Source organism: Modestobacter sp. URMC 112 (genome assembly GCF_053502575.1).
In genome coordinates this window covers 1760005-1814371 of sequence record NZ_CP199957.1, presented here as the reverse complement: position 1 = coordinate 1814371, position 54367 = coordinate 1760005, and the positions used below count along the sequence as shown (strand labels likewise).

The 54367-nt window shown below is 75.9% G+C and carries 60 protein-coding genes (1 of these 60 cut by a window edge); 25 read left to right on the top strand and 35 right to left on the bottom strand.

Annotated elements, in window-relative coordinates:
* Positions 1-74: 74 nt before the first annotated feature.
* Positions 75-1262 (bottom strand): cyclase family protein, encoded by a 1188-nt coding sequence (locus ACWIX6_RS08570; protein ID WP_448616420.1) that lies wholly within the window; start codon positions 1260-1262, stop codon positions 75-77.
* 255 nt (positions 1263-1517) lie between these two features.
* Positions 1518-1904, bottom strand: a complete 387-nt coding sequence (locus ACWIX6_RS08565; RefSeq protein ID WP_448616419.1) for a VOC family protein — start codon at positions 1902-1904, stop codon at positions 1518-1520.
* A 26-nt stretch (positions 1905-1930) separates the two neighbouring features.
* Between ACWIX6_RS08565 and ACWIX6_RS08560 the strand changes: the two genes are divergently transcribed.
* A complete protein-coding gene (locus tag ACWIX6_RS08560) occupies positions 1931-2113 on the top strand; it encodes a hypothetical protein (RefSeq protein WP_448616418.1) in 183 nt (60 codons plus the stop codon).
* Positions 2068-2802, top strand: a complete 735-nt coding sequence (locus ACWIX6_RS08555; RefSeq protein ID WP_448616417.1) for a helix-turn-helix domain-containing protein — start codon at positions 2068-2070, stop codon at positions 2800-2802. Before ACWIX6_RS08560 ends, ACWIX6_RS08555 begins: the two co-directional genes overlap by 46 nt.
* 36 nt (positions 2803-2838) lie before the next feature.
* On the opposite strand, the gene ACWIX6_RS08550 is transcribed toward ACWIX6_RS08555, so the two are convergent.
* Together ACWIX6_RS08550 and ACWIX6_RS08545 are read right to left on the bottom strand one after the other, a co-directional pair.
* Positions 2839-3042, bottom strand: coding sequence for a zinc-ribbon domain-containing protein (locus ACWIX6_RS08550; protein WP_448616416.1), 204 nt, complete (start codon positions 3040-3042; stop codon positions 2839-2841).
* Positions 3043-3123: 81 nt separating this feature from the next.
* Positions 3124-4077, bottom strand: a complete 954-nt coding sequence (locus ACWIX6_RS08545; protein ID WP_448616415.1) for an NAD(P)/FAD-dependent oxidoreductase — start codon at positions 4075-4077, stop codon at positions 3124-3126.
* Positions 4078-4157: 80 nt separating this feature from the next.
* Here ACWIX6_RS08545 and ACWIX6_RS08540 point away from each other — a divergent pair, with 80 nt between their 5' ends.
* Positions 4158-4754, top strand: coding sequence for a helix-turn-helix domain-containing protein (locus ACWIX6_RS08540; RefSeq protein ID WP_448616414.1), 597 nt, complete (start codon positions 4158-4160; stop codon positions 4752-4754).
* Here ACWIX6_RS08540 and ACWIX6_RS08535 read toward each other — a convergent pair.
* From ACWIX6_RS08535 to ACWIX6_RS08525, 3 genes are all read right to left on the bottom strand, one after another.
* Positions 4681-5796: a glycosyltransferase family 4 protein gene (locus tag ACWIX6_RS08535; protein ID WP_448616413.1), complete on the bottom strand. Its 1116-nt coding sequence runs from the start codon at positions 5794-5796 to the stop codon at positions 4681-4683. The two genes, ACWIX6_RS08540 and ACWIX6_RS08535, sit on opposite strands and share 74 nt — an antisense overlap.
* Positions 5793-6863 carry a glycosyltransferase family 9 protein gene (locus ACWIX6_RS08530; RefSeq protein WP_448616412.1) on the bottom strand — a complete coding sequence of 357 codons (1071 nt, stop codon included), beginning with the start codon at positions 6861-6863 and terminating at the stop codon, positions 5793-5795. The genes ACWIX6_RS08535 and ACWIX6_RS08530 overlap by 4 nt, the downstream gene beginning before the upstream one ends.
* Positions 6864-6949: 86 nt before the next feature.
* A complete protein-coding gene (locus tag ACWIX6_RS08525; RefSeq protein WP_448616411.1) occupies positions 6950-8083 on the bottom strand; it encodes a hypothetical protein in 1134 nt (377 codons plus the stop codon).
* Between the two features lie 289 nt (positions 8084-8372).
* On the opposite strand from ACWIX6_RS08525, the gene ACWIX6_RS08520 reads away from it, so the two are divergent.
* Positions 8373-9569 (top strand): glycosyltransferase family 4 protein, encoded by a 1197-nt coding sequence (locus ACWIX6_RS08520; protein WP_448616410.1) that lies wholly within the window; start codon positions 8373-8375, stop codon positions 9567-9569.
* Positions 9566-11374: a glycosyltransferase gene (locus ACWIX6_RS08515; protein WP_448616409.1), complete on the top strand. Its 1809-nt coding sequence runs from the start codon at positions 9566-9568 to the stop codon at positions 11372-11374. The genes ACWIX6_RS08520 and ACWIX6_RS08515 overlap by 4 nt, the downstream gene beginning before the upstream one ends.
* 4 nt (positions 11375-11378) lie before the next feature.
* Here ACWIX6_RS08515 and ACWIX6_RS08510 read toward each other — a convergent pair whose 3' ends face one another.
* The 3 genes from ACWIX6_RS08510 to ACWIX6_RS08500 are packed head-to-tail and all read right to left on the bottom strand — an operon-like array spanning position 11379 to position 14672.
* Entirely contained in the window at positions 11379-12590 is a 1212-nt protein-coding gene (locus ACWIX6_RS08510; protein ID WP_448616408.1) for a glycosyltransferase, read from the bottom strand.
* Position 12591: 1 nt separating this feature from the next.
* On the bottom strand, positions 12592-13704 hold the full coding sequence (locus ACWIX6_RS08505; RefSeq protein WP_448616407.1) for a zinc-dependent alcohol dehydrogenase: 1113 nt from the start codon (positions 13702-13704) through the stop codon (positions 12592-12594).
* On the bottom strand, positions 13701-14672 hold the full coding sequence (locus ACWIX6_RS08500; RefSeq protein ID WP_448616406.1) for a Gfo/Idh/MocA family protein: 972 nt from the start codon (positions 14670-14672) through the stop codon (positions 13701-13703). Before ACWIX6_RS08500 ends, ACWIX6_RS08505 begins: the two co-directional genes overlap by 4 nt.
* A gap of 75 nt (positions 14673-14747) precedes the next feature.
* On the opposite strand from ACWIX6_RS08500, the gene ACWIX6_RS08495 reads away from it, so the two are divergent.
* The 5 genes from ACWIX6_RS08495 to ACWIX6_RS08475 all read left to right on the top strand — a co-directional run bounded on the left by ACWIX6_RS08495 (position 14748) and on the right by ACWIX6_RS08475 (position 16919).
* Positions 14748-15320 carry an SRPBCC family protein gene (locus ACWIX6_RS08495; RefSeq protein ID WP_448616405.1) on the top strand — a complete coding sequence of 191 codons (573 nt, stop codon included), beginning with the start codon at positions 14748-14750 and terminating at the stop codon, positions 15318-15320.
* Positions 15317-15589: a YciI family protein gene (locus tag ACWIX6_RS08490; protein WP_448616404.1), complete on the top strand. Its 273-nt coding sequence runs from the start codon at positions 15317-15319 to the stop codon at positions 15587-15589. The genes ACWIX6_RS08495 and ACWIX6_RS08490 overlap by 4 nt, the downstream gene beginning before the upstream one ends.
* A gap of 129 nt (positions 15590-15718) precedes the next feature.
* Positions 15719-16084 (top strand): hypothetical protein, encoded by a 366-nt coding sequence (locus ACWIX6_RS08485; RefSeq protein ID WP_448616403.1) that lies wholly within the window; start codon positions 15719-15721, stop codon positions 16082-16084.
* Between the two features lie 80 nt (positions 16085-16164).
* A complete protein-coding gene (locus tag ACWIX6_RS08480) occupies positions 16165-16542 on the top strand; it encodes a hypothetical protein (protein WP_448616402.1) in 378 nt (125 codons plus the stop codon).
* Positions 16543-16715: 173 nt separating this feature from the next.
* On the top strand, positions 16716-16919 hold the full coding sequence (locus ACWIX6_RS08475) for a cold-shock protein (RefSeq protein WP_073420333.1): 204 nt from the start codon (positions 16716-16718) through the stop codon (positions 16917-16919).
* 105 nt (positions 16920-17024) lie between these two features.
* On the opposite strand, the gene ACWIX6_RS08470 is transcribed toward ACWIX6_RS08475, so the two are convergent.
* Entirely contained in the window at positions 17025-17483 is a 459-nt protein-coding gene (locus ACWIX6_RS08470; protein ID WP_448616401.1) for a hypothetical protein, read from the bottom strand.
* Positions 17484-17676: 193 nt separating this feature from the next.
* Between ACWIX6_RS08470 and msrB the strand changes: the two genes are divergently transcribed.
* Complete coding sequence (gene msrB / locus ACWIX6_RS08465) at positions 17677-18096, top strand: peptide-methionine (R)-S-oxide reductase MsrB (protein ID WP_448616400.1); 420 nt, start codon at positions 17677-17679, stop codon at positions 18094-18096.
* Positions 18097-18294: 198 nt separating this feature from the next.
* Here the strand turns inward: msrB and ACWIX6_RS08460 are convergent, their stop codons facing one another.
* On the bottom strand, positions 18295-18945 hold the full coding sequence (locus tag ACWIX6_RS08460) for a hypothetical protein (RefSeq protein WP_448616399.1): 651 nt from the start codon (positions 18943-18945) through the stop codon (positions 18295-18297).
* Between the two features lie 177 nt (positions 18946-19122).
* Between ACWIX6_RS08460 and ACWIX6_RS08455 the strand changes: the two genes are divergently transcribed.
* Together ACWIX6_RS08455 and ACWIX6_RS08450 are read left to right on the top strand one after the other, a co-directional pair.
* Complete coding sequence (locus tag ACWIX6_RS08455) at positions 19123-21258, top strand: histidine kinase (protein ID WP_448616398.1); 2136 nt, start codon at positions 19123-19125, stop codon at positions 21256-21258.
* Positions 21251-21916: a response regulator gene (locus tag ACWIX6_RS08450; protein ID WP_448616397.1), complete on the top strand. Its 666-nt coding sequence runs from the start codon at positions 21251-21253 to the stop codon at positions 21914-21916. The genes ACWIX6_RS08455 and ACWIX6_RS08450 overlap by 8 nt, the downstream gene beginning before the upstream one ends.
* A 341-nt stretch (positions 21917-22257) precedes the next feature.
* Here ACWIX6_RS08450 and hemQ read toward each other — a convergent pair whose 3' ends face one another.
* The 4 genes from hemQ to hemE are packed head-to-tail and all read right to left on the bottom strand — an operon-like array spanning position 22258 to position 26328.
* Positions 22258-22977 (bottom strand): hydrogen peroxide-dependent heme synthase, encoded by a 720-nt coding sequence (gene hemQ, locus ACWIX6_RS08445; protein WP_448616396.1) that lies wholly within the window; start codon positions 22975-22977, stop codon positions 22258-22260.
* Complete coding sequence (locus ACWIX6_RS08440; protein ID WP_448616395.1) at positions 22974-23909, bottom strand: DMT family transporter; 936 nt, start codon at positions 23907-23909, stop codon at positions 22974-22976. Before ACWIX6_RS08440 ends, hemQ begins: the two co-directional genes overlap by 4 nt.
* Positions 23906-25282 carry a protoporphyrinogen oxidase gene (gene hemG / locus ACWIX6_RS08435; protein WP_448616394.1) on the bottom strand — a complete coding sequence of 459 codons (1377 nt, stop codon included), beginning with the start codon at positions 25280-25282 and terminating at the stop codon, positions 23906-23908. The genes ACWIX6_RS08440 and hemG overlap by 4 nt, the downstream gene beginning before the upstream one ends.
* Positions 25279-26328 carry a uroporphyrinogen decarboxylase gene (gene hemE / locus ACWIX6_RS08430; protein WP_448616393.1) on the bottom strand — a complete coding sequence of 350 codons (1050 nt, stop codon included), beginning with the start codon at positions 26326-26328 and terminating at the stop codon, positions 25279-25281. Before hemE ends, hemG begins: the two co-directional genes overlap by 4 nt.
* Positions 26329-26415: 87 nt before the next feature.
* Between hemE and ACWIX6_RS08425 the strand changes: the two genes are divergently transcribed.
* Positions 26416-27030, top strand: a complete 615-nt coding sequence (locus ACWIX6_RS08425) for a DUF3000 domain-containing protein (protein WP_448616392.1) — start codon at positions 26416-26418, stop codon at positions 27028-27030.
* Positions 27031-27177: 147 nt separating this feature from the next.
* Positions 27178-28464, top strand: a complete 1287-nt coding sequence (locus tag ACWIX6_RS08420) for an HRDC domain-containing protein (protein WP_448616985.1) — start codon at positions 27178-27180, stop codon at positions 28462-28464.
* A 5-nt stretch (positions 28465-28469) separates the two neighbouring features.
* Here the strand turns inward: ACWIX6_RS08420 and ACWIX6_RS08415 are convergent, their stop codons facing one another.
* The 3 genes from ACWIX6_RS08415 to ACWIX6_RS08405 all read right to left on the bottom strand — a co-directional run bounded on the left by ACWIX6_RS08415 (position 28470) and on the right by ACWIX6_RS08405 (position 31057).
* Positions 28470-29885 (bottom strand): FAD-binding oxidoreductase, encoded by a 1416-nt coding sequence (locus ACWIX6_RS08415; RefSeq protein WP_448616391.1) that lies wholly within the window; start codon positions 29883-29885, stop codon positions 28470-28472.
* Positions 29886-30201: 316 nt separating this feature from the next.
* Positions 30202-30741: an SRPBCC domain-containing protein gene (locus ACWIX6_RS08410; RefSeq protein ID WP_448616390.1), complete on the bottom strand. Its 540-nt coding sequence runs from the start codon at positions 30739-30741 to the stop codon at positions 30202-30204.
* On the bottom strand, positions 30728-31057 hold the full coding sequence (locus ACWIX6_RS08405) for an ArsR/SmtB family transcription factor (RefSeq protein WP_448616389.1): 330 nt from the start codon (positions 31055-31057) through the stop codon (positions 30728-30730). The genes ACWIX6_RS08410 and ACWIX6_RS08405 overlap by 14 nt, the downstream gene beginning before the upstream one ends.
* A gap of 158 nt (positions 31058-31215) precedes the next feature.
* On the opposite strand from ACWIX6_RS08405, the gene ACWIX6_RS08400 reads away from it, so the two are divergent.
* Positions 31216-31803 (top strand): DinB family protein, encoded by a 588-nt coding sequence (locus ACWIX6_RS08400; protein ID WP_448616388.1) that lies wholly within the window; start codon positions 31216-31218, stop codon positions 31801-31803.
* Positions 31804-31904: 101 nt separating this feature from the next.
* Here ACWIX6_RS08400 and ACWIX6_RS08395 read toward each other — a convergent pair whose 3' ends face one another.
* From ACWIX6_RS08395 to ACWIX6_RS08375, 5 genes are all read right to left on the bottom strand, one after another.
* Positions 31905-32183 (bottom strand): thiamine-binding protein, encoded by a 279-nt coding sequence (locus ACWIX6_RS08395; RefSeq protein ID WP_448616387.1) that lies wholly within the window; start codon positions 32181-32183, stop codon positions 31905-31907.
* Between the two features lie 25 nt (positions 32184-32208).
* Positions 32209-34164: a 1-deoxy-D-xylulose-5-phosphate synthase gene (gene dxs / locus ACWIX6_RS08390; RefSeq protein WP_448616386.1), complete on the bottom strand. Its 1956-nt coding sequence runs from the start codon at positions 34162-34164 to the stop codon at positions 32209-32211.
* Between the two features lie 111 nt (positions 34165-34275).
* The gene (locus ACWIX6_RS08385; protein WP_448616385.1) at positions 34276-34941 is read right to left on the bottom strand and encodes a pyridoxamine 5'-phosphate oxidase family protein; all 666 of its coding nucleotides are present in this window, start codon (positions 34939-34941) and stop codon (positions 34276-34278) included.
* Between the two features lie 48 nt (positions 34942-34989).
* Positions 34990-35358: a hypothetical protein gene (locus ACWIX6_RS08380; RefSeq protein WP_448616384.1), complete on the bottom strand. Its 369-nt coding sequence runs from the start codon at positions 35356-35358 to the stop codon at positions 34990-34992.
* 34 nt (positions 35359-35392) lie between these two features.
* Complete coding sequence (locus ACWIX6_RS08375; RefSeq protein ID WP_448616383.1) at positions 35393-35908, bottom strand: N-acetyltransferase family protein; 516 nt, start codon at positions 35906-35908, stop codon at positions 35393-35395.
* Between the two features lie 64 nt (positions 35909-35972).
* Between ACWIX6_RS08375 and ACWIX6_RS08370 the strand changes: the two genes are divergently transcribed.
* From ACWIX6_RS08370 to ACWIX6_RS08360, 3 genes are read left to right on the top strand one after another with little or no spacing between them, the layout of a single operon-like run.
* Entirely contained in the window at positions 35973-38072 is a 2100-nt protein-coding gene (locus ACWIX6_RS08370; RefSeq protein WP_448616382.1) for a TRAP transporter permease, read from the top strand.
* Complete coding sequence (locus ACWIX6_RS08365) at positions 38072-39097, top strand: TAXI family TRAP transporter solute-binding subunit (protein WP_448616381.1); 1026 nt, start codon at positions 38072-38074, stop codon at positions 39095-39097. Before ACWIX6_RS08370 ends, ACWIX6_RS08365 begins: the two co-directional genes overlap by 1 nt.
* A gap of 4 nt (positions 39098-39101) precedes the next feature.
* Entirely contained in the window at positions 39102-39992 is an 891-nt protein-coding gene (locus tag ACWIX6_RS08360; RefSeq protein WP_448616380.1) for a dihydrodipicolinate synthase family protein, read from the top strand.
* A 13-nt stretch (positions 39993-40005) separates the two neighbouring features.
* On the opposite strand, the gene ACWIX6_RS08355 is transcribed toward ACWIX6_RS08360, so the two are convergent.
* Entirely contained in the window at positions 40006-40230 is a 225-nt protein-coding gene (locus tag ACWIX6_RS08355; protein WP_448616379.1) for a hypothetical protein, read from the bottom strand.
* A gap of 169 nt (positions 40231-40399) precedes the next feature.
* On the opposite strand from ACWIX6_RS08355, the gene ACWIX6_RS08350 reads away from it, so the two are divergent.
* Positions 40400-40528: a hypothetical protein gene (locus tag ACWIX6_RS08350; RefSeq protein WP_448616378.1), complete on the top strand. Its 129-nt coding sequence runs from the start codon at positions 40400-40402 to the stop codon at positions 40526-40528.
* A 13-nt stretch (positions 40529-40541) separates the two neighbouring features.
* Here the strand turns inward: ACWIX6_RS08350 and ACWIX6_RS08345 are convergent, their stop codons facing one another.
* Positions 40542-41807, bottom strand: coding sequence for a class I SAM-dependent RNA methyltransferase (locus ACWIX6_RS08345; RefSeq protein WP_448616984.1), 1266 nt, complete (start codon positions 41805-41807; stop codon positions 40542-40544).
* Positions 41808-41943: 136 nt separating this feature from the next.
* Positions 41944-43983, bottom strand: coding sequence for an APC family permease (locus tag ACWIX6_RS08340; RefSeq protein ID WP_448616377.1), 2040 nt, complete (start codon positions 43981-43983; stop codon positions 41944-41946).
* A 164-nt stretch (positions 43984-44147) separates the two neighbouring features.
* Here ACWIX6_RS08340 and ACWIX6_RS08335 point away from each other — a divergent pair, with 164 nt between their 5' ends.
* The gene (locus ACWIX6_RS08335; RefSeq protein WP_448616376.1) at positions 44148-44816 is read left to right on the top strand and encodes a potassium channel family protein; all 669 of its coding nucleotides are present in this window, start codon (positions 44148-44150) and stop codon (positions 44814-44816) included.
* Positions 44816-45481 (top strand): potassium channel family protein, encoded by a 666-nt coding sequence (locus ACWIX6_RS08330; protein WP_448616375.1) that lies wholly within the window; start codon positions 44816-44818, stop codon positions 45479-45481. Before ACWIX6_RS08335 ends, ACWIX6_RS08330 begins: the two co-directional genes overlap by 1 nt.
* On the opposite strand, the gene ACWIX6_RS08325 is transcribed toward ACWIX6_RS08330, so the two are convergent.
* From ACWIX6_RS08325 to ACWIX6_RS08295, 7 genes are all read right to left on the bottom strand, one after another.
* Positions 45478-46251, bottom strand: a complete 774-nt coding sequence (locus tag ACWIX6_RS08325) for a DUF3159 domain-containing protein (RefSeq protein ID WP_448616374.1) — start codon at positions 46249-46251, stop codon at positions 45478-45480. The genes ACWIX6_RS08330 and ACWIX6_RS08325 overlap by 4 nt on opposite strands.
* A 42-nt stretch (positions 46252-46293) precedes the next feature.
* The gene (locus tag ACWIX6_RS08320) at positions 46294-46671 is read right to left on the bottom strand and encodes an OB-fold nucleic acid binding domain-containing protein (RefSeq protein ID WP_448616373.1); all 378 of its coding nucleotides are present in this window, start codon (positions 46669-46671) and stop codon (positions 46294-46296) included.
* The gene (locus tag ACWIX6_RS08315; protein WP_448616372.1) at positions 46668-47474 is read right to left on the bottom strand and encodes an alpha/beta hydrolase family protein; all 807 of its coding nucleotides are present in this window, start codon (positions 47472-47474) and stop codon (positions 46668-46670) included. The genes ACWIX6_RS08320 and ACWIX6_RS08315 overlap by 4 nt, the downstream gene beginning before the upstream one ends.
* Positions 47471-48238, bottom strand: a complete 768-nt coding sequence (locus tag ACWIX6_RS08310; protein ID WP_448616371.1) for a DUF3710 domain-containing protein — start codon at positions 48236-48238, stop codon at positions 47471-47473. Before ACWIX6_RS08310 ends, ACWIX6_RS08315 begins: the two co-directional genes overlap by 4 nt.
* A 1-nt stretch (position 48239) precedes the next feature.
* Positions 48240-48821, bottom strand: a complete 582-nt coding sequence (gene dut / locus ACWIX6_RS08305; protein ID WP_448616370.1) for a dUTP diphosphatase — start codon at positions 48819-48821, stop codon at positions 48240-48242.
* A 10-nt stretch (positions 48822-48831) separates the two neighbouring features.
* Positions 48832-49671, bottom strand: coding sequence for a hypothetical protein (locus ACWIX6_RS08300; protein ID WP_448616369.1), 840 nt, complete (start codon positions 49669-49671; stop codon positions 48832-48834).
* Between the two features lie 440 nt (positions 49672-50111).
* Positions 50112-50414, bottom strand: coding sequence for a DUF4193 domain-containing protein (locus ACWIX6_RS08295; protein ID WP_179653302.1), 303 nt, complete (start codon positions 50412-50414; stop codon positions 50112-50114).
* Positions 50415-50736: 322 nt separating this feature from the next.
* Here ACWIX6_RS08295 and ACWIX6_RS08290 point away from each other — a divergent pair, with 322 nt between their 5' ends.
* Both ACWIX6_RS08290 and ACWIX6_RS08285 read left to right on the top strand, forming a co-directional pair.
* On the top strand, positions 50737-51780 hold the full coding sequence (locus tag ACWIX6_RS08290) for a phosphotransferase family protein (protein ID WP_448616368.1): 1044 nt from the start codon (positions 50737-50739) through the stop codon (positions 51778-51780).
* A gap of 120 nt (positions 51781-51900) precedes the next feature.
* Positions 51901-52440 (top strand): LytR C-terminal domain-containing protein, encoded by a 540-nt coding sequence (locus ACWIX6_RS08285; RefSeq protein ID WP_448616367.1) that lies wholly within the window; start codon positions 51901-51903, stop codon positions 52438-52440.
* Positions 52441-52755: 315 nt separating this feature from the next.
* Here the strand turns inward: ACWIX6_RS08285 and ACWIX6_RS08280 are convergent, their stop codons facing one another.
* The gene (locus tag ACWIX6_RS08280; RefSeq protein ID WP_448616366.1) at positions 52756-53610 is read right to left on the bottom strand and encodes an inositol monophosphatase family protein; all 855 of its coding nucleotides are present in this window, start codon (positions 53608-53610) and stop codon (positions 52756-52758) included.
* A gap of 59 nt (positions 53611-53669) precedes the next feature.
* On the opposite strand from ACWIX6_RS08280, the gene ppgK reads away from it, so the two are divergent.
* Positions 53670-54367: the 5' portion of a polyphosphate--glucose phosphotransferase gene (ppgK, locus tag ACWIX6_RS08275; protein ID WP_448616365.1), read on the top strand. It continues 46 nt past the right edge of the window; 698 of the gene's 744 nt are visible here — the first part of the coding sequence; it begins with the start codon at positions 53670-53672; the stop codon falls past the right edge of the window.

The following is a 54367-nucleotide window of genomic DNA, read 5'->3' as shown; positions in this document are numbered from 1 at the left end:
CCCCGGGGGACGGTCAGCGGCCGTGCGAACAGGCACCCGCCGACCGTCCCCCGGGGGCGTGCCGGTCCGGGCCGTCAGCCCTGGCGCGGCTGCCCGAGCGCGGCCGGTGGCGCGTTGCCCGCGGTCGCGCCCTGGGCGTACTGGGGCGTCGTCACGTACACGAACTCGAAGACGCCGTCCGCCGCGAGCTCGTCGGTGATGACGCCCTCGCCGATCCGGATGCCGTTCTTGACCAGCAGTTCCTGGTGCACGGGGAAGGCGGCCTGCACCACCGGGTTGCCCAGCACCTCGAGCGCCCAGGAGTCCGAGCCCACGATGGCCGGGCGCCGGTCGGCCAGGTAGCGCGCCTCGGCCAGGTAGATGCCCGGCTCCTTGGCGAGGTAGCGCTCCGGCTCGGTCCGGGCGATCTTGTTCCAGCCGGTCCGCAGCAGCACGACGTCGCCGGGCTCGATCTGCCCGATGCCACCCCGGGCGGCCGCGGCCTCCAGGTCCGCGATGGTGATCCGGTAGTCGTCGGTCAGCACCGGGTCGCCGTCCTTGCTGCGCGACAGCGCCTCGCCGACCCCTCCGTCGACCTTGAGGCCCAGCACGTCGAGCAGGACGCCGCGGGTGACGACCGGCCCCATGTGCTCGTTGCCCAGGCTGGACGTCCCGGTGGGCGTGGCGATGTCCGGGCCCTGGAAGCCGTTGTAGAAGGTCGCCCCGACGCCGATGTGGTTCAGCCCGTCGAGCTGGGTGACGATCTGGTAGGTGTAGCCCTGCGGGAAGCGGTCCTCGTGGATGCTGACCCGGTTGGGGCCCAGCGGCTCGGTGCTCTGCAGGATCCCGCCGCCCTCGGTGAAGCCGGCGGGAGGCTGGTAGCCGAGCACGGTGAGCCGCTGCTCGTACAACCGCGGCGGCGTGGTCTGGAAGGCCGGGAAGCCGTTGGTCATCAGCTCGCCCAGGTTGTAGGTCTTCACCGGGCAGCCGGCGGCGAGCAGCCCCAGCGCGGAGGCGGTCTTGGCGGCCGTCACCTCGTTGAACGCGCCGCGCTGGTCGGCCGCGCCGTACCGGGACGGCGCCCAGCCGCCGCCCTCGGCGAAGGCCACGTCGAACATCACGTCGTCGTAGGGACCGCCGCCCGTGCTGCCGCCGCCGGGGCCGGTCGCGGCGGCCGGCGACGCGGCGGCCAGACCGGCGACACCGAGGGCGGCCGCCCCGGCGAGCCCCAGCGCGGAGCGGCGGGACAGGACCGTGTGGGCCACGAACAGGTCGGGACGCATGGTGCTCCTCAGGTCGCCGGAGCCCGACCGTACGGGGGCCGGTGTGACGCAGGCAACACCGGCCCCGCACGCCCTCCGACGCCCCCGGCGGAGCGATGGGACCCTGCTGTGAGGTCGTCGCCGGGGCCGGAGGACGGGCGCATGCGCGCCCGCCTGGTGCCGGCGTCGCCGGTGGGAGCGGTGCCGCGCCGGCCATCGGGCGGCCCTCCGGGGCAGCCGGGCCGGACGACGGGTGCTGCCGAGGCGTCGGGACGGTCAGTCGGCCTCCTGTGCGGGCGGGCAGAGGCAGAAGGGGTGCCCGTCGGGATCGATCATGACCCGGTACGCCTGCGGAGCCGGCTGCTCGCTCGCCTCTGCCGCACCCAGGCCGGTCGCGTGCCGGACCGCGGCGTCCAGGTCACCGACCCGGAAGTCGAGGTGGAACTGCTGGGGGTGCTCCTGACCGGGCCAGCGCGGTGCCGTGTACGACTGCACGCTCTGGAAGTTGACCGTGTGCGGGCCGATGGCGACCTGCGCGTACCCGTACTCCGGCATCTCGGCAGTGACGTCGGCTCCCACCAGGTCGGCGTAGAAGCGGGCGAGTCTGCTCGCGTCGGGCGTGTCGATGGTGAAGGCGATCAGGTCCGTGACCGGCGTGCTCATGTCCCCATCGTCCCTACGCTCGCCCCGTGCCGTCTTGGACGAACCCGACAGGCCTCCGCCGCGAGCCGGGACGTGCGGTCCTGCGCCCGGAGGTGCTGGACCAGCACATGAGCCGGCAGATGGTCCCCACCGCCGGAGCGTTGTCGACGTGGGTGGACCAGGTGTGGTCACTGGCCTGGCAGGAGGCGCCGCCTCCGACGACCACCTGACCGTCGAGGCGGGTCCCGCCGGTGAGGTCCGGCACGGGCACGCGATGCCGGCAGCGTTGCTGCACGGCGTCCCGATCGGCCGCTTCGCACCGGTGCTGCCGGCACACGGGTGGGTCGTGGGGCTGCACCTGGTCCCGGGCGCGGTCTTCGACCTCACCGGGACGCCGGCTGCCACCTGGACCGGGCGGGTGGTGCCGTGGCTGGACGCCTGGGCCGGCTGGGACCTGACCGAGGTCTGGGAGGCGGGGAGCCCAGCGGCCCGCGTCGAGGCGCTGCGGACGCTGGCACGCGACCTCATCGGTGACCGCGCACCGTCGCCTGACGGGCGGCGGGCCCGGGCGGTGGCCCAACTGGTCCGGGACGACCGCGGCATCGACTCCGTGCAGGACCTGGCGGCGCGGATGTCGACGTCCGAGCGCCACCTGCAGCGGCTGTGCCGCGACCATCTCGGCGTGAGCCCGCGATGGCTGCTGCGGCGGTCCCGCGTGCTGGACGCCCACGAGCTGCTGTCGGGCAGCGACCTGGAGCTGTCCGAGATCGCACAGCGCCTGGGCTGGTTCGACCAGGCCCACTTCACCCGCGACTACACGATGGTCACCGGCGTCCCGCCGGCTCGGCTCCGCCGCATCCTGGACCAGGACCGGTCGGACGGAGGCGGGAGCCGAGGCGGCGCTCCACCCGCCACCTGACCACGTCCGCGGGGGACGGCCCGTCGGGGGAGACGCTCAGACCTCGACGGCAGCGCCGCAGATGCCGCAGACCTCGAACTCCCGGCGACGCCAGCGCGCGATCGGGACGAAGAACACGGAGAACTGGCGGAACTCCCGGATCCGGTCCCACGTCGTGGTGTTGCCACAGCGAGGGCAGGTCCGGACCTGCCCGGGGCCCAGGTGTCGCTGCTTGGTCCCGAAGCCGAAGAGGAAGAACACCCCGCCAGCGTAGGAAGACCCGCCCAGCGGACCGCTGGCCGGTACGGCGGGCAGCGGCCCGCGGCAGCGGGACCGTCGTCGTCAGACCCGGGTTGCGGCGACCGCCCGGCGGGCGTCCTCGGCGACCAGGTCGGCGTTGACCTGCGCCCCCGCGAAGGCGCCGGCCGACGCCGCGGCGCCGACCTGGGCGGCCAGGTCGGTGACGTTGCCGGCGACCCAGACGCCCGGGACGCCGCTGCGGCCGGCCGGGTCGGCGGGCAGGTGCACGCCCATCCCCGACGGGTGCGGCACCGGGACCAGCCCGAGACCGGCCAGGAAGCCGGCGCGGGCGACCATCCGCGACTGGACGGTGACCACCGTCCGTGCGACGAGCCGGCCGTCGGCCAGCCGCACGCCGGCGAGTCGGTCGCCGGCGACCTCCACGCAGGCCACCGCGCCGGTGACCACCCGGACGCCGAGCGCGGCCAGCTGCTCGGCCTGCTCGCCGGACGGCGCCGGCTGCTCGTGCGTGAACAGCACGACGTCCGCGCTGAGCTGGCGGAAGAGCAGCGCCTGGTGCACCGCCATCGGGCCGCAGGCCAGCACCCCGATCGCCTGGTCCCGGACCTCCCAGCCGTGGCAGTACGGGCAGTGCAGCACGTCGCGGCCCCAGCGCTCGCGCAGGCCGGGGACGTCGGGCAGCTCGTCGACCAGCCCGGTGGTCACCAGCAGCCGGCGCGCCGCGACGGTGCGCCCGTCGGCCAACTCGACGCGGAACCCGTCCCCGGCGCGGGCGGCCCCGGTCGCCTCGCCGACGACGACGTGCCCGCCGTAGCTCCGCACCTCGGACCGGCCGCGCTCCAGCAGCTCGCCCGGCGGCATCCCCTCCCGGCCCAGCAGCCCGTGCACCCCCGCGGCGGGCGCGTTCCGCGGTGCGCCGGCGTCCACCACCAGCACCGTCCGCCGTGAGCGGGCCAGCATCAGCGCCCCGTTCAGGCCGGCGGCACCCCCGCCGACCACCACGACCTCGTACCCGTCCCTCAGCTCATCGGTCACCGTGACCACCTCCACGGCGACCCTGCGGCCTGCCTGGGCAGAACCGCAAACACCTTTGCCAGCATGGCAAACTGCACCGCATGGACGACGACCTCGACGCCGCGCTGGCCGCCGCCGGACCCCGGCTCCGCGCGCTCCGCACCCAGCGCGGGTCGACGCTGGCCGACCTGTCGACGGCGACGGGCATCTCGGTGAGCACCCTGTCGCGTCTGGAGTCCGGCAGCCGCCGCCCGACCCTGGAGCTGCTGCTCCCCCTGGCCAAGGCGCATGGGGTCACCCTCGACGAGCTCGTCGCCGCCCCGCCGACCGGGGACCCCCGCGTCCACCTGCGCCCGGTCACCCGCCACGGGATGACCATGCTCCCGCTGACGCGCCGGGCCGGCGGCATCCAGGCCTACAAGCTGGTGCTCCCGGCCGGCGGCGCCCGGGGGGAGCCGGAACCGCAGACCCACGAGGGGTACGAGTGGCTGTACGTCCTGGACGGACAGCTGCGCCTGGTCCTCGGCGAGCACGACCTGGTGCTCTCCCCCGGCGAGGCGGCGGAGTTCGACACCCGCGTGCCGCACTGGTTCGGCCCGGCCGGGGCCGGCCCGGTGGAGGTCCTCAGTCTGTTCGGCACCCAGGGCGAGCGGGCGCACCTGCGCGCCCGTCCGAAGGGGGCATCGGGGACCGGGTGAGGACGTCGGCGAGCACGGCGTAGGTCCGCCGGGCCATCAGCCCGGCGTCCATGTCCCGCACGGCGCGCCGCCGCGCCCGGGCGCCCAGCTCGGCCCCTCGGCCCGGGTCGGCGAGCAGGCCGGCGAGCGCCGCGGCCAGCGCCGTCGCGTCGCCGGGCGGGACGACGACCGCGTCCTCCCCCACCGCGACCGCGACGTCCCCCACGTCGGTGGCCACGCACGGCAGCCCCGCGGCCATCGCCTCGAGCAGCACCAGTGGCAGCGCCTCCGCGCGGGAGGGCAGGCAGAAGAGGTCCAGGCCGCCGAGGAAGGCCGGCACGTCGGTCACGAACCCGCGGAACTCCACCGGGAGCCCGGCCGCGGCGGCGCGCAGCCGGGCGTCGTCCCGCCCGGCCCCGCCGATGACGACGTCGACGGCCGTGCCGCCCGCGACCAGCGACGCGACCGCGTCGATCAGCACGTCGAAGCCCTTCTGGGCGGTCAGCCGGCCCAGCGCGCCCACCCGGGGCACTCCCGAGCCGGCCGGGCCGCCGGGCGTGACGGGCAGGTCCACGCCGTTGGGCACCACGGTCACCCGGTCGTCGGGCAGCGCGAGCTCGCCCAGCAGCTGCCGGCGTCCTCCGGCCGAGGGGGTGAGCACCCGGGCCATCCGCGCGTACAGCGCCGCCAGCTCCGCCCGCCGGGCGCCGGTCCCGGCGTCCCCGGGTAGGTGCAGCACCCCGACGACCGGGGCGACGTCCAGTGCCGCGGCGACCGCGGCCGCGTTCGAGCCGGGGTCGACCAGGTTGGCCAGCACGACGTCCGGTCGCCGGGCGGCGACGGCCGCCCCGAGCTCCGGGGCGTCGTCCCGGTGCCGGGCCAGCGGGACGACGTCCAGCTGCCCGCCCGGCACGACCGCGGCGAACCGCCCGGCCACCTGCTCGGCGCAGACCACCGACGCCGTCCAGCCGTTCTCCTCCGCCCGCCGGGACAGGTGGGTCAGGTAGACCTCCGCACCTCCCCAGGCGTCGGAGTCCGCCACCAGGACGACGCGGGGGCTCATCCGACGGGGACCGCGAGCACCTCGCGGGCGGCGGCGAGCACGTCGGCGGGCCGGACCGAGGTCGCGCAGCGGAAGTCGATCGGGCACTCCAGGTGGGGGCACGGCGCGCAGGGGACGCCGGCGACCACGGCGCGGTGCCGGGGGCCGGTGTGCGCCCAGCGGACCGGGTCGCCGGGCAGGAACACCGTCACGCTGCGCGCGCCGACCGCGGCCGCGAGGTGCGCGGTGCCGGTGTCGTTGCCGACCAGCACCGCGCCGTCCCGGAGCAGCGCGGCCAGTCCGCCGAGGCTGGTCGTCCCGGTGAGGTCGGTGGCCGGGGCCCGCATCCGGTCCCGCACCGCGGCGCTGATGGTCCGCTCGCCCGGGACGCCGGTGAGGACCACGTGCCAGCCGTCGGCGGCCAGCGCGTCGCCCACCGCGGCGTAGCGCTGCACCGGCCACCGCCGGGTGGGGGACGAGGCCCCCGGGTGCAGGACGACGTACCCGCCGGGGGCCAGCCCGGCGGCGGCGAGCGTCGCCGCGTGCTCGGCCTCGTCGGCGGCGGTGACCGGGAAGGCCATGCCGGCGGGCGGTCCGGCGGGCAGGCCGAGGTGCTCCAGCAGCCGGACGTGCCGGTCGGCCTCGTGCAGCTGCGTCGGGTAGCGCAGGTGCAGGGCTGCGGACGCCGGCGGCGGGTCCCAGCCGGTCGGGGCGAACCCGCCGACCAGCCGGGCGCCGAGCGCCGCGGTCACCCGGTTGGCCGCCGGCCGGTCGCCGTAGGCCTGCACGGCCAGGTCGAAGCGCCGCTGCGCGGCGGCCTCGGCGAAGGCCGGCCATCCGTCGGGGTCCGGGGGCCGGTCGGGGATGCCGTCCGCGCCCGGGAAGGGCAGCAGCTCGTCGACGACGTCGTCCATCCGGTCGACGACCGGGGCCATTTCCGCCCAGGTGACGAGGCTGACCCGGACGTCCGGCCGGGCCGCCCGCAGCCGGCGCAGCGCCGGCACCGAGCACAGCAGGTCACCCAGCCCCACCCGCAGCCGGACCAGGGCCACCCGCCGGACGGCCGGGTCGGCGAGCGGGGCGGTCACGGCGGCATCCTGCCCGTCCCCGTCACACCGTGCACGGCGGCAACGGGGTCAGCGCGGAGCTCCTCAGGTGCCGCGGCCAGAGGGCGCTACCGCGCCCGGGCCAGGACCACCTCGGTCGTCGACCCCGGAACGATCTGCGGCACGTGGTTGAACCGGTACACCAGCGGCAACGCGGCGAGCGCCGCAGCGACTCCCAGCAACACGTAGTTGACCGTGCTGGGGTGGTGCCAGGGCAGGTAGCGGATGGCCAGCGCGCAGCTGGACGTGAACAGGAGCGCGCCTACCGCTCCGGTCCCGGTGTACCGACCGGCGTCCTCACGGTCCATCGCCTTGATGTCGTATGCGGCGTAGAGGAAGAACGTGAGGATCCCGGCAACGGCGAACGTGAAGACGGTCGACAGGTCCACCCAGGTGGCGTAGAGGGTGAGGGCCAGCGCGACCCCGACGCACGTGTTGCGCTTCAGGTTCAGACGCGCCGTGGCCGCTGCCACGAGGGTCTGCTGGGCGGCCCAGACGCGGGAGCGCTCCTCGTCCTCTTGGGCTCGGATGGCGGCGAGCCGCTGCTCCTCCAAGTCGCGGGCCCGCTGTTCGGCCTGTTGCCCGGCGCGCTCCACCTGCTCCGCCGCCTGCCTGGCCAGCCTCTCCTCCCGCTCGGCCGCCTCCCGGGCGCGGCTCCGCTCGGCGATCGCCTGGCGTAACGCCTCACGCTCGGCTTCGACCTCCGCCTCCACGTCCTCGCGGATGTCCAGCTCCTCCACCGGGGTGAGGACCCGCCCCTCGGCCATCGCCGCGGTCTGTGCCACGGCCAGCGCCCGCTCCACCCGGCGGGCCAGCTTCGCCGCCTCGGTCGCCGCCTCCACCGCAGCTCTCGCGTCGGCGTCGCGGCGGGCGTCGTCCGCCTCCCGCCGCTCCTGCTCCCGCTCCCACGCCAGCTCGCGGTCGACCTCGGCCTCGGCCTCGGCCTGCAGTCGAGCCCGCTCCTGCGCCTCGCTGGCACGCTGAGCCTCACGTCGCGCGCGGGCGTCGGCCTCGGCGGCAGTGCGGTCGCGTGCCTCTTGGTCCGCGCGCCTGGCCCGCTCCCGCTGCGCGTCCGCTGCGGCGGCAGCCTCGACCGCCGCGGTCTGGCGGTCCACCGCTGCAGTCGTGCGGTCCTCGGCCGCGATGATGTCGCAGGTACGGCAGTCGCCGTACCTGCCGTGGGCGCAGGCGAAGAGTGTCATGTCGGCTCCAGGTGTCGTCGGACTCCCGCTCAGATCGGCCACCGGCAGCCGAGGCTGTATCGCCCGTTCGAGCGATCATGAGTCCGACCGGACGGCGTCGGACGTCGCACGGACAGCGCGTCAGGACCGTGGTGGCCGCGCGGAGGGGTCAGCGGCCTCGGCAGCCGGGCAGCGGTGGTGACGCCGGCGGCGGCGTCCTGCCCTGCTGCGTGCGCGGGCAACCTCTGCTTCACTGCGGGACCGCGGAGGAGGACCTGCGTGCGCCGCGGTCCGTCGGGAGGGAGTCGCCGTGCACGTGCTGCGGCTGTGCAGCGTGTTCGAGCCCTCGACGGGCCTGGACGACCGCGCCGCCCGGTACGACCCGATCGGGGGCATGCAGAACCACACCGCCGCGCTCACCCGCAGCCTGGACGCGCGCGGCGTCCGGCAGACCGTGGTCACCTCCCGGCTCGGCGGGCCGCGGTCCACCGCCGGGCTGGGCAGCGCCGCGCGGGTGCACCGGACGGGGGTGCCGACGACGGGGCTGCGCCAGCTGTGGGCGCTGGCCGCGCTGCCCCGCGTGCTCCGCCGCCGTCCCGGGGACGACGCCGGCCGGGTCGACCTGGTGCACGCACACCAGGGCGAGGACCTGGCCACCCTGGTACTGGCCCGGCTGGCCGCGCGCCGGCACCGAGCCCCGCTGGTGGTGACCGTGCACTGCAGCGTCGGGCACACCCTGGCCGGCGCGGGCCGGCGCGCCCGGCTGCTGCGCTCGCTGGGCGGCCGGCTGGAGCGTTCCGCGCTGCGGCGGGCCGACGCGGTCGTCGTGCTGACCGCGCGGACCGCGGACGCCCTGCGGGCCGACGGCGTCCGCCCGGACCGGATCGCCACCATCCCCTCCGGCTTCGAGCCGGACGTCTTCGCCGCGGCGCGCACCGACCTCCCCCGGGCGGCGCGGCCGCGGATCGGTTACGTCGGGCGGCTGGCACCGCAGAAGCAGGCCGACGTGCTGGTCCGCGCCTTCGGCCGGATGCGGGAGGAGGCCGACCTGGTCGTCGTCGGCGACGGGCCCGACCGGGACGTGGTCGAGCAGCTGGTCCGGGACAGCCCGGCGGCCGACCGGATCACGATGCGCGGCTTCGTCGAGCACTCCGCCGTCCCGGCGGTGCTGTGCTCCCTCGACGTGCTGGTGCTGCCCTCGGCTTACGAGGAGATGGGCTCGGTCCTGGTCGAGGCCATGGTCGCCGGGCTCCCGGTGGTGGCCAGTGACGTGGGCGGCATCCCGGAGGTGGTCGGGCACGGGGTGACCGGCCTGCTCGTCCCACCCGGGGACGTCGACCGGCTGGCCGCCGCGCTGGACGAGCTGGTCGCCGACCCCCGGCTGCGGTCCCGGCTGGCCGCCGGCGCCCGGGCCCGGTCCCGCGGCTACGCCTGGCCGCACCTGGCCGGACGGGTCGCCGGGGTGTACGCCGCGGCGCTGGGCCCCGCGGCGGCCACGGCCGGATGACCTCGCCGCGGGTCGCGGTGCTGGTGCCCGTGCACGACCAGGCGGCGTACCTCCCCCGCGCGCTGGACAGCCTGCTGGCCCAGCAGGCGGTGGACTGGGAGGCGGTCGTCCTGGACGACGGCTCCCCCGACCCCGGGGACGTCGCCGCCGCGGTGGCCGCGGTCGCCGACGGCCGGGTCCGGCTGGTCGCCTGGCCGGACAACCGCGGGCTGGGCGCCACGCTGAACGCCGGGCTGGACGCGACCGCGGCCGACGTCCTGGCCGTGCTGCCGGCCGACGACGTGTGGTTCGCCGACCACCTGTCCCGGCTGCTGGACTGCCTCGCCGACCCCGCGGTGGTGCTGGCCCGGTCCCGGCTGTCCGAGCCCGCGGACACCGGCTACGCCCAGCTGGTCCAGGTGGCGCACCGGCGCACCGGCGACCGGTGGACCGAGCGCGCCGAGCTGGAGACCGACGACCTGGACCGGCTGTACTGGACCCGCGTCGCCGCCCGGGGCCGCACCGCGGACACCGGCCGGGTGACCTGCGCCTGGACCCGGCACCCCGGCCAGCGGTCCCGGGCGATCCGGGAGTCCTCCGACGGCGGGCTCAACGTGTTCCGCAGCCGCTACCGGGTGCCCGGGCCGCTGCGCTTCGCCTCCACCGACGGCGGCGAGGTCGACGAGGGAGCCCGCTACGCCCGGTTCCGGCAGGCACGCCTCCCGCCCGCGGCGGACGGGCTGCGGGTGCTGGTGGTCGGCGAGCTGGCGTTCAACCCCGAGCGGGTGCTCGCCCTCGCCGAGCGTGGGCACCGGCTCAGCGGCCTCTGGACGACCGACGGGCTCGGCGACGCCACCGTGGGCCCGCTGCCGTTCGGGCACGTCGCCGACCTGGATCGCGACCGGTGGCGGGACGCGGTGCGCGAGCTCGCGCCGGACGTCGTCTGGGCCCAGCTGAACTGGCGGGCGGTGCCGTTCGCGCACGCCGTGCGGTCCGCCTTCCCGGACCTGCCCTTCGTCTGGCACTTCAAGGAGGCCCCGCAGCGCAGCGTCGTCCGCGGCGAGTGGCCGCTGCTGGCCGACCTGGTCACCGGCGCCGACGCCTGCCTGCTGGCCACCGAGGAGGAGCGGGACTGGTTCGCCGCGGCCCTGCGCGGGCGGGTGGACCCGGCCCGGCTCGGCGTGCTGGACGGCGACCTGCCCAAGCGCGACTGGCTGGACGCGCCGCTGGGCCGCAAGCTCTCCGACGAGGACGGCGCGCCGCACACCGCCGTCGTCGGCCGGCCCGCCGGGCTGGACGCCGACTGGGTGCTGGAGCTGGCCCGGCGCGGCGTGCACGTCCACCTGCACGGCCAGGTCCGCGCTCCCGGGCCGAAGGGCTCCTGGACCGGCTGGCTGGACCGGGCGCTCGCCGCCGCCCCCGAGCACGTGCACCTGCACCCCGCCGTCGGCCCGGAGGGCTGGGTCCGGGAGTTCTCCCGGTACGACGCCGGCTGGCTGCACCGCTTCGACAGCGACAACGGCGGGGACCTGCGCCGGGCGAGCTGGGACGACCTCAACTCCCCCGCCCGGCTGCCGGTGTGCGTGGCCGCCGGGCTGCCGCTGCTGCAGCAGGCCAACCCCGGCTCGCTGGTCTCGGTGGAGCGGGTGCTGCGGGCGGAGGGGACCGGGCTGTTCTACCGCTCCGCCGACGAGGTGGCCGACCTGCTCCGCGGCGAGCTCGCCGGGCGGCGCGGGCAGGCCGCGGCGCTGGCGGTCCGGGAGCGGCACACCTTCGACGCCCACGCCGACCGGCTGGTCGCGCTGTTCCGGTCGGTGGCCCGCTGACCGCTCACCGCGCCAGCTCCGCGTAGAGGTCCACCAGGGACGTGACGTGCCGTCCGGGGTCGTGCCGGTCCCGCACGCGTGCCCAGCCGGCGGCACCCAGCCGCGCGGCGGCGGCCGGGTCCTCGACCAGCGAGGTCAGCGCCCCGGCCAGCGCCGCCGGGTCCCCGGGAGGGACCAGCCGGCCGGTGACCCCGTCCTCGACCAGCTCGGGGATCCCGCCGACCGCGGAGGCGACCGCCGGCACCCCCTGCGCGGCGGCCTCCAGCACCGCCATCGGGCAGTTCTCCCACCACAGCGCCGGCAGCACCGCTGCCGCCGCGCCGCGCAGCTGGTCCGCGACCCCGGCCGGCGGGAGCGGCCCGAGGACGTCGACCGGGAGCGCGTCCGCCGCCACCCGGGCCCGTAACTGCCCGGCGATCGGGCCGGAGCCGACCAGCCGCACCCGGACGCCGTCGGGCAGCCGCGCGGCGGCGTCCAGCAACGTGCCGACGCCCTTCTCGGCCACCAGCCGGCTCGCGAACAGCACGTACGGCGGCTCGTCGCGAGCACGCCGCGGCTCCGCGGCGGCGACCACCGGGTTGGGCAGCACCCGGACCCGGTCGGCGGGCAGCCCGCCGGCCACCACCCGGTCGCGGAGGAACGCGCTGGGCGCCACGAACCGGTCCACCCGGTCGTAGAGCCCGCGCCCCCGGGCGGCGTAGGCGTCCGCGGCCGCCGCCACCGAGCGCCAGCGCGAGCCCTCCAGGCAGCGGTGCCGCACCACCTCGACATAGCGGCCGGACAGGCAGCGGGTGCACGGCGCACCGTCGGTGAAGAGCCGGTAGTTCGGGCACACCGGCTTGTAGTCGTGCAGCGTCATCACCGTCGGCACGCGCCGCCGGCGCAGCGCGTCGAGCACCGACGTCGTCAGCCGCTCGAAGACGTGGTGCACGTGCGCGACGTCCGGCCGGACGTCGTCCACCACCTGCGCCAGGGCCCGGTAGGAGCGCGGCGACCAGGTGCCGGCCCAGGCCTCGCCGAACCGGGTCCGGGCCCGGCTGCCGGCCGCGACCGGCAGCCGGGCGCGCACCGGCGTGGGCAGGGTCCGGTCCTCGGCGACGGCGAAGGGCACCACCTCGTACCCGGCCTCCCGCAGCAGCCCGGCGGTGAGCACGAGCATCGTCTCGGCGCCGCCGGGGCCCTCGGTCCAGTGGTTGCCGACGAGCAGGACCCGCACCTCAGGCCGGCGGGTCGAAGCGCAGCACCGCCTGCAGCGGCGGGCTGGGCAGCCGGCGTCCGGCCAGGTCGGCCAGCAGCTGGGGCCCGTCGTCGAAGGCGACCACGTCGGTGACCAGGTGCTCGCGGACCTCCCCGCCCCGCTCGCGCAGCAGGTCGAGGGTGGCCGCGGCCAGCGCGGCCCGCGGCCAGGCGTCGGCCATGCCGCGGGGCACCCGGTTGATCTGCGCGCAGACGACCGCCAGCCCGTTGTGGTGGAACTCCTCGCCGAGCCGCACGCCCGTCGCCCCGCCCTGGTAGAAGCCGAGGTCGACCACGACGCCCTGCGGCCGCAGCGCCTTCAGCGCGGTGGCCAGCGACGAGTCGTGCCCGCGGCACTGCAGCGCCAGGTCGGCGCCGCGGTCACCGGGGCCGTGCCGCCAGCGTTCCTTGGCCACCCGCCACGCGGAGCCGTCGGCGTCGTCCACGGTGGCCAGGCCCAGCTGGTCGGCCACCGCCCGGCGCTCGGGCGACGTCTCGGCCACCAGCACGTCGGCCGCGCCGTGCCGGACGGCGAGCAGCGCGGTGAGCAGCCCGATCACGCCGGCGCCGGTGACCAGCACGTGCCGGCCGCGGACGCCGGCGTCCAGGCCCGAGCCCGGGCCGGCGAAGGCAGCGGTGGCGTGCAGCAGGCCGTTGACGCAGATCGGGCCCATCTGGGCCAGGTAGATCCCCAGCAGCGGGTCCAGGTCGTCGGGCACCGGCACCAGGACCGCCTGCGCCGGATCGACGCACCGGCCGGTGCGGTGGCCGTGGGCCGTCGCGACCAGCGTCCCCTCGGCCAGCGCGCCGGTGCGGCTCTCGGTGACCCGGCCGACCTCCATGTAGCCCAGGGCCCGGACCGGGTAGCCGGCCGGCGGCGTCCCGGCCCCGAAGGCGCGCAGCTCCGGGTCCCAGCCGACCTGGTGCTGCGGGTCGGTGCCCCGGACCAGGGCGACCTCGGTGCCGGCGCTGACCCCGCTCCACTCGGTGTGCACCCAGGCCTGGCCGGGGCCGGGCTCCGGTTCGACGTCCTCGAGCACCACCGGACGGCCCGGCCCGGCCACCCCGATCGACCGGATCGGCCGCCCGGTCACCGGGCTCCCACCGGCGCGGGGAGCTCGACGACCCCGTCCCCGGCGGCGGCCGCGGCCACCGCGGTCACCAGCCGGTGGGTGCGCAGCGCCTCGGCGTAGGTGGTGCGGACGTCGTCGCCCTCGCCCCGGACCGCGGCCACGAACGCCCGGTCCTCCGCGACGATCGGGTCGTACGCCCGGTCGACGGTCCGCTCGCCGTCCCGGTCGGTGACGGTCAGCTGGTGCTCGGTGAGCCACAGGCCGAGCCCGGGGGCGACCAGCTCCACCCCGATCCGGAACTTCCCCGGCGCCAGGCAGCTGTTGGAGAACGACCCGACCGCGCCGGACTCGAACCGCAGCGCCGCGGTGCTCACGTCCTGGATGTCGCCGGGCCCGTCCCCGGACCGGGACCCGACCGCGGCTCCGCCGGTGACCTCGCCGACCAGTACCCGGGCCACGTCGAAGAGGTGGGTCGCCTGCTCGACGGTCTGCCCGCCGGACTCGTCCTGGCGCGACCACCACGGGGCCTTCGGCGCCTGGTCCAGCCAGGCGGCGCGGACCAGCCGCGCCGGCGCGTCGGCCAGCAGCTCGCGGGCCTGCTCCAGGGTGTCCAGGTAGCGCCAGTGGTAGCCCACCGAGGTCAGCAGGCCGGCGTCCTCGATCCGGGCGGCCAGCCGCTCGGCGGTGGCCAGGTCGGCCGCCAGCGGCTTCTCCACGAACAGCGGCAGACCCCGGTCGAGCGCCGCCTCCTCCAGCGGGCCGTGCCCGTGCGGCGGGACGCAGACGTAGAGCGCGTCGAGCTCCTCGGCGTCCAGCAGCTGCTCCCAGCTCCCGTACGCGGCGCCCCCGGCCCGGTCGGCGAGCTCGCGCGCCCGCTCCTGCTGGGGATCGGCCACGCCCACCACCTGCACGCCGTCCTGGGCCGACAGCGCGTCCACGTGCCGGCCCCCGATGAAGCCGGCCCCCACCACTCCGATGCGTGTGATCACCAACGGCTGGTGCCCCCGGTCCGCCGGAGCCAACCGCCGGGTGCCGCCGGGGCCCGGCGCGCGACACTCGCCCGCATGCGGACCGGGGCGCGGCACGACGAGTACCACTTCACCACCGTCTGGCGGGTGGCCGGCAGCATCGCCGAGGTCCGCGCCGTGCTCAGCGACAGCGACGCACTGCCCCGCTGGTGGCCGTCGGTGTACCTGTCCGTCGTCCAGACCGCACCCGGGGACGCCGCGGGGGTGGGCCGGGCCGTGGACCTGCACACCACCGGCCGGCTCCCCTACACGCTGCGCTGGACGCTGGAGATCACCGAGACCATGACAGACGCCGGGTTCGCGCTGCGTGCCACCGGCGACCTGGCCGGCACCGGCCGCTGGACGTTCCGCCAGGACGGCCCGGAGGTGGAGATCACCTACGACTGGCGGGTGACCGCGACGAAACCGCTGCTGGCCCGGCTGGGCTGGCTGCTGCGCCCGGCCTTCGAGGCCAACCACCGCTGGGCGATGGACCGCGGGGAGGAGAGCCTGGCCCTGGAACTGCGCCGCCGGCGGGCGGCCGGGGACGCCGAGCGGGCGGCCGTCCCGCCCCCGCCTGCGCCGACCTTCCGCCGGACCCGCCCGGGAGGCCAGGATGCCCGGGCATGAAGTACGTGATGACCTACCGGGCGGTGCAGGACTTCCTGCCGCTGGCCCAGCAGCACTACCCGGCGCACGCCCAGCGGGTCCAGGAGTTCGCCGGCCGCGGCGTGCTGCTGATGGTCGGCACCTTCGACGAGCCGATGGACGGCACCGCGATGGGCGTCTTCACCACCCGGGAGGCGGCCGAGGAGTTCATCGCCGGCGACCCGTTCGTGCTGGGCGGCGTCGTGGCGAGCTGGACGGTCCGGCCCTGGGACGAGGTCCTGCAGCCCTGAGCCGCCGGCCGCCTCACCCGACCGGGTGAGGCGCGCTCCCCCAGCGGGCTCCTCCGCTTGCCTCGCGCCCCGGTCCTGTCGTTGATCGACCTGTCGGAGCTCGGAGGTCGGCGGGAGGAGGTGAGGGTCGTGCGGGTCTCGTTCGTCGTGTACGCCGTCGTGTACGTCGTCCTGGAGATGGTCGGCTACCAGCTCGAGCAGATCGGCTGGCCGCGGATCACCGCGCTGGACGTCGCCAGCGCGGTCACCAACGCCCTGCTGTGGGTGGCGGTCGCGGCCGCCGTCGTCGTCGCCGTCGACGTCCTGGGCGACCGGTGGCGCCGGCACCTGCGGGCGCAGGAGCGGGAGCTGGCCTGGGTGGCCGCGTGGCAGCGACGTCAGAGCTGGTCACCCGGCACCTTCATCAGCGTCCCCAGCTGGCGCCCGGTGCTGGCCCTGCCGGCCGCGGAGCCGGCACCCGATCCGGACGAGCCGCGCCGGGTCCACCTGCTGTAGCCGTCCGGGCAGGTCGGCGCGGCGTTTCGCGCACCCGGCGACTGGGCATCCTGGACTCCCGGCTTCGAGAAGGGGAGACCATGGACACCTGGCTCATCGTCCTGATCGTGATCGCCGTCGTGGTCGTGCTGGCGCTCGTCGCCATGGCGGCCGCGCGGAGCGGCAAGGCGGGCAAGGAGCGCAAGGCCGCGCAGGCGCGCGACCACCTGCAGGAGGCCCAGGCCCGGTCGGTGGCGGCCGACAAGGAGCAGGCCATCGCCGACGAGCAGGCGGCCCGCGCCCGCCGCGAGCGGGCCGAGGTGCAGGAGCGCGCCGCGCAGGCCGAGCGGGAGGCGCAGGAACGCGCCGGCCGGGCCCACGAGGAGCGGACCGCGGCCCAGCAGCTCCAGGCCAAGGCCGAGAAGCTGGCCCCGGGGCTGGGTCGCGACGACCGGACCGGCGGCACCGACCGGCGGTGACGCGGCGCCACGGGGGGCCGTGCGGGCCCCCCGTGGGATGCCGCGCAGGAGGAAAAAGGGCCGATCGGGGGTCCGGTGCAGCGCGCGGGGGGCATGTACGGCTAGGGTTCAGTCGTCGGGAAGGCCCTGCAGATGGCAGGACCCCGACGTACGACCTCAGCTAGGAGCGAGCAATGCCCGAAGGAACAGTGAAGTGGTTCAACGCCGAGAAGGGGTTCGGCTTCGCCACCCCTGACGGGGGCGGCCCGGACGTCTTCGTCCACTACTCGGCGATCCAGACCAGCGGGTACCGCTCGCTCGACGAGGGCCAGCGCATCTCGTTCGACGTCGAGCAGGGCCAGAAGGGCCCGCAGGCCGCGAACGTCACCCCGCTCTGACCTAGAGCGGTCGGCTGGTCACAGCCACAGACCAACGACAGCGCCCCCGCCCGGGAGACCGGGCGGGGGCGCTGTCGCGTTGCGGGGGCCCCGGTTCCGCTCGGCTCAGCGCGCCCGGGGGACGTAGCCGCCGATCAGCGCCGACATCAGCAGCGCCCCGTCGTCCGGGCCCAGCGCGACCGCGGCATCGGACAGCGCCTGCCACCGCTGCCGCTCCACCTCGGTCAGCGCCCCGGCCGCCCGGGCGGCCAGCTGCTCCAGCAGCCGGTCCCACTCCCCCTGCGGCGTCGGCCACAGCCCGGTCAGCCGCCGTGCCTCCGCCGACGCGGAGGTGAACCGGACGATGTCCCCGGCGTGGTTGGTCAGCACCTGCACGTACCCGGCGGCGGCCAGCGCGTTGGCCGCGGACACCACCTGCGGCTTGGCCAGCCCGCTGGCCGGCACCACCGCCCCCAGGTAGGGCGCGCTCCCGTGCGGCGGCTCGTCCAGCAGCCGGACGACGGCCCGCAGCACGGGCAGGTCGCGGGTGAACCACACGTCGGGCAGCGGTTGCTCCGCGGTCATGACGTCCTCTCGATGTCCCCTGCCGGGACGGCACCCGGCCGGTCCACGGTACGAGGCCCCCGCGGGAGCCCGATCCGGCGGGTGACCCGCCGCTGACCGTCTGGTGGTGCCGCGCTGACCTGCGTGGACGCACCGGTCCCGAGCGCCGGCGCCGCGCGGCCCGCCGGTGGCGCGGCGGCCGTACGGTGGGGTCATGACCACATCCGCCCAGCAGCCCCAGGTCGTCAAGACCGACGAGGAGTGGCGCGCCCAGCTGTCGACGGAGGAGTACGCCGTCCTCCGCGAGGCCGGCACCGAACGTCCCTACACCGGCGAGTACGTCGACACCAAGACCGTCGGCGTCTACTCCTGCCGCGCCTGCGGCGCCGAGCTGTTCCGCTCGGAGACCAAGTTCGACTCGCACTGCGGCTGGCCGTCCTTCTACGAGCCGTCGGTGCGTGACAACGTCGTCCTCCGCGACGACCGCAGCTACGGGATGCTGCGCACCGAGGTGCTCTGCGGCAGCTGCCACAGCCACCTCGGGCACGTCTTCGAGGACGCGCCGCAGACGCCGACCGGCGACCGCTACTGCATCAACTCGGTGAGCATCCGGCTCACGCCCGCCGAGGGCTGAGCGACCCGGCACGCAGCAGCGCCCCCGCCCGGGGTCACGGGGCGGGGGCGCTGCACTGTCAGAAGTCGCCGACGGAGGAGGCTCTGCGGACCCGGCGCGGGGCCGGAGGCTCCCGCCGGGCACGCAGGCAACGGCTCAGCGCCGATCGGGTACGGCTCCTGGTTGCGGTGTCGTCCGGAGGACGACGGTGTGCATTGCTCAGCGGGCGCCGGTGAGCTCGGGGCGCAGGGTCAGGACCAGGCCGAGCGCGGCGTAGCCGAGCAGCAGGTGCCCGGCCGCCACGTAGGTCGCCGCACCACTGAGGACGACGGAGACCGGGATGACCACCGGCGCCCAGCTCTCCGCGCCGAGCGGCCAGAAGCGGGCCAGGCCCTGCCAGCGGCCGGCGATGGCGATCCGGATGCCGATGGCGAACATGCCGATCATCGACAGCGGCCAGAAGGCGTCCAGCGCCAGGAACAGCGCGGTGTCGTGCCGGCTGGGCACCAGCGCCCACAGCACGGTGGCGGTGATCGCCAGCGCGAGCATCACGTGCTCGGCGTGCAGGAAGCCCCGCGCCAGCCGGCCGGTGCCGGTGGCCCCGGTCCGCAGCTGGACGGCGACCAGCGCGACCAGCCCGAGCTGGAACAGCAGCGAGCTGGCGTCGTAGGTGAGCCGCTGCCAGCCCTCGGCCGGGTTGAGCCCGAACACCAGGATGCCGGCCGCCCAGGCGGTGGTGCCGGTGGTGACCGCGATCCCGGCGCGCCGGACGGCCGCCGTGGTCGCGGGCGCGGCGTGCCCCGCCACTCGCTGGAGGGCGGACTGTGCGGTGTCGGTGCGGGCCGGTACGGGGGTGGTGCTGAGGGACATCGGAGGTCCTCCGGTCGGGGGGCGGTGCCCGGTGCACCGCGCTGGGGAGGACCCTCCCGGGCCGGCGTCCCGGGCCCCCAGGGCCCGGCGCCCCCGATCCGGTCCCGTCCGGTGTCCCGGGACATCCGGGACGGCGAGCCCTCCCCGGCGGGACACCGGACCGGCGATGATCCCCGCGTGCAGCACCTGCAGACGCCGCCGGCCGAGCGCGCCGGGGCTGCCGCCGCTCCTCCGGAGCCGTCCGCGGACGCCGGCGGGGCACCGGCCGCCGTCCGGGCCACCGCCTGGCTGCTCGTCGTGGTCACGGTCGGGTCCGCCCTCGGCGCCGCGGTGCTCGACGTCCTCACGCCGGCCGCGGCGCGGGAAGCCGCGGGGGCCACCCCGGGCTGGATCATCGGGCTGCCGGGGGCCGCGCTCGCCGTCCCGGCCGCCCTGCTGCTGCACCGCCGGCCCCGCAACGCGGTGTCCTGGGTGATCGGCGGCACCGCCCTGCTGTGGGCGCTGGACGGGGTCGCCCAGTCGTGGCTGACGCACGCCGTCGCGTCCGTCCCGCCGCTGCCCGGCGCCACCGCGTCGTTCTGGTTCGTCCAGCGCTTCGGCGCCTGGCTGCTGCTCGGGCTGCCGCTGCTGCTCCTGCTCTACCCCTCGGGCCGGCTGCCGGCCGGTCGGTGGCGGCCGGTCGCGCTGCTGAGCCTGGCGTCGACGGCACTGCTGCCGACGCTGCTCCTGGTCGTCCCCTCCGAGATCGCCGACGCCCGCGCCGGCTCGCGGACACCGGAGGTCTACCGCGCGCTGGACCTGGACCCGACCAGCCTGCCCCTCCCGGAGTCCGTGGTCCTCCCCCTGCTCCGGGTGGCCTTCCCGATGGCCCTCTTGGGCGTCGTCGTCCCGGTGGCCGCCGTCGTGGCCCGGTACCGCCGGTCCTCCGGTGAGGACCGGCGCCGGATGCGGTGGCTGCTGTGGGCGGCCGTGGTCGACCTGCTGGTCATGGTCGGGACGCTGCTCGCACCCGGGGACATCAGCTCGTTCTCGCTGTCGCTGGCCATCACCCTGACCGGCGCGGCGATCGCGGTGGGGATCCTGCAGCCGCGGGCCGTGGACATCGACCGGCTGCTCGGCAGCACGCTGGTCTACGGCGGGCTGGCCGTCGCCGTCGTGCTGCTGGACCTGGCGGTGGTCGCCGCAACCGGCGCCCTGCTCGGGGACCGGCTCGGGCAGCGCGACGTCGCGTTGCTGGCCCTGCTGGTGGTGACGGCGCTGTACGTGCCGCTGCGCGCGCAGCTGTGGCGGGCGGTCCGGCGGTGGGTCCTCGGACAGCGGGAGGACCCGTACCTGGTGGTGTCCACGCTGGCGGAGCGGCTGGAGCGGTCCGAGGACCCCGGCGAGCAGCTGGTCGCGGTGGCCGGCGCCGTCGCGGAGGCGTTCCGCTCCCCCTATGTGGGCGTGGAGGTGGACCGGGCCGGCGGGGACCACCTGGTGGCCGAGCACGGCGAGCGGCCGGCGGCGGTGCAGGCGCTGCCCATCACCTACCGGGGCGAGGAGGTCGGCCGGCTGCTGCTCCCCCGCTCCGGCGTCCGCGCCTCGCTGCTCACCCGGGACGAGCGGCTGCTCGCCGACGTCGTCCGGCAGGCCGCGGCAGCCGCCCGCGCCGGATCGCTGGCCGCGGAGCTGCAGCACAGCCGGGAGCTGCTGGTCGCCGCCCGCGAGGAGGAGCGCCGCCGGCTGCGCCGCGACCTGCACGACGGGCTGGGTCCGACCCTGGGCGCGGTGGTGCTGCGCATCGACACGGCCCGGAACCTCGCCCGCACCCGGCCGGAGGACGCCGACGCCGTGCTGCGGCAGGCGCGCGACGACGTGGCCGGCGCGCTGGCCGACGTCCGGCGGCTGGTGCACGACCTGCGGCCCCCCGCGCTGGACGACCTCGGGCTGGTCGGCGCCGTCCGGCAGCAGGCCGAGCGGCTGCTGGCGCCGCGGGTGGCGGTCGAGGTCACGGCCGCCGGCGTCGACGAGCTGCCGGCCGCCGTGGAGGTGGCCGCCTACCGGATCGCGTCCGAGGCGCTGGCCAACGTCGCCCGGCACGCCCGGGCCACCCGCTGCGCCGTGGACCTGTCCCGCTCCGGGGACTCCCTGACGGTCACGGTGACCGACGACGGGGTGGGCATCCCGGCCGGCGCCCCGGCGGGCGTGGGACTGGTCTCGCTGCGCGAACGCGCCGCGGAACTGGGTGGGCGGTGCGCGGTGGGCTGCCCGGACGACGGCGGCACGGTGGTGCGGGCGGAACTGCCCCTGGGCGGGAGGAGCGGTCGTGGCTGAGGTCGGAGAGGACGCCGAGCCGTTGCGGGTGGTGGTCGCCGACGACCACCCGGTGTACCGCGACGGGCTGGCCGCGCTGCTGTCCTCGGTGCCGGGGCTGACGGTGGTGGGGACGGCGGCCGACGGCCTGGCCGCGGTGCGGCTGGCCCGGGAGGAGCAGCCGGACGTGGTGGTGATGGACGTGCAGATGCCCGGCCTGGACGGCATCGAGGCCACCCGGCAGGTCACCGCCGAGCAGCCGTCGGTGGGCGTCGTCGTGCTGACCATGAGCGAGGACGACGGCACGGTCTTCTCCGCGGTCCGGGCCGGCGCCCGCGGCTACCTGCTCAAGGGTGCCGACCAGGAGGAGGTGGTGCGGGCGATCACCACGGTGGCCGCCGGGGGCGCCGTCTTCGGTGCGGCGCTGGCCCGGCGGATCGCGGACTTCTTCGTCGCCGGCCCGGCCGGCCCGCCGGCGGCCTTCCCGCAGCTGACCGCCAGGGAGCGGGAGGTGCTGGACCTGGTGGCCGCCGGGCGGTCCAACGCGCAGATCGCCGCGGCGCTGTACCTGTCGCCGAAGACGGTGCGCAACAACGTGTCCAACGTGCTGGCCAAGCTCCAGGTCGCCGACCGCGCCGAGGCCATCATCCGAGCCCGCGACGCCGGCCTGGGAAGGTAGCGCCGGGCACTCTTGCGGCGGTGCACGCGCTCTCGCGGCCGTGCAGCACCGCAAGAGCGGTCGGAACACCGCAGGAGCCCTCCGAGCCGGGGACGGCACCCCGCGACGCGACGGACCGAGCCGGGCACGGCACCCGGTGACCCGCGGACGGAGCACCGCAGGAGCCCTCCGAGCCGGGGACGGGCGAGGTCGGGGACGAGGCGCCACCTCGGCCCGCAGGGCCGTATGCGGACCCGCTGCGGGGGCCGGAGGCTCCCCGGCGGGGACGCAGGGAACGGCTCAGCGCAGGCTGGGGACGGCTCCTGATCGCGGTGTCATCCGCAGGATGACGATGTGCACAGTCACGGCAGGTCGGCGACCAGCTCCGCGACCTGCTTGCGGGTGCCGGTGTAGAACGGCACCTCCTCGCGGACGTGCCGGCGGGCGCGGCTGGCCCGCAGGTCGCGCATCAAGTCGACGATGCGGTGCAGCTCATCGGCCTCGAAGGCGAGCATCCACTCGTAGTCGCCGAGCCCGAACGAGGCCACCGTGTTGGCCCGCACGTCGGGGTAGGGCCGGGCCTGCATGCCGTGCTCCTTGAGCATGTCCCGCCGCTCCTCGTCCGGGAGCAGGTACCACTCGTAGGACCGGACGAACGGGTAGACGCAGACGAACCGGCGCGGCTCCTCGTCGGCCAGGAACGCCGGGATGTGGCTGCGGTTGAACTCGGCCGGGCGGTGCAGCGCCATCTGGGACCAGACCGGCTCCAGGTGGCGGCCCAGCGTGGTCCGGCGGAACCGGCCGTAGGCCTCCTGCAGCGCCTCGGGGTCCGCGGCGTGCCACCAGATCATCAGGTCGGCGTCGGCGCGCAGGCCGGCCACGTCGTAGACCCCGCGGACGACGACGTCCTTGCCGGCCAGCTCGTCGAACAGGGCGGTGACCTCGTCGGCGGCGGCGGTGCGCTGCGCGTCGTCCAGCGGCCGGGCGACCTTGAAGACCGACCACATCGTGTAGCGGATGAGGGCGTTGAGCTCGTTGGCCCGCTTGCCGATGCTGCGCTCGTCGGTCTGCTCCTCGCTCATGGGTCCATTGTCGCGCGCCGTCCGCTGCCGCGTCCGGGGGGCCGCAGCACCAGGGCCACGCCGACGGTGGTCACCAGCACCCCGACCAGGGACAGCAGCGGCAGTTCCTCCCCGAACAGAAACCAGGCCTCGACGGCGGTGGCCGGCGGCACGAGGTAGAGCAGGCTGGACACGCCGGAGGCGCTGCCGCGGCGGAGCAGCAGGAGCAGCAGCAGGACGGCGCCGAGCGAGAGCGGCAGCACCAGCCAGACCAGCGCCGCGACGAACTCCCCGGTCCACTCGATCGTCATGGTCTCGGTGGCCGCTGCGAGCGCGACCAGCACGAGCGCCGACGCCGCGTACTGCACGGCGGTGCCGGACAGCATCGGGATGCCGTCGCCGTGCTTCTTCTGCCACAGCGTGCCGCCGGTGCCGGCCAGCAGCGCGACCAGGCAGGCCAGGACGCCGACGGGCGGGAACGCGCCGGTCTCCCCTGCCGCGCTGGCCAGCCCCGGCGCCAGCACCAGCGCGACGCCGGTGACACCGAGCACCAGGCCGAGCCACTGCACCGCGACCAGCCGCTCGCCGAGCAGCCGGGTGGCCAGGGCCGCGGTGAGCACCGGCTGCAGGCTCACCACCACTGCCGCGACGCTGGCCGGCAGGCCGTGCTCGATGGCGAAGAAGACGCCGCCGAGGTAGCCGGCGTGCAGCAGCAGCCCGGCGACGGCGGCCCGGCCGGTCTCCCCCCGGCTGCGCGGCCAGTCGGCCCGCAGCACGACGGCCAGCCCGGCCAGCAGCGCCCCGGCCAGGGCCAGCCGCAGCGCGAGGAAGGTGAACGGCTCGGCGTAGGGCAGCCCGTACTTGGCGCCGACGAACCCGGTGCTCCACAGCAGCACGAAGACGAACGGCGCGGCGGCGAGCGCGGCGCCCCGGGTCCTGCTCGGGGCGCTCACAGCAGCGCCCCGACGGCGCGGCGCGCGTCCCGGATGCAGGACGGCACCCCGACGCCCCCGTAGGCGGCGCCGGCCACGGCCAGCCCGGGCACGGCGCCGACGGCGTCCAGGACGGCGGTGACCCGCGTTGAGTGCCCGACCAGGTACTGCGGGAGGCCGCCGCCCCAGCGCACCAGGTGGGTCTCCAGCGGCTCGGGCCGCTCCAGGTCGAGCAGGTCGGCGACGTCGGCGACCACGGCCGCGGTGAGGTCGGCGTCGGGGCGCTGCAGTTGCGACTCGTCGCCGTACCGGCCCACCGACGAGCGCACCCGGAGCACGCCGCCGCCGTCGGCACCGCCGGACAGGTGCGGCCACTTGGACGAGGACACGGTCACGCCCTTCACCAGCCGGCCGGTGACCGGCGGCACGAGCAGCCCGGACCCGGCGGCGACCGGCTGGGCGGGGAACGCCATGGCGACCACGGCCATCGACGCGTACGGGATGCCGCCCAGCGGCTCCACCGCGCCGGGCGCCACGTCGGCCAGCAGCCGGGCGGCCTTGCCGGCGGGAGCGGTGACGACGACGGCGTCCGCGGTCAGGGTCCGCGGCGCCCCGGCGGGGCCGACCGACAGCTCGAACCCGTGGGTGGTGCGGCGCAGCGCGTGCGCCGGCGTGCGGAGCCGGACGTCGGCGCCGGAGGCGGCCACCAGGGCGGCGGGCAGGGAGCCGATGCCCTCGGCGACGGTGACGAACACCGGTCCGTCGGCGTCCCCGCGGCTGCGGGCACCGGCGTCCCGGGCGGCCAGCGCGCCGGCCAGCACCGAGGGGGCGCGGCGCAGCTGGGCGGCCAGCGCGGGCATGGTGGCGGCGAGCGAGAGGTCGTCGGGCCGGCCGGCGTAGACCCCGCCGAGCAGCGGCTCGACCAGCCGGTCGACCACCTCGTCGCCGAGCCGCTCCCGCAGCAGGCCGCCGACGGTCACGTCGCCGTCCAGCCGGAGCGGTGGGAGGTCGGCCTCGGCCCGCACCCGGGCGACCCCGGCGGGGGTGAGCACGCCGTCCAGCCCGTCGGCGGACGTCGGCACGCCCTGCACCGTGCCCGGCGGGAGCGGGTGCCGGCCGTCGGGCAGCACGATCGAGGCCTGCGTGGTGGCCGGCGCGACGAGCTGGTCGGCCAGCCCCAGCTGCTCGACCAGCTGCACCGCCTCGGGGACCCGGGCCAGCATCGCCTCGGGCCCGGTGTCGTACCACTGCCCGGCCAGCCGGACCCGGTCCAGCTTGCCGCCGATCCGGTCACCGGCCTCCAGCACGACGACCTCGTCGTCCGGGCGGGCACGGCGCCACTCGAAGGCGGCGGTCAGCCCGGTGATCCCGGCGCCCACCACGACGAGTCTCATCGGGTCGAGAGCTCGTGCACCAGCTCGACGACGTGGGTCAGCACCCCGGGGTCGGTGTCGGGCAGCACGCCGTGCCCCAGGTTGAACACGTGCCCGCGGGCCGCCCGGCCCTGCTGCACGACCCGGGTGACCTCGCGGTCGACCGTCGCCCGGTCGGCGAGCAGGACGGCGGGGTCCAGGTTGCCCTGCAGCGAGTAGCCGGGGCCGACCCGGCGGGCCGCCTCGTCCAGCGGCACCCGCCAGTCGACGCCGACCACGTCCGCGCCGGCGTCCCCGATCAGCGGCAGGAGCTCGCCGGTGCCCACGCCGAAGTGGACCTTGGGCACCGCGACGTCGCCGAGCCCGTCGAACACCGCCCGGGAGTGCGGTAGCACCCGCTCGGCGTAGTCCGCGGCCGACAGCACCCCCGCCCAGGAGTCGAACAGCTGGACGGCGGACGCCCCCGCACCGATCTGCGCCCGCAGGAACGTGGCCGCGGAGACGGCGAGGCGGTCCATCAGCCGCTGCCAGGCCGCGGGCTCGGCGTACATGAACGCCTTGGTCCGGGCGTGCTCCTTGGAGGGGCCGCCCTCGATCAGGTAGGTGGCCAGGGTGAACGGCGCCCCGGCGAAGCCGATCAGCGGCGTGGGGCCGAGCTCGGCGACCAGCCGGGAGACGGCGGTGGCCAGGAAGTCCAGCCGGTCGGGCTCCAGCGGCGGCAGCGCGTCGACGTCGGCGACGGAGCGCACCGGGGAGGCGACCACCGGCCCCACCCCGGGCTTGATCTCGATGTCCATCCCGGCCACCACCAGCGGCAGCACGATGTCGGAGAACAGGATCGCGGCGTCCACCCCGTGCCGGCGGACCGGCTGCAGCGTGATCTCGGTGACCAGGTCGGGGTCCTGGCAGGCCTCGAGCATCGCCGTCCCCGCGCGGAGCGCCCGGTACTCCGGCAGCGAGCGCCCGGCCTGGCGCATGAACCACACCGGGGTGCGCGACACCGGCAGGCCGCGGGCGGCGCGGACCAGGTCGGAGTCGGCCGGGCCGGGGGTGACAGGTGTTCCCACGAGGGATGATGCTCCCAGACGGCGCGAGTGGACCGCGGCGGCGCGTCGGGGCGGGGAACCCCGGCGGATCGGACCTACCCTGCGCACGTGGCCTCGCAACGGACCCGTCCCGACGACGACGTGCCGGTCCCTGCCGCCTTCGAGGCCGCGCTGGTGGCCCTGTCCACCGTCCGGGTCCGCCCGGAGGTCGTCGTCGAGCACATCCCCGCGCCGCAGCGGCTGGCGCCGTACGCGCACGCGGTGGCGCTGAGCGTCCCCGACCCCGAGGGCGAGGACGAGGACGACGAGATCGCCAGCGGCCGGTTCATCGTGCTCTTCGACCCCGCCGGGCACGAGGCGTGGGCAGGCACCACCCGCTGCGTCGGGTACGTCACCGCGGCCACCGACGAGCACATGGTCGACGACGCCATGTTCTCCGAGGTCGCCTGGAGCTGGCTCACCGAGGCGCTGACCGAGACCGGCGCCCGGCACCACCACGTCGGGGGCACCGTGACCCGGACGGCGTCCACCCGCTTCGGCGAGATCGCCGCCCCGGAGCACTCGGTGGACGTGGAGATCCGGGCCTCCTGGACGGCGGAGGGCACCGACCTGGACCGCCATCTGCGCGCCTACCTGGCGGTGCTGTCCCAGGCGGCCGGGCTGCCGCCCGAGGGCGTCCACCTGCTGGGCGCGGGCGGGCAGTCCGTCGGCACCGGCGCCTAGACTCGTCCCCGTACCCCGCGGGCCCGCAGTCGCCGGCCGCGGGCCGCGGACCGGTGGCACGCCGCCGGCAGGGACGGGAGGTCGGATGTCGCTGGGCCTGGACGGGGCCGACGGCGTCCGTGCCGCACCGGTCGCGGAGGTCCTCCGCTGAGCACCGACCCGTCCGCGGCGGACGCCCCCGAGCAGCCGACCGTCGGCGTCCCCGGGATCGGGGCGGACGCCGAGGACCCCGAGGCGAGCTCCGCCGTCCCGCTGCTCGCCCCCCGCGACGGGCTGCCGCCGGTCATCGACACCTCCACCGCGCTGGTGGCCTACGCCGAGGCGCTGGCCGCCGGCACCGGCCCGGTCGCGGTGGACGCGGAGCGCGCGTCGGGCTACCGGTACGGGCAGAGCGCGTACCTCGTCCAGCTGCGCCGCAACGGCTCGGGCACGGGCCTGGTCGACCCGATCCCGCTGCCCGACCTCTCCGTGCTGCAGGCCGCCATCGCCGACGAGGAATGGGTGCTGCACGCGGCCAACCAGGACCTCCCGTGCCTGGCGGAGATCGGCCTGGTGCCAGGCCGGCTGTTCGACACCGAGCTCGCCGCCCGGCTGGCCGGGCTGCCGCGGGTCGGCCTGGGGCCGGTCGTGGAGTCCCTGCTGGGCTGGTCGCTGCAGAAGGGCCACTCCGCCGCCGACTGGAGCACCCGGCCGCTGCCGGAGGACTGGCTGGTCTACGCGGCCCTGGACGTCGAGGTGCTGGTCGACCTGCGTGACGCGCTGGCCGCGATCCTGGAGGAGCAGGGCAAGACCGAGTGGGCCCGCCAGGAGTTCGAGGCGATCCTGGCCGCCGGCCCGCCCGCACCCAAGGCCGACCCGTGGCGGCGCACCTCGGGGATGCACGGGCTGCGCAACCGCCGGCAGCTGGGGATGCTGCGCTCGCTGTGGCAGGCCCGCGACGACCTGGCCCGCCGCCGGGACATCGCGCCGGGCCGGGTGCTGCCCGACGCCGCCATCGTCTCCGCGGTGCAGGCGGACCCGGCGACCGAGGGCGCACTGCTGGAGCTGCCGGTGTTCCGCGGCCGGGCCAACCGCAAGCTGGTCGGCACCTGGTTCGGCGCCCTGGCCCGGGGCCGGGCGCTCCCCGACAGCGAGCTGCCGCCGCACAGCCGTCCCGGGGACGGGCCCCCGCCGGCCAACCGGTGGGCCGACCGCGACCCGGTCGCCGCGGCCCGGCTCAAGGTCGCCCGCGCCGGACTGACCCGGCTGTCGGAGGAGTGGTCGGTGCCGGTGGAGAACCTGCTGTCCCCGGACCTGATGCGCCGGCTGATGTGGAGCCCGCCGTCCCCGGCCGACGCCGACACCGTGGCCGCCGTGCTGCGCGCCGGCGGGGCCCGCGAGTGGCAGATCGAGCTGACGCGCGACCTGCTGACCGAGGCCATCGCCGCGGGCTGACCGGGTCAGCCGCGCGGAGCCGGGATCCCGGCTGCGCGGATGTTGACGTTGCGGTGGAAGACGTTGTCGGGGTCGTACTCGGCCTTCACGGTGGCCAGACGCCGGTACTTCGGGCCGTAGGCGTCCTCGACCTCACGGTCGTCCCTGCCCTCGAGGGCGTTGACGTAGGTGCCGGCGCTCATCATGGCGGGACGCAGTGCTCCCCACAGCGATCGGACCCAGTCGCGCTCCGCAGGGAGCATCTCCGCCGTGGGCGTCAGGCCGATGAAGAAGCCGGCGTAGCGGGGCGTGCGGCCGCCGCTGAACGCGGTGGCGTCCTCACCGGTCTCGCAGAAGGCCCCGTCGAGTCGGTAGAAGAGCAGCACCGACAGCGGCGAGGTCTTCCGGGGGGCGTGCTCGACGAGGGTGTCGACCACCTCGTCGGTGAGGTCGGCGAAGTACCCGCTCTTCTCGTAGGCGTGGAAGCCCCACGCGTTCGCCTCGTCCAGCAGTTGCTGCAGAGCCGTGTACGGCATCGGGGTGACCAGGTCGAACAGCGGGGGCAGCGTCCGGCGGACGCGGTCGGTCGCCTGCTGGTGCTCGGCCGGATCGCCGAAGCCCACCAGGAGCAGGGCGTACCCCAGCTTGCCCTGGTGCTCGACCGGTACGAAGGGAGCCGGTGGGGCGGTCAGTGCGGCTGCGGTCACCGCGTTCATCGACCGGGGCAGGTCGGCGACGAGATCGCGCATCAGCCGCAGCGCGTCGCGGCCCTGCGACTCCTCCCAGAAGAAGAGCCCGAACTGCACGATCGGGCCGACCTCGACCAACCGGAACTCGAACTCGGTCACGACGCCGAAGTTGCCACCTCCGCCGCGCACGGCCCAGAACAGGTCGGGCTCCTCGTCCTCGGTGGCCCGCACGACCCGGCCGTCGGCGAGGACCACCTCGGCGGAGACCAGGTTGTCGATCGTGAGGCCGCCCGACCGCGTGAGCCATCCCATGCCGCCGCCGAGGGTCAGTCCCCCGACCCCGGTGTGACTGATCAACCCGGCCGGGACGGCGAGCCCGTGGACCTGGGTGGCGGCGTCGACGTCACTCAGCAGGGCGCCGCCCTGGACGAGGGCCCGCCGGGCCACGGGGTCCACGACGACCCGGTTCAGCCGGCGCAGGTCGATGACCAGCCCACCGTCGCAGGAGGAGAACCCGGGGACGCTGTGGCCGCCGCCGCGGACGGCGATCTCCAGGTCCGCCGTCCGGGCGAACCGGACCGCCGCGGCCACGTCGGCGACCGAGCGGCACTCGACGATCACGGACGGCCGCCGGTCGATGGCGGCGTTCCACAGCCGCCGGGCGTCCTCGAAGCCGGCGTCGCCCGCGACGTGCACCGTCCCGGTCACCGCGGCCCGCAGGGCCTCCATCCCGCCGCTCATCGTCTGGGTCATGGCCGGGCCTGCTCTCTGGGCGGAAGCGCAACGGTGTCAGACGAGGCAGCACTGTCCTCCGGCCGCAGCGGGGACGACAGGGCCATCGGGACCGGTGTCGCGGCCGATCCGTGGCCTGCGGTCCGTCGTCCCGCCGGCGTCGGCGCGGCGTGGCGGCACGGATCTGCCCGCCTACTCCCGTGCTGGACCGCGCGGCCGCTCAGGGGGCGACATCGAGCGGGTCGCGCCGGGGGAACGACCACCGCGCCGGCGCCGCCCGACCCCGCCGTACGGCGCGGGGCCGGCAGCGCCGGCGCGGTGGTCGGTGCCCGGCGGCTCAGCTCGCCGAGCTGCTGCCGGTCAGCGTCGAACCGGTCTCCAGCAGGCTCTTGAGGTCGCTGAGCACCCAGCTCCAGCCGCCGCCGCCCTCGCCCTGCCCGTCGTCCAGCGCGCCGCTGACCATGTGCGCGGTGGCCGGGGCGCCGGACATCTCGTGTGTGAGGGTCAGCCGGCAGGACCCCTCGGCGCTCGGCTTGATCTCGTAAGTGATCGTGGTGAACGCCTCGGCGGCCGTGGTCGGGTCCATGAGCATCCGCCAGGTCTGCACCAGCCGCCGCGGCGGGTCGGCCTCGAGCACCTCGCCCTCGATGATCACGTCCGGGCACGGCCAACCCTGCTCCGCCGAGACCTGCTTCATCTCCTCCGAGGCGAGGGCCTCGTACCGGCCGCCGGGCCGCAGGTCGAACGTCTGCGCGGAGCCGTAGCCGTAGCGCCGGTTCCAGTCCGGGTCGGTGATCGCCTGCCACACCCGCTCGGGAGTCGCCTTGATGTAGACCCGGTACACCTGGGTGGTCTGCGCGGTCTCAGTGGTCGTCATCTTCGCTCTCCAACTCGTTCTTGAGGTCGACGAGCGCCGCCACGTGGCGCTCCGTGTACTTGTCGATCCAGCGGTCGTGGATCGACCGGATGGGCACCGGGTTCAGGAAGTGCAACTTCTCCCGGCCGGACTTGCGGGTCACGACCAGCCCTGCCTCCTCCAGGACGCGGAGGTGCTTCATGACGCCGAAGCGCGTCATCGCCACCTCCGCCTCCAGCTCGCCGAGGGTGCGGCCGTCGCGGGTGAACAACAGGTCGAGCAGGAAACGCCGTGTCGGGTCGGCGAGCGCCCTGAACACTCGGTCGTCGTCCGCCACACGGAGAACATAGGTGACCGAAAGGTCACATGTCAACGGGTGCGGCGCTGCCGCGCTCCGGCCGGTGTCCGGTCGGCGCGGGCAGCCGGGCCTGCTGCCGGCGCAGGGCGGGGGAAGCGGGCTTGTGGAGAGCTGGTCGCCCCCGCCACCGTGTGGTGGTGCGCAGGACGGCCCGGCCCGGGCCCTCGGAGGGCGGCACGGTGGGCCCGGTGGACCGGGTCGCGATCAGCCGCGAGCTGGACGCCGCCCGTGCCCAGCTGCACGCCCTGCTCACCGCCGCCGATCCCGCGGACCTGCGGCGGGGCACCGACGGCACCCGCTGGACCAACCACCAGCTGCTGTTCCACATGGTGCTCGGGTTCGGGGTGGTGCGGACGCTGCTGCCGCTGGTGCGCCTCATGGGCCGGCTGCCCGCGCCGGTGGGCCGGGCCTGGGCGGCGCTGCTCGACAGCGCCGCCCGGCCGTTCCACGTCGTCAACCACCTGGGGCCGGTCGCCGCCGCCCGGGTGCTCGGCCCGGCGCGGATCGACGCGCTCGGGGCCCGGGTCATCGCCGGCCTGCAGCGCGCGCTCCCGCGCGAGTCCGAAGCCGCGATGCACCGCGGCATGCCGATGCCTCCGCGGTGGGACCCCTACTTCACCGGATGGATGTCCCTCGCCGACGTGTACCGGTACGCGACCCGGCACTTCGTGCACCACCGACGCCAGCTCACCGTCCGCGGCCCCTCGCCCCCAGCGGTCGGGTGATCGGTCCACCGCGCTCCACCGGTCCCGCGCCCGGGGGGACCGGCCTCGTCCAGGGGCACACCGCCGAGCATGCGAGGTGGTGAGGGGGACGAGGTCCTTCGTCAGCGGAACTTGCGGGTGAGGCTGTCCATGCTGCGCCGCACCGTGGCGATCTTGACGTGCGAGATGCCGGTCGTCGCGCCGGCGGCGAGCATCGCCTCGTGGGCGGCCCGCAGCGTCGCCCACACGGCGTCGGCGTCGCCCTCCAGGGTGGTGCCCAGCGCACCGACCTCGGCCCGCAGCCCGGACGCCCGGATGACGGCGATCGCCGCCTCGACGTGGGCGTGCGGGTCCTCGGCGGTGCCGGGCGGGGACGGCGCCACCTGGATCTCGGCGATCACGGCGTCCACCACTACCGGCCCACCACTACTGGCCCTCGACCGGCTGGCCCTCGACCGGCCGGCCCTCGACCTGCCGGGTCCCGTCGGCGGTGGACCGGTCGGCCAGCCGGGCGGACCACTCGACCACCCGGCGGGCGACGTCCTGCTCGGTGAGCCCGGCGTCGGCCAGGACCTGGCCGCGGCTGCCGTGCTCGAAGAACTCCTGCGGCAGGCCCATGGTCCGCACCGGGACGTCGCTGTCGGCGTCCTGCAGCGCGCGGGTGACCATCGAGCCGACCCCCCCGGCGCGGCCGCTGTCCTCGACGGTGACGACCAGCCGGTGCGCCTGCGCCATCTCGACCAGCTCGGGGGCGACCGGCAGCACCCAGCGCGGGTCCACCACGGTCACCTCGATGCCGTGGTCGGCGGCGCGCTCGGCGGCGGCCAGGCAGATGGGGACCATCGATCCGACGGCCACCAGCAGCACGTCGCCCTCGCCCCGGGCACCCGAGCCGCGCCGCAGCACGTCGACCGGGCCGTGCCGCTCCAGCGCGGGCACCTCGACCGGCAGCGCGCCCTTGGGCCAGCGCAGCACGGTGGGCCCGTCGGTGACGGCGACGGCCTCGCGCAGCGCCTCCCGCAGCGTCGGCTCGTCCCGGGGGGCGGCCAGCCGCAGGCCGGGGACGATCGAGGCGATCGACATGTCCCACATGCCGTTGTGCGACGCGCCGTCCGAGCCGGTCACCCCGGCCCGGTCCAGCACCAGGGTCACCGGCTGGCGGTGCAGCGCGACGTCCATCAGCAGCTGGTCGAAGGCCCGGTTGAGGAAGGTGGAGTAGATCGCCACCACCGGGTGCAGGCCGCCCATGGCCAGCCCCGCGGCCGAGGTCACCGCGTGCTGCTCGGCGATGCCGACGTCGTAGGTGCGCTCGGGGAAGCGCTCGGCGAAGGGCGCCAGCCCGGTGGGATGCAGCATGGCGGCGGTGACGGCGACGACGTCGGAGCGCTCGGCGCCGATCCGGACCAGCTCGTCGGCGAAGGCGTCGGTCCACTCCGGGCCCTTGGCCGCCGAGCTCAGCCCGCTGTCGGGCTCGAAGACGCCGGTGGAGTGCCAGGCGTCGACGGTGTCGGTCTCGGCCGGCGGGTAGCCGAAGCCCTTGGTGGTGACCGCGTGCACGATCACCGGTCCGCCGAAGGACCGGGCCCGGCGCAGCGCGGACTCCATCACCTCGACGTCGTGGCCGTCGACGGGCCCGACGTACTTCATGCCGAGGTCCTCGAACATGCCCTGCGGGGCGAGGACGTCCTTGAGGCCCTTCTTGATCGCGTGCAGCGCGTCGTACAGGGTCGAGCCGACCACCGGCGCCTTGTGCAGGGTCTGCCGGACGGCGTCCAGCGCCTGCTCGTAGCCCGGGCGCAGCCGCAGGGTGGCCAGCGCGTCGGCGACCCCGCCGATGGTCGGCGAGTACGACCGGCCGTTGTCGTTGACCACGATGACCACCGGCCGGTCCTGCGCGGCGGCGATGTTGTTCAGCGCCTCCCAGGCCATCCCGCCGGTCAGCGCGCCGTCGCCGATCACCGCGACCACCGGACGGCGCTCCCCGCGGACGGCGAAGGCCTTGGCCAGCCCGTCGGCGTAGGACAGCGACGTCGAGGCGTGGCTGTTCTCCACCCAGTCGTGCTCGCTCTCCGCCCGGCTGGGGTAGCCGGACAGCCCTCCGCGCTGGCGCAGCTGCGCGAAGCCGTCGACCCGGCCGGTGAGCAGCTTGTGCACGTAGGCCTGGTGCCCGGTGTCGAAGACGATCGGCTCACGCGGGGACTCGAACACCCGGTGGACGGCGAGGGTCAGCTCGACGGCGCCCAGGTTGGGCCCGAGGTGGCCGCCGGTCTTGGCCACGGCCGAGACGAGGACGTCACGGATCTCGGCGGCCAGGACGGGGAGCTGGTCGGGGCGCAGTGCCCGCAGGTCGGCAGGCCCGGTCAGCGAGCGGAGCAGCGACACGACGCGGCTGGGTCCCTTCGACGTCGACGGCTTCCTGGGCGGACCGCCGGGATCCACCACTGTAACCGCGAACGGCGCGGCACCCCCGGCGAGCGGGCACCCGATCGGCGGTCAGCCCGCGGTCGTCCGGGCGAGGACGTGCCCGGGGACGGCGGTGCCCGCCGGCAGGTCCGGCGCCGGGACCGGGTCGCCCACCACCGAGGTGACCGGCAGGACCCCCGCCCAGTACGGCAGGGCCACGTCGTCCGGGTCGTCGCCGGGCGGGCCGCTGCGCACCTTGACCGACACCTCCGCGAGGTCCAGCCGCAGCACCGTGGTGGCCGCCAGCTCCCGCCGGTCCGGCGGCCGGCTGCCCGCCGACCGGCCCGGCACGACGTCGTCCACCAGGGCGGCCAGCGCGGCGGCCTTCTCGACCGGGTCGTCGACGACGACGGCGGTGCCGTGCGCGACCACCGAGCGGTAGTTGATCGAGTGGTTGAACGCCGACCGGGCGAGCACCAGGCCGTCGACGAGGGTGACGGTGACGCAGACCTCCAGCCCGGCACCCTCAGCCATCCGCAGCGCGCGGGCGCCGGTGGAGCCGTGCAGGTACAGCCGCTCCCCCACCCGGGCGTGCAGCTGGGGCAGCACGACGGGGCGGCCGTCGACGACGAACCCGACGTGGCAGACCACCGCCTCGTCGAGGACCGCGTGCACCGTCTCCCGGTCGCGGCGGACCCGGTCCCGGAGCCGGGACGCCTGGGTGCGCGGGGTCTCGGGGTACTCGCCGGCCGTCACCCCGCCGATCCTGCCCGACCCGCGCCCGCGCGGGTGGCGGCGCGGTCGCTACAGCCGCGGTACCCAGCGCTCTCCACGCAGCGCACCGGCGACGACCTCGACGCCGCGGGCGGCCCGGGCCAGCCGCGCGCCCTCCCGCTCGTAGGCGCTGATCGCGGCCTCCATGGCGTCGGGCGGCAGCTGGTCGGCGAGCTCCACGCGGACGGTGCGCCAGCCGGCCCGGGCGGCCTCCAGGCCGGCGGCGAGGTGGTCGGCGGCGAACCGGGCGAGCAGCACCGGGTACTGCCGCAGCACCTCGTGCGACCGGTAGTCCGGCGGCACCTGGTCGTAGAGCCAGGCGACGGCCGACCGCTCCCAGTCCGGGGCGCCCGGCGGCGCCACCTCGTCGGGCCAGCCGGGCGGCAGTGCGGGGTCCACCCGCCCAGTCTGACCCGCGCCCCCGACGACCCGGTCAGCCCAGCGCCGCCTGCATCAGGACGACGTCCAGCCAGCGGCCGTGCTTGAAGCCGACCCGCCGGAGCCGACCGGCCTCCACGAAGCCCAGCGCGCGGTGCAGCGCCTGTGAGGCCGGGTCCCCGCTGTCGGAGATCACCGCGATGGACTGCCGCGCGCCGGCCGCCGCGGCCCGGTCCAGCACCGCGGTGAGCAGCGCGCGGCCGATGCCGCGGCCCTCCCGGCCGGGCGCCAGGTAGACGGTGTCCTCGACGGTGGCGGCGTAGGCCGGCCGAGCGCGCCAGGCCGAGACGTAGCCGAAGCCGGCGACCTCGCCGTCCTCGACCGCGACGAGGAACGGCCACCCGGCCGCCGTGATGCCGCCGACCTTCGCCAGCCAGTCGGCCGGCGAGGGCGCCTCGAGGTCGAAGGTGGCCACGCCGTGCTCGACGTGGTGGCCGTAGATCCGGGCGACCGCCGGCGCGTCCGCATCGGCGAACGGCCGGACCACCGGGCCTCCGGGTGCGCGCTCCACCAGGGACACCCTAGGAGCCGCTCGCGCCGCTAGGGTCGGCGGCGGAGTGAGGGAGGCCACATCCGTGTCCGCACACACGACCCACCCCGGCCCCGGCGGAGGTCGGGACGGCGACCGGCCCACCGACACCCAGGACGAGGACGCGGCACCGGCGGCGCCCGGGACGCTGGGCGAGGTGCCGGCCGAGGCCGACGCGGAGAAGCCCGCCCGGGTGCTCAGCGGCCGGCTGCAGCTGGGCATCAGCGTGGTCGCGGTGCTGCTGTCGCTGTACGCGCTGGTCAACGTGTTCGCGCCGGTCCCGGCGCTGCAGTACCGGATCGCCTTCCTGGCCGTCGTCCTGCCGCTGACCTTCCTGCTCTACCGCCCGGCCCTGTCGGCGCTGCGGCAGGGCGGCCGGTGGACCGAGCGGCCCTCCCCCTGGGACTGGTTCCTGGCGGCCGCGTCGCTGTTCGTCACCATCTGGCCGCTGCTCGCCGGCTTCGACACCTACATCTCGCGGGGCTTCCGTCCGCTGGTCATCGACGTGGTCTGCGGGCTGGCGCTGGTCGCGCTGGTGCTGCTGGCGACCTGGCGCACCGTCGGGCCGGTGCTGCCGGTCATCTGCGTGCTGTTCATCGGCTACGCGTCCTGGGGCAACCTGATCCCCAACGGCTGGCTGATCGGCCACCGCGGGTACGACTACGTCCGGCTGACCTCGCAGTTCGTGATGGGCACGGAGGGCGTCTACGGCGTCCCGCTGGACGTGGCGGCGACGTACATCATCCTGTTCACCATCTACGGCGCCGTCCTGGAGTACTCCGGTGCCGGCCAGTTCTTCCTCGACATCAGCTTCGCCGCGTTCCGCCGGTCCCGGTCCGCGCCCGGCCGGACGGTGACCCTCGCCGGGTTCCTGCTGGGCACCGTCTCGGGTTCCGGCACGGCCACCGCGGTCAGCCTGGGCAGCGTCAGCTGGCCCATCCTGAAGCGGGCCGGCTACCCGCGGGAGTCCGCCGGCGGCGTGCTGGCCGCGGCCGGCATCGGCGCGATCCTGTCCCCGCCGACGCTGGGCGCCGCGGCGTTCATCATCGCCGAGCTGCTGCGGGTGTCCTACCTGCAGGTGCTCGGGTACGCCCTGGTCCCCACGCTGCTGTACTACCTCGGGATCTTCCTCGCCGTCGAGTTCGACGCGCGGCGCTTCGGCGTCCGGGACGTGCCGCTGGAGCGGCAGAGCTTCTGGCGGCTGCTGGGCCGGTTCGGCTACCACTTCAGCTCGCTGTTCGTCATCGTCGGCCTGCTCGCGCTGGACCAGTCGGCGTTCCGGGCCGTCGTCTACGCCACGGCCGTCGCGTTCGTGCTGTCCTTCCTGGACCGGCGGCACCGGATGACGCCACGGCGGGTCTTCGACGCGCTGGCCAAGGGGGCGACCGGCGTCCTGCCGGTGGCGGCCACCACCGCCGCCGCCGGGCTGATCGTGGCGGTGCTGACGCTGACCGGGCTGGGACTGGACCTGTCCTCGATCATCGTCGACCTGGCCGGCCTGGTCTCCACGAACCCGACCGCGCAGCTGCTGGTCACCTGCGTGCTCGCCGCCGTCGCGGTGCTCGTGTTGGGCCTGGCCGTCCCGGTGACCGCCTCGTTCATCATCGCCGCGGTGATCATCGCGCCGGCGCTGACCACGCTCGGGGTGTCCACCCCCGAGGCCTACATGTTCGTCTTCTACTACGCCGTGCTGTCCGAGGTCAGCCCGCCCACCGCGCTGGCCGCGGTCGCCGCGGCGGCCATCACCGGCGGCAACGCGTACAAGACGATGATCATGACCGGGAAGTACACCCTCCCGGCCTTCCTCGTCCCGCTGGCGTTCGTGCTGACGCCGAACGGCGCCGGGCTGATCGGCCAGGGCTCCCTCGGCTCGATCGTGCTGGTCACCGTGATCGCCGGGCTGGCCGTCGCCGCGCTGGCGGTCGTCACCGGCCGGTGGCTCATCGGGCCGGCCGCCGTCCCGGAGCGACTGCTCGCCGCCGTCGCCGCCGTCCTGCTGCTGTACCTGGAGCCGACCACCGTGCTCGTCGGCCTGGGCGCCCTCGCCCTCGCCGTGGTGGTGCACCTGGTCGGCCTGCGACGCCGGCCCAGGACACCCGCCCCGTCCACCCCGTCCCCGTCCACCCCGACCCCGGAGGTCACCTGATGAGACGCCCTCGCACCCCCGTCCTGCTCGCCCTCCTGTCGGCCGTGGCGCTGGTGGTCACCGGCTGCGGCGAGGCCGGTGGCGGCGGGGGAGGAGGTGGCGGCGGCACGGCGAGTGAGGGGGACGGCCCCGGCTGCGCCGAGCCGGCCGGCGGCGGGCGGCTGTCCATCGCCACCGGCAACACCACCGGCGTCTACTACATCCTGGGCGGCGGCATAGCCAACGTGCTCACCGAGCAGGTGGAGGGCGTCGAGGCCACCGCCGAGGCCACCAACGCCTCCGCGGAGAACATCCGGCTGGTCTGCGCCGGCGACAGCGACATCGGGTTCACGCTGGCCGACACCGCCGCCGACGCCGTCAAGGGCACCGCCGGCTTCGAGGGCGAGCCGCAGTCGATCCAGGCGCTGGCCCGCATCTACAGCAACTACACGCAGGTCTTCGTCCGCGCCGACGCCGGCGTCTCCTCCCTCGCCGACCTGGCCGGCAAGTCGGTGTCCACCGGCTCGCCGAACTCCGGCACCGAGGTGATCGCGCTGCGGCTGATGGAGGTCAACGACCTGGCCCCCGGCGACTTCGAGCAGCTCCGGCTCGGCCTGCCGGAGAGCGTGCAGGGCATGAAGGACGGCGCCATCGACGCGCTGGTCTGGTCCGGCGGGCTGCCCACCGGCGGCATCACCGACCTGGTCACCTCGATGGGGGACGACGTGGTGATGCTCCCGCTGGACGAGGAGCTGCCCAAGATGCAGGAGGCCTTCGGGGAGGCCTACACCGAGGGCACCGTGCCGGCCGACACCTACGGCCTGCCCGAGGACGTGCCGACCATCGCGGTGCCGAACCTGCTGGTGGTCAGCGACGCCATGCCCGAGGACGTGGCCGAGTCGGTGACGCGGGCGATCTTCGAGAACCTGGACACCCTCGCCCAGGTGCACCCGGAGGCGGAGAACATCTCCGCCGACACCGCGACCGAGACCGGTCCGGTGCCGCTGCACCCCGGGGCGCAGGCGTACTTCGACGAGGCCGGCTGAACGGGTGGGCGACCCGTCGCTGACCCCGGGCGTGTGGGGGGTGCTGGCCACCCCGTTCCGCGGCCCGGGACTGGAGCTCGACCCTGCCGGCATCGTCACCCTGGCCCGGCACGCCGAGGCCGCCGGCGTCACCGGGCTGACCGTGCTGGGGGTGTTCGGGGAGGCCGCCCGCCTGTCGGCCGCCGAACGCCGCACCGTGCTGGCCACGGTGGTGGACGCCGTCGACGTGCCGATGGTCGTCGGCGCGACCTCGCTGGACACCGCCCCCCTCCTGGACGAGGTCCGCCTCGTCCAGGAGGCGGTCGGGGACCGCCTGGCCGCGGTGATGGTGCAGGTGCACTCCCCCAGCGCCGAGCTGGTGCGGGCGCACCTGCAGGCGGTGCACGACGCCACTGGTGCCGCCGTGGTGGTGCAGGACTACCCGGTGGCCAGCGGCGTGCGGATCAGCACGGCGGAGCTGGTCCGGGCGCTGACCGGCCTGCCGTTCGTCGCGGCGGTCAAGGCTGAGTCGCCACCGACGGCCGCGGCGGTCGCCGCGCTGACCGCCGCCCTGCCCGTGCCGGTGTTCGGTGGGCTCGGCGGGCTCGGGTTGCTCGACGAGCTCGCCGTCGGGGCCGCCGGGGCGATGACCGGGTACTCCTTCCCCGAGGGCCTGGTCGCCTGTGTGTCGGCCTGGCGGGACGGCGGTTTCCCCGCCGCCCGGGCGGCGTTCCTGCCGCACCTGCCGCTGATCGCCTTCGAGCAGCAGCCCGGCATCGGCCTGGCGATCCGCAAGGAGTGCCTGCGCCGGCGCGGGCTGCTGTCCGAGGCCGCGGTCCGGCCGCCGGCGCCGGCGTTGCCGGACTCGCTCCGCGACCAGCTGGGGCGGCACCTGGAGGCCCTGTCCGGGGCGTGATGCCCGGGCGGGGTCAGCCCCAGGGCGCTCCGGTGTCCCGGCAGCAGACCGGGCAGGCGTGCTCCTCCGGGCCGTCCGCCGGCGGCCAGTCGCCCACCACCACGGTCACCTTGGCGCCGCACTCCGCCTGGTACGGCGCCTCCTTGGCGGTCGCCCGGGCCAGCACGGCGTGGCCCTCCCCGACCGGCTGGCCGTTCGCGCCCGCGCGCCGTCCGATCACGTACTCGCTGCTCGACATGGCGGGGAGATACCACCTGCGACCCGGCTCACACCAGGTCCTGCGGCACCGACCGCGCCGGGCCGTCTCGATCGGCAGGCCGGAACCCCTGGGCAGGGCACGTGCGCGCGGGCTACGGTGCCCTCCCGTCCACGTCGGGGTGGAGCGGCAGTTGCAGGGAGCGTCCGACATGCGCAGGTACCCAGGGATCCCCTCAGACCCGAAGCGGGCCGCCGAGGTGAGGGCCGCCCTCGCCGGCACCCTGGCCGCCGTGGCGGTCGCCCTCGTCCTGCTGGTGGGCGCGCTGACCGTCCGCTGACGACCGGCGGCTCTCACGCCGGGAGCAGCAGCGCGACGCACTCCACGTGCGCGGTCATCGGGAAGCAGTCGAAGGCGCGCAGCCCGGCCAGCCGGTAGCCGGCCCCGGCCAGGACGCCGACGTCCCGGGCCAACGATGCCGGGTCGCACGCCACGTAGACCACCGCCCGGGGCCCGGCCGCGGCGAGTGCCCGGCTGACCGCCGGCCCGGCACCGGCCCGGGGCGGGTCCAGCACGACGACGTCCACGCGGCCCACCTCGGCCAGCAGCCCGGTGACACCTTCGGCGTCGATGTCGCCCTGCCACACCTCGGCCTGCGGCAGGTCGGCCAGGTTCGCGTCGGCGGCCGCGCAGGCGGCCGGGTCGGCCTCGACGCACACCACCCGGCCCTGCGGACCGACCGCCGAGGCCAGCGACCCGCCGAACAGCCCGACCCCGGCGTACAGGTCCAGCACACGCTCGCCGCTCATCAGCGCGGCGTAGCCGGCGACCGCGCCGACCAGGGCGTCGGCGGCGCCGGGGTGCACCTGCCAGAAGCCGGTCCCCTCCACCTGCCAGTCCCGGTCCCAGGCCCGGCGGGCGGCCCGCCCGGAGGTCTCCACCGCGCGGTGCTCCCCCGCCGGCACGACCCGGGTCGACTGCGGGTGGCCCCGCCGGTCCAGCCGGGTGGTGGTGACCGCACCCTCGGAGTCGACGGCCACGTCCACCGCTCCGGAGCCGGGCCAGGTCCGGTTCAGCACCGCGCCGGCGGCCGACTCCATGGTGATCGGGCAGTCCGCCAGCGGCAGCACCTCCCGGGACCGGTGCGGGTGCAGGCCGGGCCGTCCGGCGCGGTCGACCGCGAACCGGGCCCGGGACCGCCAGCGCAGCGGCCCGCCCGGCAGCTCCTCGACCGGGACGGCGACGTCCAGGCCGGCGAGCCGGGCGAACTGCTCGGTCACCACGTCGGCCTTCAGCTGCCGTTGGTGGGCCGGCGCGACGTGCTGCCAGTCGCAGCCGCCGCAGCGGCCGGGGCCGGAGTACGGGCAGGGCCGCTCCACCCGCTCGGGGTGCGCCTCGACCACCTCGACGGCGTCGGCGCGGCAGTACTTGGGGTGCCGGTCCTCGGTCACCTGCACGACCACCCGCTCACCGGGCAGCGTGTGCCGGACGAAGACCACCCGCCCCTCGTGCCGGGCCACGCAGTGCCCTCCGTGAGCCACCGACTCGACAGAGACCTCGAACCGCCGCCCGACCCAGCCGCCCGCGGTCGGTTCCCTGGCCGCCCGGCCCTGCTGCAGGGACCCGCCCTGAGCCGGCCGCCCTTCAGGGTCCCGCGCCGAGCCCGGATGGCCCTGCTGCAGGGGCCCGCCCTGAGCCGGCCGCCCTTCAGGGTCCCGCGCCGAGCCTGCGAGGCGTGGGGGGAAGGGTGGTCCTTCAGCCATAGGGGGTCTGCTCCACCTCGGTGGTCAGCCCGCGCCGCAGGTCGCCGGGTGCCGGGCGGCCGCCGCCCCCGTCGCCGTCCCGGCCCACCGAGCTCTCCAGCTGCCAGGGCACGCTGGTGATCATCACGCCGGGCTGGAACTGCAGCCGGGTGCGCAGCCGCAGCGCGCTCTGGTTGTGCAGCAGGTTCTCCCACCAGTGCCCCACCACGTACTGCGGCACGAACACCACCACCAGCTCGCGCGGGCTGGCCCGGCGGATGTCCTTGACGTAGTCCACGACCGGCCGGGTGATCTCCCGGAACGGTGACTCGATCACAATGAGCGGCACCGGGATGTCGTAGCGGTCCCAGGCAGCCTGCAGCTCCCGGGTGTCCTCGTCGTCGACGTTGACCGTCAGCGCGGTGAGCTCGTCGGGGCGGGTCGCGCGGGCGAAGGCCAGCGCCCGCAGCGTCGGCTTGTGCACCTTGGAGACCAGCACGACGGCGTGCACCTTGCTGGGCAGCGTGCGGGCGTCGCTGTCGGGCACCAGCTGGGCGGCCACCTGGGAGTAGTGCCGGTTGACCGAGCGCATCAGCCAGAAGATGACCGGCATGACCAGGATGACCAGCCAGGCGCCGTGGGTGAACTTGGTCAGCACGATGATCACCAGGACGACGGTGGTCACCGTGCCGCCGACGGTGTTGATCACCTGGGAGCGGCGCATCCGGCGGCGTTCCTGGGGGTCGTCGGTGGAGCGCAACGTCCTGTTCCAGTGCCGGACCATGCCCCACTGGCCGATGGTGAAGCTGGTGAAGACGCCGATGATGTAGAGCTGGATCAGCCGGGTCGAGTCGGCGTCGAAGGCGACGATGAGCAGCGCGGCGAACCCGGCGAGCAGCAGGATGCCGTTGCTGTAGACCAGCTTGTCGCCCCGGGTGTGCAACTGGCGGGGCATGAACCGGTCCTGCGCCAGCACCGAGCCCAGCAGCGGGAAGCCGTTGAAGGCGGTGTTGGCGGCCAGGATGAGCACCAGCGCGGTCGCCGCCTGGATGTAGAAGAACCCGATCGACGTGTCGCCGCCGAAGACGGCCGCGGCGACCTGCGCGATGACGGTGCGCTGGGGGTCGGTCTCGCAGTCGCCGGCGAAGCCCTCCAGGTCGCAGGTGAACTGGGTGTACTTCACCCCCGAGATCAGCGCCAGGGCGGTGACCCCGGCGAACATGGTCGCCGCGATCCCGCCCATCAGCGCCAGCGTGGTGGCCGCGTTCCGGCTCTTGGGCGGCTTGAAGGCCGGCACGCCGTTGGCGATCGCCTCCACCCCGGTGAGCGCCGTGCAGCCGGAGGCGAAGGCGCGCAGCACGAAGAAGACCAGCGCGATGCCGGTGAGCTGGGCGTAGCCGGGCTCGGGCGTGATCGTGTACCCGGCGCTCTCCGCCACCAGCGTGTGGTCGGTGACGAAGTAGCGCACCAGCCCGGTGACGACCATGACCAGGATCCCGGTGACGAACAGGTAGGTCGGGACGGCGAAGGTCCTCCCCGACTCCCGCAGCCCCCGCAGGTTGGCCGCAGCCAGCAGCGCCACGAGCACGACCGCGATCAGCACCCGGTGCTCGTTCAGCGTCGGGAACGCCGAGATGATGTTGTCGGTGCCGGCGGACACCGAGACGGCCACGGTCAGCACGTAGTCGGTGAGCAGCGCGCTGGCCACCACCAGGCCGGCGAACTGCCCGTGGTTCTTCATCGCGACCTCGTAGTCGCCCCCGCCGGAGGGGTAGGCGTGCACCACCTGCCGGTAGGACAACACCACGGTGACCAGCAGGAAGACGACCGCGAGGGCCAGCCAGGGCGCGAGGTACAACAACGCCGTCCCGGCCAGGGTCAGCACGATCAGGATCTCCTGCGTCGCGTAGGCGACGGAGGAGAGCGGGTCGCTGGCGAAGATCGGCAGCGCGACCCGCTTGGGCAGCAGCGACTCCCCGACCCGGTCGCTGCGGACCGGGCGGCCGAGGACGAGGCGCTTGGGGAGTTGTCCGAGGTCGGACAGGGTCGGCACGCGGGCGATCGTACGGTCGCCGTGGCGTCCCGGAGCACGCCACGGGGCGACGTCCCTCACAGGGAGCGTCGTGTCGCCGCGCGGGTGTACGTTCGCGCGCTGTACGGCCCGGCGGTCCGCCGGGCCGGCGACGGGACCGACGAGCAACCAGCGGGGTGGATCACGTGCACGTGGTCGTGATGGGCTGCGGGCGTGTCGGATCGGCGATCGCCCGGCGGCTCGAGGAGATCGGGCACAGCGTCGCGGTGATCGACCAGGACCCGGAGGCCTTCCGCCGGCTGGGTCCGGACTTCGGCGGCCGGCAGGTGACCGGGCTGGGCTTCGACCGGCAGACGCTGCTCGCGGCCGGCGTCGACTCGGCCGGCGCCTTCGCCGCGGTGAGCAGCGGCGACAACTCCAACATCATCGCCGCCCGGGTCGCCCGCGAGACCTTCGGCGTAGAGCACGTCGTCGCCCGGATCTACGACTCGAAGCGGGCCGAGGTCTACGAGCGGATGGGCATCCCCAGCGTGGCCACCGTCCCCTGGACGGTGAGCCGGCTGATGCGCGAGCTGCTGTCGGTGAAGGTCAGCGAGCTGTGGCGGGAGCCCACCGGCCAGGTCCTGCTGATGCGGGTCACCGTGACCGACGCCTGGGTGGGCCGGCCGCTGTCCGAGCTGGAGGCCGCCTCGGGCGCGCGTGCCGCCTGGATGGTCCGCTTCGGCGAGGCGCAGCTGCCGAGCCCCAGCACCGTGCTGCAGACCGGCGACCACCTCGTGGTGGCGGTCACCGACGAGCTGACCGCGCGCGTCCACGAGGCCGTGGAGCAGACCCCCGAGAGGAGGCAGCACTGATGCGCGTCGCCATCGTGGGCGCCGGAGCAGTCGGCCGGTCGATCGCCATGGAGCTGCTCAGCAACGGCCACGCCGTGATGCTGATCGAGAAGAACGGCGCCAAGGTCCGCGCCAAGACCGTGCCCGGCGCCGAGTGGGTCCAGGCCGACGCCTGCGAGGTCAGCTCCCTGGAGGAGGCGCAACTGGCCACCTGCGACGTGGTCATCGCCGCCACCGGCGACGACAAGGCCAACCTGGTGGTCTCGCTGCTGGCCAAGACCGAGTTCGCGGTCAACCGGGTGGTCGCCCGGGTGAAGGACCCCCGCAACGAGTGGCTCTACACCGAGGCGTGGGGCGTGGACGTCGCCGTCTCCACCCCGCGGGTGCTGGCCGCGCTCGTCGAGGAGGCGGTCACCGTGGGCGACGTCGTCCGGCTGATGAGCTTCCGCAAGGGCGCGGCGAACCTGGTGGAGATCACCCTGGCCGAGGACACCCCGTGGGTGGGCCGGCCGGTGCGGGAGCTGGTCCTCCCGCGGGAGACGGTGCTGACCACCATCCTGCGGGGCGACCGGGTCATCACCCCGGAGGCCGACGAGCCGCTGGAGGCCGGCGACGAGCTGCTCTTCGTCACCCACGGCGACATCGAGGAGGAGCTGCAGAAGATGGTGGGCAGCGAGCGCCCTTAGGCCCCGGTCTCCGGACGGGGTCCTTCCGCGGTGCGGTGCCGGTGCAGGCGGGCGACCACCCAGAAGGTGATCAGCAGCTGGACGGCGGTCACCGGCAGCCCGAGCACCAGCGACACGGCGCCCAGCAGCTCGACGTCGTCGCGCACGTAGAAGAACCAGGTCAGCCCGGCCCGCAGCAGGAACACCGACGCCCACAGCACGGTCAGCCAGGAGTAGGCGCGCACCAGCCGCGGGTCCTCGCGCCAGTGCCGCTCGGGTTCGGCGTCCGGTTCCCGCTCGGCGCCCTCCGGCGGGGTGGTCACCGGTGCCGGGCGCTCCCCGCCGGACCGGCGCCCGCGGAGCGAGGGCAGCCGGTGCGCGGCCAGCGTCCCGAGGTGGCTGGGCGCCAGGAACTCCGCGACCACACCGACCAGCGGCCGGCGGACGAGGATCGAGCCGAGCAGCACGACCCCGATGCCGGCGTTGCGGATCAGGCCGAGGGTGAAGAAGTCCCGCGCCTCCCCGGTCCGCCAGGCGATCGCGACCGCGACGGCGACCGCGAACAGGCCGCTGACCCCCTGCTGCACGCTCTCCCGGCGGACTATGCGCAGCCCGAAGACCAGGACGGCGGAGACGAGGGCCGCCCAGATGCCGGCGGTCAGCCCGGCCACGGAGTTGGCCACCACGAACGCGGCGGTCGGCAGCGTCGCGTCGAGCATGCCGCGCCAGCCGCCGAGCTGCTCCAGCACCATGTGCCGGTCGAAGGGCTTGCGGTCCACGGCGTCGCTCACGACGCCCTCCCCCGGGGCCGCCGGGCCCTCACTGCGGGCCCGTCACCCGGCGCTCAGTTCGTACCAGGGGTTGTAGATGACCCGGCGGCCGTCGAAGGCGGCGAACCGGCCACGGGCGGTCAGCGTGCGGCCGGGCTCGATGCCGGGGATCCGCCGGCGCCCCAGCCACACCAGGGTGACCGAGCCCGAGCCGTCGAACAGCTCGGCCTCCAGGGTCGGCACGGTCTCCCGCGGGGTGTAGACGACGGACCTCAGGCGGCCGGTCACGGTGACCACCTCGCCCTTCCGGCAGGCGCTGACCGGCTCGCACCCGGACGTGGCGACGTCGGACTGCAGCGCCTCCGCGTCGATGGCGTGGTCGTCCGCCGTGAGCTTCTGCAGCCTGCGGGACAGCCAGCCGCGGGCCTTGGTCTCGGTCACGACACCAGGGTAGTGCGGTCGGGACCGGCGCCGCGGCGGGCCGACAGCCAGGTCAGCGCGCGCTCCCACCCCGCCCCGGCCGGGTCGATGAGGGACATGTGGTCGCAGTCGAGCAGGGCGACCTCGACGGTGTCCCCGGCCGCGGTCGCGGCGGCGGCGTAGCGCTCGCTGTGCCCGGTCGGCACCGCGGTGTCCGCGGTCCCGTGCACGCACAGCACGTCCGCGCCGGTGGGCAGCAGCTGGACGGGGTCGGCGACGGCGTACCGGTCGGGGACGGCGTCGGCCCCGCCGCCCATGAAGTCGGCCGTGGCCCCGTCGCCGAGCCGCTGCGCGTCGGCCAGGACCAGGTCCAGCACCCCCGCCTGCAGCACCGCCGCCGTCACCCGCACCCGGGGGTCGCTCCCCGGGGCACCGGCGGGCAGCCGCGCCCGGCCGGCCGCCCACGCGGCGAGGTGGCCCCCCGCGGAGTGCCCGACGACGGTGACGTCGGACAGGTCCAGCCGTCGCGCGCCGGGCAGGTCGGGGAGGGCGTCGATGGCCGCGGTGACGTCCTGGAGCGTCTCCGGCCAGCCCCCGCCGCCGCCCTCACCGCCGCCCACCCGGCGGTACTCCACGGCCACCGCGGCCCATCCCCGGGCGGCCAGGTCGGCGGCCAGCGGCCGGGCCAGCTCGATGTCGTACCTGGCCCGCCAGAAGCCCCCGTGCAGCACCACCACGACGGGCGCGGGCTCCCCGCCCTCGGGCAGCGTGAGCTCGAGGAACTGGGCCGGGCCCGGTCCGTAGGCGTGCCGGGTCGGGGTCACGCCCGCCCGCCCGGGACCGGGCCGCCGCCGGCCGCACCGCCGGGAGCCGCCCCGCCGGGAGCCGTGCTGCTGGGAGCGCCACCGGCGGCGCGGGCGGCCTGCTGGCGGGCCACCTGCTCGGCGGCCTGCGGCGGCAGGGTCAGCGGCAGCTGGTCGCGGACCGGCATCGGCTGGTCGCCCCGGACCACCACGATCGCCCGGAAGGCGTCCTCGAGCACCGCCGCGGCCTCCGGCGTCTCGGCCGCCGGGCCGTTGATCATGCCGCGGAGGAACCACCGGGGGCCGTCCACGCCGATGAAGCGGGCCGGCCGGCGCACCGGCCTGGCCGGCGGGCTGCCCGGGGCCACCGGCGGCGCGAGCAGCACGTGGCCGGCCAGCTCGGGACCGAAGGGGCCCTCGACCTCCTTCAGCGAGCCGCCCTGGCCGCTGGCGCTGCGGGCGATCTCGACCCGGACGTCGTCCCAGATGCCCGCGGCACGCGGCGCGGCGAACGCCGACACCTGCAGCAGCGAGTCCCCGTAGCGCAGCGTGGCGCCGACGACCTGCTGCTGCGGGTTCACGTCGACCCGCAGCTCCATCCCGGCCACGGCGGGCAGCCGGAGGCAGCCCAGGTCGATCCGGGGGGTGCCGTCGTCGGGGGCGTCCGCGACGTCCCAGGGCCCCTCGGTGGCCGCCACCTCGCGTTCGCGGACCTGGGGCTCCGGAGGGACGCCGCGCTCGCGGAGGCTGCGGTCGATCCGGTTGCGCCGGCGGCCGATCGGCATCTCAGGCCTGCCCTTCGGGACGTGGTTCGACGGTGGAGGGGGCGGACAGCCCGGCCGCGCCGCCCGTGGAGCCGTGGCCGCCGGTCCCCCGGTCACTGACCGGCAGGTCGGCGACCGGGACGAAGCGCGCCCGCACCACCGGCTGGACGACGAGCTGGGCGACCCGGTCACCGCGGTGCAGCCGGACCGTCGCGGCCGGGTCGAGGTTGACCAGGTTCACCTTGATCTCGCCGCGGTAGCCGGCGTCGATGGTGCCGGGGGCGTTGACCAGGCTGAGCCCGAGCCGGTGGGCCAGCCCGGAGCGGGGGTGCACGAACCCGGCGTAGCCCTCCGGGATGGCCACCGCGACCCCGGTGCCCACCAGGGCGCGCTGGTGCGGGGCCAGCACGACGTCCTCGGCCAGGGTGAGGTCCGCGCCCGCGTCACCGGGCAGGGCGTAGCCGGGCAGGACCGCGTCCGGCGTGGTCAGCCGCACCGGCACGTCCACCGGCGCCGGCAGCTGCGCGGGCGAGGCCCCCGCAGCGGGGACGGCGGCAGGGGCCGGGGGCTCCCCGGGCGACGGTGGCGGGAGGAGTGCGGACACGGGCGCGAGGCTAGCCCGCCCGGCCGCCTCCGGGCGTGCCCGGCGGGGGGCCCGGCGGCAGGCCGGCGCGCAGGTCGGCGAGCACCTGCTCGGCCAGCGACGCGGTCGCCCGCTGGTTGCTGCGGGCCGACAGGGTGGCCCCCACCAGCAGCGGGGCGAAGGACGTCGCGCTGCCGGCGAGCCGGCGGGTCACCCGGCGGCGCAGCGCCTGGGCACCCGCCGATCCCAGCCGGGAGAACAGCCCGCCCGAGCCGGCGGTGCCCACCGCCCGCTGCGTCGTCCAGCTGGTCAGGTAGGCCTTCGCCCGCTCCCGGGGGTCGCCGGGGGCCGGACGCCGGTACAGCTCGTGGAGCTCACCGATGAGCACCACCTCGACGGCGGCGACCAGCACCGTCTGGGCACCCATCTCCAGGGGGAACGCCACCAGCGAGGGGGGCGCGAACCACTGGGCGGCGGCCAGGCCACCGGTCGCCGCGCCGACGGCACCGGTGAGCCGGGCGGCCCGGGCGACCAGGGCGTCGGCGATCTCCTGCTCGGTGAGCCCGGGGTGGGCGGCCTGCAGCCGGGCCCGGTCGCGGATGGGCAGCGCCGGCGCGGCGGCGTCCAGCAGGTCGGTGAGCAGCCCACCGGGCGCCAGCCGGCCGGCGCCCCGGCCGGGGGCGGCACCGGCCGGGGCACCGCGGCCGCCGGCCGAGCGCGCCGCGGCGGCGACGGCGGAGACGACGTCGGCCAGCACCCCGGCGGTCGACCGGCCGCCGTCCCGGCCCCCGGAGCGCGAGGGGTCCGCGGCGGGGTCCCGGCCGAGGAGCCCGGCCACCGCGTCGGCCAGGGCGCGGGCTGCCGCACCCACGCCGGTGGGCTCGACGTCGTCGGGACGGGGCGTCCCGGGCCGCGGGCCCACCGGTCGCGGCGGGGGCACGTCGCGCGGCGGTCCGGGCGGAGAGCCGTGCACTGTCATCGGTCGCCTTTCATCGGAGGCGGAGGACTGCGGTCGAGCCCGGTGAGGGCCCCACCCCGGCCCCGCTGCAGGGTCCCGCGCCGAGCTCGCGAGGCGTGGGGGCAAGGGTCAGGCCCCCTTGCAGGGTCCCGCGCCGAGCTTGCGAGGCGTGGGGGGCAAGGGTCAGGCCCCCTTGCAGGGTCCCGCGCCGAGCTCGCGAGGCGTGGGGGCAAGGGTCAGGCCCCCTTGCAGGGTCCCGCGCCGAGCCTGCGAGGCGTGGGGGGCAAGGGTCAGGCCCCCTTGCAGGGTCCCGCGCCGAGCCTGCGAGGCGTGGGGGGCAAGGGGGTCCTTCCTCAGGCTGCGCAGTCCCGGCAGACCAGCTGGTCGCCGCGGGTGGCGGCCAGTCGGCTGCGGTGGTGCACCAGGAAGCAGCGGGAGCAGGTGAACTCGTCCTCCTGCTTGGGCAGCACGCGGACGGTCAGCTCCTCGTTGGAGAGGTCCGCGCCCGGCAGTTCCAGGTTCTCGTTGAAGTCGGTCTCGTCGACGTCGACCGAGGACGACTGGGCCTCGGCCCGGCGGGCCTTGAGCTCCTCCAGGGAGTCCTCGCCGAGCTCGTCGGCCTCGTTGCGTCGGGGGGCGTCGTAGTCGGTGGCCATGGTGTGCCCCTTCTCTCTCGTGTCGCGGGCCGCGGCCCGCTCGTCTGCCGCCGGGCGCCGCGGAGGACGCCTGCGGTGGTACCGGCCGCCGGGGCGGCCGGATGTCTGTCGCCGGGATCGGCCCGGCCCGTCGTCCGTCCCCGCCGGCCTCGCGATGGAGGGTCGGACGGCTGCCGGACCCGGCCTGGTGCCCCCGCGCACCCACACCGGCGAGCGACCCAACGCAGCGGGCGTCCGGTTTGTGCCCGGCGCGGACGTGCCCACACCTGGGGCTGGGCGGTGGCCGCTCCGGCACGGAGCGCCAGAGGCTACCCTGCCGCCGATGACGAGCATCGTGGGAGCAGATCCAGCCGTCGTGGGCCCCTACCTGGCCGAGGCGCTCGGCGACGAGCGATGGCGTGCCGTGGACGTGGAGCTGATCGCGGCCGGCATGTCCAACCTCACCTACGTGGTGACGCCCTCGGGTGGGTCGGCCGATGACGCGGTGATCCTCCGCCGTCCCCCGACCGGCGCCGTGCTGGCCACCGCACACGACATGGTCCGCGAGCACCGGGTGGTCTCCGCGCTGTCCGGGACGCCGGTGCCGGTCCCCCGGACGCTGCACCTGTGCACCGACACCGCGGTGCTCGGCGCGCCGTTCTACGTCATGGAGCGGGTGGTCGGCGTGCACGTGGTCGCCGAGCTGCCCCCCGGGTACGCCGACGAGCCGGCCCAGCGCCGGGAGATCGCCGACGGGCTGATCGACGTGCTGGGCGAGCTGCACGCGGTGGACCCCACCGCGGTCGGGCTGGCCGACTTCGGCCGGCCCGAGGGCTTCCTGGAGCGGCAGGTGCGGCGCTGGACGACGCAGTGGGAGGCCACCCGGGACACCGACCGGCCCGAGCTGGACGACCTCGCCGCCCGGCTCGCTGCGAGCGTGCCGGTCACCCGGCGCACCGGCATCACCCACGGCGACTACCGGCTGGACAACTGCCTGCTGGACCCGGAGGTCCGCGGCCGGGTGCGGGCGGTGCTGGACTGGGAGATGTCCACGCTCGGCGACCCGCTCACCGACCTGGGCATGCTGTTCGTCTACTGGCCGCAGCAGGGGGAGACCACGGCGAGCGTCCCCGGGGTGAGCACGCTGCCGGGGTTCCCGACCCGGCTGGAGCTGGCCGAGCGGTACTCCCGCGCCACCGGTGCCGACCTGGACGCGCTGAACTGGTACGTCGCCTTCGCCTGGTTCAAGTTCGCCGCGATCGTGGCCGGCATCGTGGCCCGTTCGGCGGCCGGCGCCATGGCCGGCAAGGACATCACCGGCTACGCGGAGCGCATCGGTCCGTGCGTGGAGCGGGGACGCGCCGCGCTCCTGGACGGTGCGCTCTAGCCCCGCCGGGCGCCGCTAGAGTCCGCTGCGTCACCCGGCCCCCCGTCCCGGCCGGTCGCGAGCCCTCCACCGGCGAGTCCGGCGGCCGTCGACCGCCGGCCCTCCGAGCGGAGCGCACCGTTGAGCGAGTCCAGCGACCGGACGCCGGCGCGTGCCCGGAGTGGCCGGCGTCCGGTGCCCGCGCTGATCTTCCTGCTGGTGCTGGCCCTGGCCGCGCTCGCCGTGTGGTGGAACGTGCTGCGCCAGGACGCCGCGATGGACCAGGCGCAGGCGGCCGCGTGCACGTCGGCGGCCCAGGCGCCGCCGTCGCTGGACCCGGCGACGGTGACGGTGCGGGTCTTCAACGCCACGACCACCGGCGGGCTGGCGACCACCGTCGCCGAGGCGCTGCAGGGCCGCGGGTTCACCGTCTCCGAGATCGGCAACGACCCCAACCCCGACCTCGAGGTCACCGGGGTCGGTGAGCTGCGCTACGGCCCGCGCGGCGCCGAGACGGCGGAGTTCGTGCGGGTGCACCTCGCGGGCATCGGCGACCGGCCCGACACCCGCGCCACCGCGATCGTCGACGTCGTCCTGGGGCCGGACTTCCAGCAGCTGACCGCCCCCGAGGAGGTCGCCACCATCCTGGCCCCGGCGGCGAGCGCCTCGGCGTCCTGTTGAAGAAGGACCCCCGTGCCCCCCACCGCTCGCAAGCTCGCGTCGGGACCCTGCCCGGGGGCCACGTGCCCCCCACCGCTCGCAAGCTCGCGTCGGGACCCTGCCCGGGGGCCACGTGCCCCCCACCGCTCGCAAGCTCGCGTCGGGACCCTGCCCGGGGGCCACGTGCCCCCCACCGCTCGCAAGCTCGCGTCGGGACCCTGCCCGGGGGCCACGTGCCCCCCACCGCTCGCAAGCTCGCGTCGGGACCCTGCACGGGGCCACGCGCCCCGGGCCCGCCGCGAGCCCTGAGGGCCCCGTCCGGAGGCTCGCTCCGAGCTAGCGAGGAGTGAGGGGGACGGGGCCCTCCGACAGGCGTTCCAGCAGCTCGACCAGCGGCCCGGCGATGGCCGGCGCCGCGGCGACCGCCATCGGCTCGGCGAACGGGCGCCCGCCGGTGCCGATGAGGACCAGGCCGGCCTCGGCGGCCACCAGCGCGCCTGCGGCGTGGTCCCAGGGCTTGAGGTCCAGCTCGTAGTAGGCGTCGACCCGGCCGGCGGCCGCGGCGCAGAGGTCCAGCGACGCACACCCGTTGCGGCGGATGTCGCGCACCTCGGGCAGCAGCCCGGCGACCACGGCGCCCTGCGCGCGGCGCTGCTCGACCCGGTAGCCGAAACCGGTGGCCACCAGGGTGTGCGCCAGGTCGGCCGGCGAGCTGCCGGTCAGCGGTGACTCCGCCGACCCGGGCGCGGTGACCCAGGCGCCCCGCCCGCGGACGGCGGTGAACAGCTCGCCGGTGGCGACGTTGAGGACGACGCCGGCCTCGGTGCGGCCGTCCACCTCCGCCGCGATGGAGACGGCGTAGGCCGGGAAGCCGTAGAGGAAGTTCACCGTCCCGTCGATCGGGTCGACCACCCAGCGCACCCCGCTGGTGCCCTCGCGCTCGGCGCCCTCCTCGCCCAGCAGGCCGTCGTCGGGCCGGGTCCCCAGCAGCCGCCGGACGATGAGCTCCTCGCTGGCCTTGTCCACGGCGGTGACCACGTCCACCGAGCTGGACTTCGTGTGCACCTGGTCGGCCGCGGAGGCGCGCCCGGCGCCGACGAGCAGCGCCGCTTCCTCGGCGGCGGCCCGCGCCAGGGCCAACAGCTCCGTGGGCAGGTCCGGTGCGGCGTCCGGAGGCGGTGGGGTGGTCACGGTGGGCGATCCTGCCCGAGTCGCTCCCGGCCGACCCGCTCGGTCACTAGCCTGTCCGCGTGCAGGGCTTCGGAGTGGACATCGGCGGCAGTGGCATCAAGGGTTGCGTGGTCGACCTGGACAGGGGCGAACTGGTCGGGGAGCGGGTGCGGATCCCCACGCCGCAACCGGCCCTGCCCGAGCCCGTGTACGGCGTGGTGGGCGAGATCGTCGGCCGGTTCGGGTGGACCGGCCGGATCGGCGTCACCTACCCCGGGGTGATGAAGCACGGTGTCGCGTTCACCGCCGCGAACATGGACCCGAGCTGGATCGGCACGGACATGGCCGCGGGGCTCGAGGCGGTCATCCCCGGCACGGTGCAGACCCTCAACGACGCCGACGCCGCCGGGCTGGCCGAGATGGAGTACGGCGCCGGCCGGGGCGAGCGCGGCCTGGTGCTCATGCTGACCTTCGGCACCGGCATCGGCAGCGCGCTGTTCATCGACGGGACGCTGGTGCCCAACACCGAGCTGGGGCACATCGAGGTGGACGGCCAGGACGGCGAGGTCCGGGCGTCCGCCGCGGCCCGCGAGCGTGAGGACCTGTCCTACCCGGAGTGGGCCAAGCGGGTGGACCGCTACCTGGACACCCTCGAGCGGGGGATCTGGCCCGACCTGATCATCGTCGGCGGCGGAGTGAGCAAGAAGGCGGCCAAGTGGGTCCCGCTGCTGTCCACCCGGACCCGGGTGGTCGCCGCGGAGCTGCTGAACGACGCCGG

Bases quoted from the DNA above. Each gene is read 5' to 3' on its own strand.
- ACWIX6_RS08570 (WP_448616420.1), bottom strand. From the start codon at position 1,262: ATGCGTCCCGACCTGTTCGTGGCCCACACGGTCCTGTCCCGCCGCTCC.
- ACWIX6_RS08565 (WP_448616419.1), bottom strand. From the start codon at position 1,904: ATGAGCACGCCGGTCACGGACCTGATCGCCTTCACCATCGACACGCCC.
- ACWIX6_RS08540 (WP_448616414.1), top strand. From the start codon at position 4,158: ATGGACGACGACCTCGACGCCGCGCTGGCCGCCGCCGGACCCCGGCTC.
- ACWIX6_RS08535 (WP_448616413.1), bottom strand. From the start codon at position 5,796: ATGAGCCCCCGCGTCGTCCTGGTGGCGGACTCCGACGCCTGGGGAGGT.
- ACWIX6_RS08525 (WP_448616411.1), bottom strand. From the start codon at position 8,083: ATGACACTCTTCGCCTGCGCCCACGGCAGGTACGGCGACTGCCGTACC.
- ACWIX6_RS08515 (WP_448616409.1), top strand. From the start codon at position 9,566: ATGACCTCGCCGCGGGTCGCGGTGCTGGTGCCCGTGCACGACCAGGCG.
- ACWIX6_RS08495 (WP_448616405.1), top strand. From the start codon at position 14,748: ATGCGGACCGGGGCGCGGCACGACGAGTACCACTTCACCACCGTCTGG.
- ACWIX6_RS08490 (WP_448616404.1), top strand. From the start codon at position 15,317: ATGAAGTACGTGATGACCTACCGGGCGGTGCAGGACTTCCTGCCGCTG.
- ACWIX6_RS08480 (WP_448616402.1), top strand. From the start codon at position 16,165: ATGGACACCTGGCTCATCGTCCTGATCGTGATCGCCGTCGTGGTCGTG.
- ACWIX6_RS08475 (WP_073420333.1), top strand. From the start codon at position 16,716: ATGCCCGAAGGAACAGTGAAGTGGTTCAACGCCGAGAAGGGGTTCGGC.
- ACWIX6_RS08470 (WP_448616401.1), bottom strand. From the start codon at position 17,483: ATGACCGCGGAGCAACCGCTGCCCGACGTGTGGTTCACCCGCGACCTG.
- msrB (WP_448616400.1), top strand. From the start codon at position 17,677: ATGACCACATCCGCCCAGCAGCCCCAGGTCGTCAAGACCGACGAGGAG.
- ACWIX6_RS08460 (WP_448616399.1), bottom strand. From the start codon at position 18,945: ATGTCCCTCAGCACCACCCCCGTACCGGCCCGCACCGACACCGCACAG.
- hemQ (WP_448616396.1), bottom strand. From the start codon at position 22,977: ATGAGCGAGGAGCAGACCGACGAGCGCAGCATCGGCAAGCGGGCCAAC.
- hemG (WP_448616394.1), bottom strand. From the start codon at position 25,282: ATGAGACTCGTCGTGGTGGGCGCCGGGATCACCGGGCTGACCGCCGCC.
- ACWIX6_RS08415 (WP_448616391.1), bottom strand. From the start codon at position 29,885: ATGACCCAGACGATGAGCGGCGGGATGGAGGCCCTGCGGGCCGCGGTG.
- ACWIX6_RS08410 (WP_448616390.1), bottom strand. From the start codon at position 30,741: ATGACGACCACTGAGACCGCGCAGACCACCCAGGTGTACCGGGTCTAC.
- ACWIX6_RS08365 (WP_448616381.1), top strand. From the start codon at position 38,072: ATGAGACGCCCTCGCACCCCCGTCCTGCTCGCCCTCCTGTCGGCCGTG.
- ACWIX6_RS08355 (WP_448616379.1), bottom strand. From the start codon at position 40,230: ATGTCGAGCAGCGAGTACGTGATCGGACGGCGCGCGGGCGCGAACGGC.
- ACWIX6_RS08350 (WP_448616378.1), top strand. From the start codon at position 40,400: ATGCGCAGGTACCCAGGGATCCCCTCAGACCCGAAGCGGGCCGCCGAG.
- ACWIX6_RS08330 (WP_448616375.1), top strand. From the start codon at position 44,816: ATGCGCGTCGCCATCGTGGGCGCCGGAGCAGTCGGCCGGTCGATCGCC.
- ACWIX6_RS08310 (WP_448616371.1), bottom strand. From the start codon at position 48,238: ATGCCGATCGGCCGCCGGCGCAACCGGATCGACCGCAGCCTCCGCGAG.
- ACWIX6_RS08295 (WP_179653302.1), bottom strand. From the start codon at position 50,414: ATGGCCACCGACTACGACGCCCCCCGACGCAACGAGGCCGACGAGCTC.
- ACWIX6_RS08290 (WP_448616368.1), top strand. From the start codon at position 50,737: ATGACGAGCATCGTGGGAGCAGATCCAGCCGTCGTGGGCCCCTACCTG.